Raw genomic sequence first — 53,687 nt, 5'->3', positions numbered from 1 at the left:
ATAGCCTGTACCACACCTTTGGCATCTGCTCCGGGAACAGGCAAGGTGCGTCTTACTGTGGCACCACCACAAAGAACTATTGAGTCGAAATCATTTTGAAGTTCTTTTGCGGTTACATCTACCCCTACGTGAACTCCAGTTCTGAACTCAATACCTTCCTTTTCCATCACCTCAAGACGGCGGTCGATCACGTTTTTTTCCATTTTAAAGTCGGGAATCCCATACCTTAAAAGGCCGCCGGGTTTTTCATCACGTTCAAAAACCGTAACATTATGGCCAGCTCTGTTCAATTGTTGTGCTGCAGCTAAGCCGGCAGGGCCCGAACCTACCACCGCTATTTTTTTCTCGGTTCTGATGGTTGGCGGTTCTGGTTGTATCCACCCATTTTTAAAGGCAGTTTCAACAATGTTTTTTTCAATGTTCTCTATTGAAACAGCAGGCTCGTTAATTCCCAAAACACATGCTTCTTCGCATGGTGCCGGGCATAATCTCCCGGTAAACTCTGGAAAATTATTCGTGGAATGAAGAATTTTCGCCGCTTTTTCCCATTTTCCTCTGTAAACGGCATCGTTGAAATCGGGAATCAAGTTTCCCAATGGACAGCCGCTATGGCAGAAGGGTATCCCGCAATCCATACAACGTGCTCCTTGGTTTTTTAATTCACCTTCTTTTAAAGGTTTTGTGAACTCCTTATAGTTTTTGATGCGTTCTTTGACCGGGGCGTACGTTTCATCCTTTCTGTCAAATTCCAAAAATCCTGTAATCTTTCCCATGTCTAAAATTATAAGGTTTCCATTTTTTCTTGTTCCAATCTAATAAGTGCCTGACGATATTCCTCTGGGAATACTTTAATGAATTTTGGGAGACATTTTTCCCAATTTTCAAGTATGCTCTGTGCCAAAGGACTTAGAGTTGCATTGTAATGGTTTTCAATCAAATCCTTGAGTTCTTTAATATCGTTGTCCTCTTCAACGGCCAATAGGTTGAGTGCTTCTCCATTGCAATTACGCCTAAAGGTGTTGTCCTTGTCGTATACGTAGGCAATTCCACCGCTCATTCCTGCTCCGAAGTTTCTTCCAACAGAACCTAAGATCACGGCAACACCGCCAGTCATATATTCACATCCATGATCTCCAATTCCCTCTACCACAGCTTTAGCCCCGGAGTTTCTTACACAGAAACGTTCCCCGGCCTTACCATTGATGTATGCTTCACCAGAGGTGGCGCCATAAAGGGTTACATTTCCAGTTATTATATTATCCTCCGGTTTAATGGTTGATTTAAAAGGTACTTTAATGACCAATTTAGCTCCAGAAAGCCCTTTTCCAAGATAATCGTTGGTATTACCGTTGACTACCATGGTCAATCCCTTGGTGGCAAATGCCCCAAAACTTTGACCAGCAGAACCTGTAAAGTTTAATTTAAGGGTATTTTCAGGCAAGCCATCTGCTCCATAAATTTTTGAAATTTCGTTGCTTATAATAGCTCCGACTGCCCTGTCCGTATTGTGAATTGGGAAATCCAGTGTTGTTTTTTCCTTTCTGAACAAAGCAGGGTGGGCCTTGCCAATAATTTCAAATTCGATGGATTTATCTATTTCGTGATATTGTTTTTCCGTGTTGTGGAATTTGGTCCCCTCGGGAACATCGATTTGGTAAAGGATAGGAGTTAAATCAATACCAGCGGCTTTATAATGCTCCACAGCCTTTTTTCTGTCCAATTTTTGAACTTGGCCTACCATTTCGTTCAAAGTTCTAAATCCTAATTTGGCCATGATCTCACGAAGTTCTTGTGCTACAAAATACATGTAGTTGACCACGTGTTCCGGTTTGCCGGCAAACTTTTTACGTAGTTCCGGGTTTTGTGTGGCAATACCCACGGGACATGTGTTCAAGTGGCAAACACGCATCATTATACATCCAGAAGCGACTAACGGAGCTGTGGCAAAGCCGAACTCTTCGGCGCCTAAGAGACATGCGATAGCAACATCCCGACCAGTTTTCAGCTGACCGTCACATTCCAAAACAACCCTGTTTCTTAAGTCGTTCAACACCAAAGTTTGTTGTGCTTCCGCAATTCCGAGCTCCCATGGTAGACCTGCATGTTTTAAGGAGGTTAAAGGAGAGGCTCCTGTACCGCCATCAAATCCGGAAATAAGGATTACATCGGCCTTTGCCTTGGCCACACCGGCGGCAACGGTTCCTACTCCAACCTCGGACACTAATTTTACATTTACGCGAGCTTCCCTATTTGCTGATTTTAGATCGTAAATCAATTGGGACAAATCCTCAATAGAGTAAATATCGTGGTGGGGAGGTGGGGATATCAATCCAACATAGGGTGTGGAATTTCTGGTTTTGGCAATGGCTGGGTTTACTTTTGGGCCAGGTAGTTGACCTCCTTCTCCCGGTTTGGCCCCTTGTGCCATTTTAATCTGTATTTCCTGTGCATTGGAAAGGTAATTGGAGGTTACACCGAACCTGCCGGAAGCCACCTGTTTAATGGCACTGTTTCGCCAGTCTCCTGTTTGACTTCTATAGAAACGAGCCGAATCCTCTCCGCCTTCACCCGAATTACTCTTGCCTCCAATCCGGTTCATCGCAATCGCAAGATTTTCGTGGGCCTCCTTGCTGATACTTCCGTAGGACATTGCCCCCGTTTTGAACCTTTTTACAATTTCTGTCCAAGGTTCAACTTCTTCAATGGGAATGGGGTCATAGTTCGAAAATTCGAACAGTCCACGGATGGTCATTAGGTGTTTGGATTGCTCATTGACCATTTTGGAATACTCCTTATAAGTTTCCGGCTCGTTATTGCGTACCGATTTTTGAAGCATAGCGACACTTAATGGATTGAACATGTGCTTCTCGCCGTTTCTTCTCCATCGATACTCTCCACCGACCTCTATTTCGAGATTGGCTGCTATTTCCTTTGAAAGGAACGCTTTTTTATGGCGTTTGGTTACTTCTTTTTCTATTTCATAAAGACCTATTCCCTGGATTCGGGTAGGTGTGTTCGGGAAATATTTATCTACAACTGTGGTGTTTATCCCTATACATTCAAAAAGTTGGGATCCTCGATAGGAGTTGAGGGTGGAAATCCCAATTTTGTTCATCACTTTTAAGATTCCCTTACCTATCGCCTTGTTGTAATTTTTTACCGCTTCCTCGAATGTATAGTCCGTAATATTGTTTTCTTCAATCTGTTCTCCGATAATTTCGTTCACCAAATAAGGGTTGATGGCACTTGCCCCAAAACCGAACAGTAAGGCAAAATGATGCACTTCCCTTGGCTCTGCAGATTCGATGATAATGCTCAATTTAGATCGCTTACCTAATTTTCTAAGCCCACTGTTAACATAAGAACAGGCCAAGAGTGCTGGTATAGCCGCCATTTCGGTGCTTACCATTCTATCGGAAAGGATAATAATGTTGGCGCCCTCATCAATGGCATTGGAAGCTTGCTTAAGAATGGAATCCAAAGCTTCTTCCAGACCGTTGTGCCCTTTGTTGATTTCGTAGAGCATGGAAATGGATACTACTTTGTAATCCGGACTTGCGTCGTAATTTTTGATTTTATCCAAATCTTCCTTGGAAATTACCGGGTTTTGGATTTTAAGCTTACGACAGTGCAGCTCTGAATAGTCAAAAATATTATGATCGCTTCCGAGCGTTAAGCTAATATCCGTGATCAATTCTTCTCGAATACCATCCAAAGGAGGGTTGGTTACCTGCGCAAAAAGTTGTTTAAAGTAATTGTATATAAGTTGAGGGCGTTCGGACAATACGGCAATCGGGGTATCGGACCCCATGGAACCGATGGGTTCTTTACCATTTTCTGCCATGGGCATAATAATAGTATTAATATCCTCTTGCGTGTAACCGAAGGCGGTTCTTCTTGTTTTTAATGGAAATTCACCAAAAAATACAGGGCAATCATTATAAGGTATATCCCTGAGGTGCACCAAATTGTCTTTTAACCATTTCTTGTAGGGATGCTTTTTGGCAATGTGTTCCTTGATTTCCTCGTCGTTGACGATTCTACCCTCTTCCATGTTGACCAAGAACATTTTTCCAGGTTCCAATCTTCCATGGAACTCGATATCCTCTGGCTCCAATTCTACTACACCGGTTTCCGATGACATGATGACATAGCCTTGTTTGGTCACGGAATATCTAGATGGGCGAAGTCCGTTTCTGTCCAATACCGCACCGATATAATTACCATCTGTAAAGGGTATGGAGGCAGGACCGTCCCATGGTTCCATTAAACAGGAGTTATACTCATAAAATGCTCTTTTGGCTTCGGACATGTCTGGATTTTTTTCCCAAGCTTCGGGAACCAGCATCATCATTACCTCTGGCAAAGAACGTCCCGTCATAAGTAAAAGCTCCACTACCATATCCATACTGGCAGAATCCGATTTTGCCGGCAGAACAACGGGAAGAATATTTTTAATGTCCTCTCCGAACCAGTCACTTTGCATGAGCTCTTCGCGCGAGCGCATGCGCGAAACATTACCTCTTAGTGTGTTTATCTCCCCATTGTGGCACATATATCGGAATGGTTGTGCCAAGTCCCAATTTGGGAACGTGTTGGTGGAAAAACGTTGGTGAACCAAAGCCAAACGGGTAACTACCCTTGGGTCCAATAGGTCCTCGTAATATTTGCTGATATCTTTTGGTACCAATAGACCTTTAAAAATGATGATTTTGGTGGAAAGGCTTGGCAGGTAGAAGAACTCACTTTCTGAAAGTTTGCTTTCGATTACCGCATGCTCGGTTATTTTCCGTGCAATGAAAAGTTTTAGGTTGAATTGGAAGTCGTCAAGGGCCTCACCTTTGGCAACAAAGACCTGTTTTACATAGGGTTCGGTCTCTGCAGCAATTCTTCCGGGAACCGAACGGTTCACAGGTACATCTCTCCATCCCAATAATTGTAGGCCTTGTTTTTCAATATTCTCTTCAAAGACCTTGATGCAGAAATCACGTTGGTTATCTTTTTGAGGTAGAAATACGTTTCCTACGGCATATTCACCTGCTTCTGGCAATTCAAATGGACAAGCGTCCATAAAAAAGTCGTGCGGAATATCAATTAAAATCCCGGCACCATCGCCTGTTTTTCCATCTGAACTTACCGCTCCACGATGTTCCAGTTTATCTAGGATCTCGAGGGCTTTGTGTATAATGTCGTTCGACTTTATTCCTTTTAAGCTACAGATGAAACCTGCTCCGCAGTTATCATGCTCAAATTCTGGTAGGTATAGACCTTGTTTCTCCAATCTCATCATTAACGTATTTCTTCAAAAATATCAAAATAGATAAATAAACCATAAGAAAAATACTGATTATCAGATAAATAATCAACGTATGGAATGATGAGTTGAAAAAACCTCAATTTAGGAATATATGGAATGTTAAATTATCATTATCTCAATTTGGATGGAAAAATCAAGAGACTCCCTCTTGTAAAAAGAGTGTTATGAAGATTTTAACAGGAATTTAAGACGTGGGGCTTCTTATAAAATAGGGATGCGGCCGATTAAAATGTGTTTAAACAAAAAGAACCCCCTCTTTTGGGAGGGGGTGTGTTCAATTTAATCTTTTAAGATGCTTCTGGAGATGACTATTTTCTGAATTTCGGAGGTGCCTTCATAGATTTGGGTGATTTTGGCATCCCGCATCAAACGTTCCACATGGTATTCTTTTACATAACCGTTCCCTCCATGGATTTGTACCGCTTCGACAGCGGTTTCCATAGCAACCTCCGAGGCATACAGTTTCGCCATTGCACCCGACAAAGTGTAGTCGTTGCCAGAATCCTTGTCACAAGCCGCTTGGTATACCAAGTGTCGGGCAGCTTGAATTTTGGTATGCATATCCGCGAGTTTAAAAGCGATTGCTTGATGATTGGAAATCTCTGTTCCAAACGCTTTTCTTTGCTTTGAGTATGTCAAGGCCAGTTCGTAGGCACCTGCAGCAATACCCAACGCTTGAGCGGCTATTCCAATTCTTCCGCCTGCCAAGGTTTTCATGGCAAATTTAAAACCAAAACCATCCTCTCCAATACGGTTTTCCTTTGGAACTTTTACGTCGTTGAACATTAAGGAATGGGTGTCACTTCCGCGAATACCCAATTTATTTTCTTTGGGACCGATATCAAATCCTTCCATTCCTTTTTCCACAATCAGGGCATTGATACCTCGGTGGCCTTTGTCTCTATCGGTTTGGGCGATAACAAGGTATACTTCGGCCTGGTTGCCGTTGGTTATCCAGTTTTTTGTTCCATTCAATAGGTAATGGTCACCTTTGTCAATGGCAGTTGTTTTTTGAGAAGTGGCATCACTTCCCGCTTCGGGCTCGGACAGGCAAAACGCACCGATAATCTCTCCAGAGGCCAAACGGGTAAGGTATTTTTGTTTTTGCTCTTCGGTTCCATAGGTTTCCAATCCCCAGCAGACCAAAGAATTATTTACCGATACCATTACAGAGGCAGAGGCATCTATTTTAGAAAGTTCTTCCATGGCCAATACATAGGATAGGGTTCCGAGACCACTGCCGCCATATTTTTCGTCGACCATCATTCCTAAAAACCCCAATTCTCCCATTTTTCTAACGAGTTCACTTGGAAATTTTTGAGTTTCGTCACGTTCAATTACACCTGGTAAAAGTTCATTTTGGGCAAAATCCTTTGCCGCTTGTTGTATCATTAACTGTTCTTCGGAAAGTGTGAAATCCATAAAACTGAAAAATATTTAAAAACTACCTACAAATATAGATTTACAATATTAATATTCTATGTATAATATCAAATAAATGAGAATGATTGAATTTTTTGATGTATTTTCAAATTTTATCAATTCTGTTTAGCATATTTTTATGGGTATAAGATTATGCGGAAATATTCATTTTGAATATCTTTAGCGGCACAGAATAACTACTCAAAAATATTATTCCTTAATTAAACCAAACTTAACATGGAAACCCTTTTAGTTGTCATTTTTGTAATTGGATATTTGGCAATTACCCTAGAACATAACCTGAAAATAGATAAACTTATCCCTGCCTTGGCCATGATGGCCATCTTGTGGGCGTTGATGGCATTCGGTATCGACGGTTTTACTAATTGGTTCGACTCCGGCAATCATGAATTGCTCGAAAACTTCGGAGCCTTTGGGCACGAGGAAAAAATGGAGTTGATGGAAGAGACCTTGCTCCACCATTTAGGTAAGACAGCAGAAATCTTGGTATTTCTACTTGGTGCGATGACCATTGTGGAGATCATTGATTATTTTGATGGTTTTGCCACGATTAAATCTTTTGTAAAGACAAGGAGCAAAAAGAAAATCCTTTGGATATTCTCTTTCTTGGCCTTTATACTTTCTGCAATTATTGACAACCTTACTGCTACAATCGTACTTATTTCCATCCTTCAGAAGATAGTTAAGGATAGAGATGTAAGACTTTGGTATGCAGGTTTGATCATTATTGCTGCCAACGCAGGTGGTGCCTGGTCCCCAATTGGAGATGTAACCACCACTATGTTGTGGATCGGAAATAAAGTTTCCACAGCTATGTTGATTGAGCATTTGTTGGTTCCTTCCTTGGTATGTATGTTGTTGCCATCCTTCATAGCATCTTTCCTTCCTGCGTTCAAGGGGGAAATCGATACGGATGAAGAAGATAGTGTCGATTCAAAATATGGACCTAGAATGCTTTATTTGGGCTTGGGAGCCATAGTTTTTGTACCGATCTTCAAGACAGTGACACATCTGCCTCCCTATGTTGGTATGATGCTGTCCTTGGCCGTAGTGGCAACTTTTGCAGAAATCTACAGTAACAAGAAGATTGCAATTTCATCCGTAAATCAGGAAAGCGATGAGCATGCACACCACAGTCCCGTACATAGCGCCTTGACCAAAATCGAATTGCCAAGTATTTTGTTCTTCTTGGGTATTTTAATGGCTGTGGCCGCTTTGGAATCATTGGGATTGTTGTTCAACTTTGCCGAAGGTTTAAAACAAGGTATGCCTTTGATGGGAACCGAAATGGCAGGAACAAGAGTTTCGGATTTGGTGGTAATACTGTTAGGTGTTGGATCTGCAGTAATTGATAACGTGCCATTGGTAGCAGCGAGTTTAGGGATGTTCTCTGAGCCTTTGGATGACCAGTTATGGCATTTTATCGCCTATTCCGCGGGAACAGGTGGTAGTATGTTGATTATTGGTTCTGCAGCAGGTGTGGTAGCCATGGGAATGGAGAAAATTGATTTCTTCTGGTATCTTAAGAAAATATCGTGGTTGGCCTTTATGGGCTTCATCGCAGGAGCAATTTGCTTTATGGTGATGCGATATTTGTTCTAAAAAATACTTTAGTTCAAAAATCTCCGTTATAATTGCAAATTAAATTGGGGATTTTATATGAATATTTTTCAAGAAGTAACGGAAGGTGCTGAGGCAACTGCTTCAATTTCCGAGGAAAAGACCTTGTCCGTAATCGATCTTATCGTAAATGGAGGAACAGGAAGCGTTATTATCATAATGGTGCTTTTTGTTCTTCTTTTTGTAGCTATGTACATTTATTTTGAACGCATTTTTGCCATTAAGGCCGCGTCCAAGATAGATAAGAACTTTATGAACCAGATTCGTGACCATGTCATGAACGGTAAACTGGAAGCTGCAAAATTATTGTGCGCGCAAACAGATTCTCCTGTAGCGCGATTGACCGAAAAGGGAGTTGCCCGCATCGGAAAACCACTGGATGACATCAATACGGCCATTGAGAACGCCGGTACCCTTGAGGTATACAAACTAGAAAAGAATGTAAGTGTTTTGGCTACTGTTGCAGGAGCTGCACCTATGATCGGTTTCTTGGGAACCGTAATTGGTATGATTTTGGCTTTCCATGAAATGGCAAGTAGTGGAGGTCAGGCAGAAATGGGCTCTTTGGCATCGGGTATTTATACCGCAATGACTACCACCGTTGCCGGTTTGGTGGTTGGTATTATTGCGTATATCGGTTACAACCACTTGGTGAACAGGACCGATAAGGTAGTGCATCAAATGGAGGCCAACGCAGTTGAGTTCTTGGACCTATTGAACGAACCTATATAAACCTTTAGCCATGAAACTGAAGGGAAGAAACAAAATTAGCCCTGAATTCAGCATGTCATCCATGACGGACATTGTGTTCCTGTTATTGGTGTTCTTTATGCTGACATCCAATGCGCCAAATGCATTGGATTTGCTATTGCCAAAGGCAAAGGGGAAATCGACGAACACTCAGAACGTTTCGGTAACCATTGATAAGGACCTGAAATATTTTGTGAACAACGAGCAGATCAACAAAGAATACATTGAAATTGAATTAAAAAAGGCACTTGAAGGTCAAGAAAAGCCGACAATCATCCTAAGGGCTGAAGAAAACGTAGCTATTAAAGAAGCAGTGAACGTTATGGATATAGCCAATAGGAACAGTTACAAGGTTATCTTGGCAGTGCGGCCAAAATAATGTCCTTTTTAGATACGAGACACAAGAAAAAATCCTTTACGCTTACAACTCTTTTGTTAAGCGCTTTGCTGCTATTGCTTTTTTACATTGGACTCACCTATTTAGATCCGCCCATTGAAAATGGTATTGCCGTTAATTTTGGGACCATGGAATTTGGAAGTGGTGAAGTACAGCCTACAGAACCGGTAAGATCGGAACCTAGAGAGGTGGAGAGCTTGCCAGAACCTCAGGACGTGGCGGAACCTGCTGAGCCACAAGAAACTGTTGTGGAAGAGGCTCCGGTAGAAGAAGTTTTGACCAGTAATGATGAGGAGACCATCAAGCTACGGCAACAACAAGAGGCCCAACGAAAGGCGGAGGAAGAGGCGGAAAAAGCCAAGGCCGAAGCAGAACGAATTGCACGGGAAAAACGTGAGGCCGAAGAGCGGAAGCGCCAAGAGCAAGAAGCTAAAAAGAAAAGTGTTGATGCTCTGATAGGTGGAATAGGAAAATCCGAAGGAACTACTACCGGTAGTGAAGGCGACGATGACCGTGCAGGGGATAAGGGCCAGCCCGATGGTGATCCATATGCTACGTCATATTATGGTTCACCAGGCACTGGTACTGGAGGTTACGGCCTAAGCGGTAGGTCATTGGCAAACAAAGGTAAGGTACAGCAGGAATGCAATGAAGAAGGTAGGGTAGTGGTCCGTATTGTTGTGGATAGAACGGGAAAGGTAATCAAGGCACAACCAGGAGTAAAAGGAACAACCAACAATGCTCCCTGTCTTTTAGAACCGGCACAAAGAACCGCGATGTTGCATAGATGGAATCCCGATTCCAACGCTCCAGCCCAGCAAATAGGCTTTGTGGTCGTCAACTTTAAACTGGGACAGTAGTGACATATCAAGAAACGTTGGATTGGATGTTCGGACAACTTCCGATGTACCAACAGAAAGGTGCCGCTGCCATGAACGCAAAGTTGGATAACATTATCCACTTCTGTAATGTACTGGGCAATCCAGAGAAAAAATTCAAGAGTATACATGTTGCAGGGACCAATGGTAAAGGTTCCAGTAGCCATATGTTGGCCTCCATTTTACAAGAGGCGGGTTATACAGTTGGACTTTACACTTCACCTCATTTAAAGGATTTTAGGGAACGTATCAAAATCAACGGAAAGGTTGTCGGCGAGGAATTTGTTGTAGATTTTATAGCGCAGCACCAACCATTTCTTGAATATCACAAGCTTTCTTTTTTTGAAATGACAGTGGGAATGGCTTTTAGCTATTTTGCAGAAGAAACTGTGGATATTGCAGTAATTGAGGTTGGACTTGGCGGGCGTTTGGATTCCACAAACATTATAACCCCAGAAGTGTCCTTGATCACCAACATTGGTATGGATCATACACAGTTTTTGGGAGATACATTGCAAAAAATTGCTTTGGAAAAAGCAGGAATTATCAAGCCAAAGGTTCCGGTTGTAATCAGTGAGACCCAGACTGAGACCAAAATGATATTTAACCTGATTGCACATCAACTAAAGTCGGATATAGTTTTTGCGGACAATAATGATCCTATGAAGGAGTATGAAACCGATCTGCTTGGCGATTATCAGCAAAAAAACATACGAGGGGCAGTGGCTACGATTCGCCGGTTAAAAGCCTTTGATGTACCTGAAGAAGCAATTTCCAAAGGCCTTAAAAACGTTGTGGACAATACCGGACTTTTAGGAAGGTGGCAGGTGTTACAAGAAAACCCTCTAGTAGTTTGTGATACGGCACATAACAAAGAAGGTCTGCAATTGGTTTTGAAGCAAGTTGCAAAGCAAAAGTTCAATAACCTTCATATGGTGGTTGGTTTTGTAAATGATAAGGATGTCAAATCTGTATTGTCCCTATTTCCTAAAAATGCATCCTATTATTTTGTAAGGCCTAATATTCCTAGGGGCATGGATACGGTAAAGCTTCAGGAACTTGCTAAGGAAGAGGGTGTTGTAGGTGATGTTTACAAGTCAGTTGAACAAGGATTTAAAAGCGCTTTGAAAAATGCGAATGAAGGAGATATGGTCTATGTAGGCGGGAGCACATTTGTTGTTGCCGAAGTAGTGTAATTTTTTTTCATTTTTTGTTTTTTAAATCAAAAACAGTGTTATATTTGCACTCCCATTCGGGAAAATGAATGGGCGCTTAGCTCAGTTGGTTCAGAGCACCTCGTTTACACCGAGGGGGTCGGGGGTTCGAATCCCTCAGCGCCCACAGAAAAAAAAGCCTTCGATTTTTCGAAGGCTTTTTTGTTTTAAACGGTTACCGTTTCCCCGATATCTGGTAGAATTAATTTCTTTTCTTTTTTCTCGAAATACTCAACTGCTTTGGTTTTATCTATTTTAATAGGAGGGAAGGTATCATAATGACAACCGATAATGGTGTTACATTCAATGAAGTCACTGGCAATAGTTGCATCTTCGTAACCCATGGTGAAATTATCTCCAATCGGGAGTACCGCAATATCCAATTTTGGGCACGTCATGGGAATGAGTTCCATATCCTTGGTTAAAGCTGTGTCACCGGCAATATAAATGCATTTTGAATCATCGTATATGACAAAACCTCCAGGGTTACCTCCATTACTTCCGTCAGGTAACGCGCTTGAGTGAACAGCATTCACATATTTGGCCGTCCCAAAGTCAAAAGTATATTTCCCGCCATGGTTCATGCCGTGTCCCTGTACACCTTTGTCACCAAACCAGGAAACAACTTCAAAATTGGATACCAATAGGGCATCCGGATTGTTTTTGGCAACAGCTTCTACATCCAGAACATGATCTTGATGTCCATGTGTCACAAAAATGTAGTCCACCTTCAAGCTGTCTATATCCACTTCCGATGCCAATTCGTTTCCAGTGATGAAAGGGTCGAACAATATAGTTTTACCGTTGATTTCCAAGAGCAGTGTTGCATGACCTAAATAGGTAATCTTCATAGTAGTTTTATTTTTTTGGATTAATGTTTTATTGATATTTAAGAATAATAATGTCCAATGGACGAAAGGATATTTTTGGTTCTTTAAATTTAAAAAGAACCATTGGGATTTTCAATGTAAAGCGGAATGGAATTGATAGCTGATAAACGGGATTTTTTATAGCAGAAAAATATGGTTTGATGAAAAAGGAAGTACATTTGCAGCATGATTGCTACAATTTGCAGAAAAGGACATTTTAATGCAGCCCATAGGCTCCATAATCCCAATTGGAGCAAGGAGAAGAATATCGAAGTATTCGGAAAGTGCAACAGCCCAAGCTTTCACGGTCATAATTTTGACCTTGAGGTGAGAATAAAAGGTGAAGTGGACCCAGATACTGGTTTTGTAATGGATCTTGCCGACCTAGGTGTTTTGATCAGGGATGAGGTCGAGGAGCGGTTCGATCATAAAAATTTGAACGAAGATTGTCCGGAGTTCGAAAACTTGCTGCCAACAACGGAGTATTTTGTAAAAGTTATTTACGATATTCTTAAGCCAAAGCTCAAAGAAGGACAATTATTGCATATTACACTGCATGAAACATCAAAGAACTCTGCAGAGTATGGGGATTGGGATTAATTTCCGATATTGCAGGCCGTTTTAAAAGGGATATTAGCTCAGTTGGTTTAGAGCGCTGCCTTGACAGGGCAGAGGTCACTGGTTCGAATCCAGTATATCCCACTTTTTCTTCACTACAGAATATCCAAAACTCGTTCCAGGGCCATTCCGCGGGATCCTTTGATAAGCATAGCTCCTTTTTCCAAAGGATGATTTGATAGATGTTCCTTTAGATTCTCAAAAGTTGAAAACTTATGGTATGAAGTATTGGTCCTGAAGAAATTTTCGCCAACCAAATACACTTCGTTAAAATTCAATTGCTCTGCCAAATCTGAGATTGCTTGATGTTCATCGGCAGCCGTGCTTCCCAGTTCGAACATGTCTCCCAAGATCAATGTTTTTCTTTTTGCAGCCATCATGCTAAAATTCTCCAGAGCAGCTTTCATGCTTGAGGGATTGGCATTGTAGGCATCAAGGACTATATCGAATCCATTTTTAGATAGGATCTGTGATCTATTGTTTTTTGGAAAATAGTTTTCAATGGCAGATTTGATTTCCTCTATTGGTACATTAAAATATTTGCCCATTAAAATGGCAGCACAACAATTGGGAAAGTTGTACTTGCCCACCAGTTGAGTGTGTATGGTTGTTTCCTCTACCTCTAGTGAAACATAAGGGTCTACCCCAAGAAATTTGATATTATAATATTGATGGTCTTTAGTACTGAAACCCACTTTTTTGGTGTAGTGCTCCAATCGTTCTTTTTGAATCGCATCATCCGCATTTAAAAAAACGTGCTTGTTATGGTGGGTCAAGTAATCGTATAGCTCACTTTTTCCTTGTATCACTCCTTCCACACCTCCAAAACCTTCTAAGTGTGCCTTGCCAAAATTGGTGATGTATCCAAAATCGGGCTGGGCGATCGAGCAGAGGAATTCAATTTCTTTTTTATGGTTGGCACCCATTTCCACAATGGCCATTTCGGTGTTCTCTTTTATCGATAAAAGTGTTAGGGGGACTCCAATATGGTTGTTGAGGTTGCCTTGTGTGGCTATTGATCTATATTTTTTTGAGATTACCGCGTTAATGAGTTCTTTGGTGGTCGTTTTGCCGTTGCTTCCTGTTAGTGATATCACTTTGGCATTGGAATGTTGTCTGTGGTATGTGGCCAATTGCTGCAGGGTGGACAAAACTCCCTGGCAAAGTATAAATCTGTCCGAAGTCTTAAATTCTTCCTCATCAATAAGGGCAAATGCCGCGCCCTTTTCCAAGGCTTGCTGTGCAAAAGCATTTCCATTAAAATTGGGTCCTTTAAGTGCGAAAAACAGACAGTTTTCCGTGATTTTCCGGGTGTCCGTACATATAACCGGATGCTCTAAAAATAGTGCGTGCAACTCTTTAATTGTCATAAATCGAAGATAAAAAAAAGCCCCGACCTTTTTGGTCGGGGCTTTTAAAATACTCAAGAAGTTTTTTATCTCGCTTTCTTGTGACGTACTGTCTTTTTGGATCTCGATTTTGATCCAACTCTAGACATGGCACATCTAAAGCCTATATCGTCGGTCGCCATATATTGTGGCAAGTATCTACGTTGTGCAGGATCTAACCAATAAGCTCGGTCTCTCCATGATCCACCTTTGTACACTCGAACTTCGTTGTTGATCAATGAAGTCCTGTAATTGGATTCATCGTATTGGCGAACAAGATCACCCTCTTCGTTGCGTTCAACTGAATGTTCGGGAGAATCGTACATTTTTTGATTATCGTCCTCATCGCTGAAACGGCTGAAGAATCTTGAAGATCCTGGGTCACCATCTCTGAAACCTCTGTTGTCGCTCTTGTCAAAGTTGGTCCTTAGATAAGTTTCCTGTTCGGTAACCGGTACTTCCTTGATTTCACCAGGAAGGTTGATGGCAACAATCTTACCGTTTGGCAATGTATCATAAACAATCTTATCTTCTAGTATTTCAACTTTACCATCTTCTCCGATCGCTTTTTTCATGAATACGTTTCCACGGTAATAGTTGAAGTCACTGATTTCGTCATCAACGATAGGACGGTATACGTCGGCAACCCATTCGTTTACGTTACCGGCCATATCATAAAGTCCAAAATCGTTGGGCTTATAGGATTTGACTTCACCTGTAATATCGGCACCGTCATCTGACCATCCGGCAATACCGCCGTAATCACCCTTACCTTGTTTAAAGTTTGCCAATTGGTCTCCACGGCCAACACGTTGTCCGTTTCGAGTGTAATCGCCTTCCCAAGGATATTTTTTTCTACCTCTGTAGTTGTTGTACTCTCTGGTTCCAACCAGTGCCTGAGCAGCATATTCCCATTCGGTTTCTGTGGGTAGTCTGTATGCAGGCATAATAACACCACTACTTCTTTTGGCGAAAGAGTTGATGGAATCTCTTTTCTGTTTTCCTTGTAGTGAATCAATTTCACCACCATATACAGATTCTGGATTGTTAAGATAGGCCTCTGTACTAAAGGTACCATCAATGTCTCCATTCAACACTTTGTATTTTGCGTCTTCTGCAAGATAACCTTCTCTTTCCAACATTACTTCGTTGACCCTATCGGTTCTCCATTCGGCATATTGGGTTGCTTGAACCCAGTTTACACCTACAACTGGATACTCAGCATATGCAGGGTGTCTGAGATAGTTGTTGGTCATTGTTTCGTTAAAGCCCAATCTATTTCTCCAAACCAAAGTGTCCGGAAGAGCACCTTTATATATGTTGGCGTAATTTGGGTTGTCCGGAGGATAGACCTCTTTTAGGTAATCCAAGTACTCTAGGTACATAACATTGGTTACCTCGGTCTCGTCCATATAAAAAGATTGTACGTGCTGTTGGGTCGGGGTGTTGTTCCAATCATGCATAATGTCGTCCTGGACCTTACCTTTGGTAAAAGTTCCACCCTCTACGAATACAGTTCCAGGAGGAGTTTCCTGTTCTTTGAAGTCCGAATTGTATTGAAATCCCCCTTCTTTGGCATTAATTTTCCATCCCGTGGCTCTGGAGACGTTTTTGGATGAGGAAGAGTTTTTACAACTAGAAAAACTTCCCATCACAACGGCGCAAGAAAGTACAACTTTGATTAAGTGTTTTTTCATAATTTGGGCTTGAGTACTTTAAAACTTAGGGTTTTATACCCTCAGTAACTTCGTTTGTTTTGATTTTTAAAATCCTTCAATGGCATTAAAACGGTGATTTTACCATTATATTTTGTGCTCATCAAATATTTCTGGCGATGTGGCAACTTGCACATGCTACATTCTTGTAACGGAGAAGCGCTTGGATTAGTATGGAGATCATAGCTTTTAACGAATTAATCGAGCTTTAGGAGCTCATTTTTGTCTTTATCCATATATATAGGTGTTTCCTGTTTTCAAAAAATACACCCTTGATTACAAGAATTTATGGAAAAGAACGTTTACATGTAGTATATCCAGTGCAATTTGCGGTGGATCATGAACTTTACTAAACGCTAAATACTTGGAATGAGAAAGTTATTCGTATTGATTGTGTTGCTTTCCGCAGCCCCATGGGTAAGTGCACAACAAGAAAGAGCGATTACAACAGCAGTCCCATTTTTGACCATAGCCGCTGATGCAAGAGCCTCTGGTATGGGGGACATGGGGGTCGCTACCTCTTTCGATGCATATTCCCAGCAATGGAATCCGGCGAAATATGCGTTTGCAACACAAAAATCTGGAATAGGGGTAAGTTACACTCCGTATTTGGAGACCATAGTCAACGATGTTTCCTTATTGAACGCCAATTATTACAATAAACTCAACGATCGGAGTGCCTTTGCCTTTGGTCTACGCTATTTTGGATTGGGAGAGATAGAGTTGAGGCAAACTTTTGATCAGCAGCCCACTTTGGTAAAGCCAAATGAGTTTGCTTTGGATGTTTCTTATTCTTTAAAATTGAGCCCCAGTTTTTCCATGGGAATTGCCGGTAGGTTCATAAGTTCCAATCTACGCTTTCAAGATAGTTCACAAGACTCACAGGCCGCCAACGCTTTTGCCGTTGACATAGCAGGTTTCTATAGGTCTCGTGAAATTGCATACAGTAATTATGATGGACGATGGAGATTTGGATTCAATATTTCCAATATTGGAGGCTCCCTACAATATGATGCCGGAGGGCAAGAAAACTTTTTGCCGACCAATCTAAAGTTCGGTGGAGGTTTCGATTTTATTTTTGACCAGGATAATGTGTTGGCGATCAGCACGGAGTTCAATAAACTTTTGGTGCCTACCCCCAGGGATTTTAACGGGGATGGCGTTATAACGGCAGAGGATAACGACGAATACCAGAACATCAGTTTCTTTAATGGTATTTTTGAGTCATTTGGTGATGCGCCAGACGGCTTTGGCGAAGAGTTGAAGGAAGTAACTTGGGCACTTGGAGCCGAATATAGATTTCGCGAAGCATTTATGCTCCGAAGCGGTTATTTCAATGAGAGCGAGGAAAAGGGATCACGTAAATTCTTTACGTTGGGAGCTGGATTTAAATTTAGGAGTGCACAAATAGATTTATCATATCTGTTCTCAACATCACAGGTGAGGAACCCATTGGAAAACACATTGAGATTTTCACTTACCTTTAATTTTGGTGAGGAATTTTACAATGATTAATACCATATAACATCTAACATTCAACAAAACCTGTCCATTGGACAGGTTTTGTTATTTTTGAAATACACCTGATCAATAAAAATGGAAAAAAGGAAAATTGGTTTTGAATTGCTTGTTTTTGAAGATGAAAAAGAGTTGTCACAAAACGAGCAAAAATTGTTACGGGAAGCTATGGAGGCAAAAGAAAATGCCTATGCTCCCTATTCCAAATTTAAGGTAGGTGCGGCCGTTTTGTTGGATAACGGAGAGGTTGTTATTGGCAACAACCAAGAAAATTCATCATACCCATCAGGCCTTTGTGCCGAGCGTGTAGCTGTTTTTCAGGCAGGGGCCAAATATCCTGGAGTAACAATAAAAACCATTGCCATCACTGCTTCATCCGCTAATCACGAGGTGCAGGAGCCGGCAGCGCCATGTGGCAATTGTAGGCAATCCATTATTGAGTACGAACAAAAGCAAGGTTCATCGATAAGTCTGTTGTTGAGGTCGGAAAAGGGACCCATTTATAAATGTAATTCGGTCAGCGATATTTTGCCATTGGCATTCAATAGCTCATTTTTGGGCGATTCTTAATTCAATTCTTTTTCCAAAACAGATATATATGTATTTTTGCTTTCCCCTATTGCAGGGCAAATTCATTTAATACTACTGTAGATGAAAAAAATCACCAAAGAAGTTTACCTTAAATGGTACGAGGATATGTTGTTCTGGAGAAAGTTCGAGGACAAATTGGCAGCCGTATATATTCAGCAAAAAGTTAGGGGGTTCTTGCACCTTTATAATGGGCAAGAAGCTGTATTGGCAGGTGCTTTGCACGCAATGGACCTAGACAAGGACAGAATGATCACTGCATACCGGAACCACGTTCAGCCGATTGGTATGGGAGTGGACCCCAGAAGGGTTATGGCCGAGCTTTACGGTAAAGTAACAGGTACATCCAAAGGTATGGGTGGATCTATGCACATTTTTTCCAAAGAACACCGTTTCTATGGTGGACATGGAATCGTAGGAGGTCAAATTCCTTTGGGAGCTGGTTTGGCATTTGCCGATAAATATTTTAAAAGAGATGCTGTGACCCTATGCTATATGGGGGATGGAGCTGTAAGACAGGGCTCGCTTCATGAAGCGTTCAACTTGGCAATGCTTTGGCAGTTACCGGTAGTATTTGTGTGCGAGAACAATGGTTATGCCATGGGTACTTCCGTTGCACGTACATCGCACTCTACCGATATCTGGAAATTGGGACTAGGGTACGAGATGCCTTGCGGACCAGTGGATGGTATGGATCCAGCCACCGTGGCAAAGGAAATGGATAAGGCCATTGAACGTGCCAGGACTGGTGGAGGACCAACTTTCTTGGAGATGAAGACATACAGATATCGCGGTCACTCTATGTCCGATGCACAGCACTACAGAACAAAAGAAGAAGTTGAAGAGTACAAAAAGATAGATCCTATCACTCAGGTAAAAGATGTTATTCTTGAGAAAGGTTATGCCTCTGAAGACGACCTAAAGAAAATTGACAAAAAAGTGAAGGACTTGGTGAGTGAATGTGAAAAATTCGCGGAGGAATCAGATTTCCCACCAAAAGAACAATTGTTCGACACGGTTTACGAGCAGGAGGACTATCCATTTTTACAACATAAATTATAATTAGATGGCAGAAGTAATCAACATGCCTAGATTGAGCGATACCATGGAAGAAGGAACCGTGGCAAAATGGCTCAAAAAAGTAGGGGACAAAGTAGAAGAGGGAGATATATTGGCCGAGATAGAAACGGACAAAGCCACCATGGAATTTGAATCATTTCATGAGGGGACCTTGCTGCATATCGGAATAGAAGAGGGTGATGGAGCCCCGGTTGATTCGCTTTTGGCCATTATCGGAGAAGAAGGAGAGGATATTTCTGGACTTTTGAACGGTTCAGGAGGTTCTTCCGAGTCATCTAAAGAAGAAGCCACTTCCGAGTCACAAGCAGAGGAAAGTACTTCAGCTAGCAGTGAACCAGCCGATATTCCTGAAGGAGTGGAAATAGTGACTATGCCTAGATTGAGCGACACCATGGAAGAAGGAACCGTGGCAAGTTGGCTCAAAAAGGTAGGGGATACTGTAGAAGAAGGTGATATTTTGGCCGAAATCGAGACAGACAAGGCCACCATGGAATTTGAATCTTTTTATTCCGGAACCTTGTTGTACATAGGTATCCAAGAAGGCGAAGGCGCTCCTGTTGATTCATTGTTGGCCATAATTGGTCCTGAGGGAACCGACGTGGATGCTGTGATCAGCGCACAATCCGCTGGAGGTAGTTCAAGCAAGTCAACAACCGAAGCTCCAAAATCCGAAGCCCCTAAAGAAGAAGAAAAAGCAGCGGCTCCCGTTGCCAGCACAGCTTCCGATGGGCAACGTATCCTAGCCTCGCCATTGGCAAAGAAAATAGCCAGTGAAAAGGGTATTGACTTGTCCCAAGTTAAAGGTTCGGGCGATAACGGAAGAATCGTAAAAAAGGATATTGAGAACTTTACTCCATCCGCTCAACAAGCACCTGCGGCAGAAACATCTACCGCGGCCGCTGCACCAGTTTCACCGGTAAGCCTTCCTGTGGGTGAGGAGAGTGTAGAGGAGGTGAAGAACTCTACAATGCGCAAGGTAATTGCCAAGCGTTTAGGTGAATCCAAGTTTTCGGCGCCACATTATTATCTTACCATTGAGGTGGATATGGACAATGCCAAAGCTTCTCGTTCACAGATCAATAATTTGCCCGACACTAAAGTGTCTTTCAACGATATGGTATTAAAAGCCTGTGCAATGGCCCTTAAAAAGCATCCACAAGTCAATACCTCTTGGAATGGAGATACCACCATTTATAAGCATCACGTACACATGGGAGTTGCGGTTGCCGTGGATGAAGGTCTTGTGGTCCCTGTAATCAAATTTGCGGACCAAATGAGCCTTACCCAATTGGGTACCGCAGTTAAGGACTTGGCTGGTAGGGCTAGAAACAAAAAAATAAAACCGGACGAAATGGAAGGAAGCACCTTTACGGTTTCCAATTTGGGAATGTTCGGTATTTTGGAGTTCACTTCCATCATCAACCAACCCAACTCAGCAATTTTATCGGTTGGGGCAATTGTTGACAAGCCTGTGGTTAAGAACGGTGAAATTGTTGCCGGAAGCACAATGAAGATAACCTTGGCATGCGACCACAGAACCGTGGATGGAGCCACTGGAGCCCAGTTCCTTCAAACCTTGAGGGCTTATTTGGAGAACCCAGTGACCATGTTGGCGTAAATCGTCAGAAACATAACTCTTATTACATAAATTGAAAAAGCATCCTTTATCGGGATGCTTTTTTTATCTTTAAAAAAATCAAAAACGACAATTATGAAGACTGTTTTATACCTTATGTTGACTTTGTTCGCAGTAAACTTGAGCCATGCCCAAGACTACGAAACCACGGTTATAAAATCACACGCGTTACCTGTGGAAGGGGAAGGTTTTACAAATTCCGATCGCATAGGCGAGATGATGAATTATTTGGCTTCCAACGACCTTAAGGGCCGCGAAGCAGGGAGTGAGGGGATAGAAATGGCCGCAAAGTATATTGAAAATTATTTCAGGTCTTATGGGCTTGAGCCTTATTTTGAAACTTACAGGGATACACTTTCAAATTTTAAAAAACCAGCATTTAATATAGTTGGGGTAATAGAGGGTAACCACCCGCAGCTAAAACATGAATATATACTGGTAGGGGCCCATTACGATCATATTGGAACCATTAAACCCGAAAATGGAGACTATATCGCAAATGGTGCCAACGATAATGCTTCAGGAACTACCTCCGTTTTGGAAATGGCGCGATACTTCGGTGTTCATAAAACCAATGGCCGAAGTATTATTTTTGCTTTGTTCAGTGCCGAGGAAAAGGGGTTGTTGGGCTCCAAGCATTTGGCTAAAAAGTTGAAAGAGCAAGATTTGAACCTTTATACCATGCTCAATTTTGAAATGACCGGGGTTCCCTTAAAGGGAAAGGATTATTTTATGTATATCACCGGTTATGAAATGTCCAATTTGGCAGAAGTGAGCAATACATATGCTGGCGAGAAATTGGTGGGATTTTTGCCAACGGCAAAGGAATTTAATCTGTACCAGAGATCGGACAACTATCCGTTCCATTTGGAATTCGGTGTGCCATCCCATACTTTTTGCACTTTTGATTTTACCAACTTTAACCATTACCATAAGGTTGGAGACGAGAATGAATTAATGGATTTTGACCATATGGCCACTTTGGTAAACAAATCCATTCCAATGATCGAGAGTATTTCAAATGCTACTGAAAGGGAAATCAAGTTGAATGAACAATAAATTAAATCTGTAATGGCGAATATTATAATCACGGGAACAAGTAGGGGGATTGGGTATGAACTGGTCAAGCTTTATGCAATGGAAGGGCATCAGGTCTTGGCCTTGTCCCGTAATGAAGAACCTATTAAAAGCCTGCAATTGTCGAATGTGCAAACTTTGCCTTTTGACCTAGGCAATCCAGCTGATTATAAAAAACTGGAGGAATTTCTCGAACAATGGCACGTGGTGGATGTATTGATAAACAATGCCGGTAGATTACTGAACAAGCCTTTTTTGGAGACCACGACCGCTGAGTTTGAAGCAGTGTACAAGGTGAATGTGTTCGGTGTAGCAGAAATGACACGGGCCGTGATTCCTATGATGGGGAAGGAAGGACATGTTCTTACAGTGAGCTCCATGGGTGGAGTGCAAGGAAGTATGAAGTTTCCAGGTTTGTCCGCATATAGTTCTAGCAAAGGAGCTGTTATTACCTTGACAGAACTTTTGGCAGAGGAGTATAAGGAAACAGGACCAAGTTTTAACGTGTTGGCCCTGGGTGCCGTTCAGACCGAAATGTTGGAAGAAGCTTTTCCGGGCTATAAAGCACCTGTTTCAGCTTTGGAGATGGCCAGTTATATCAAAGAATTTGCTTTGACCGGTCATAAACTCTACAATGGAAAATTATTACAGGTAAGTAATAGTACGCCATAATCCAAGAGTTAAGGATTCTATGGATAATCCCTTAACTTTACCCCGGTGAACAGTACCCTTCAAAAATATCTTCCTGAGCAGGCCGTGGTTCCATGTTTTGAACTTATCAAAACACATGGGGTTCATCTTAAAATTGTAAGCCATAGAGTAACCCGGCATGGGGATTACCGTAGGCTGCCCAATGGATTGCATCAGGTTACAGTTAATGCCTCGCTCAACAAGTATAGATTTCTAATTACGCTGGTTCACGAGATTGCACATTTAGTGGCCTTTGAAACTTATGGTCGTCGTATAAAGCCGCACGGCGTTGAATGGAAGCGTACCTTTCAACATCTAATGATCCCTTTTATTCGGCCCGAGGTATTCCCATCTCAATTGTTGCCCATTATCGCCAACCATTTTAAAAACCCAAAAGCAAGCAGTAGCACCGATGCAAGGTTGTCCATTGCCTTAAAAGCTTTTGATGAGGAAGAGCGGCAACACAGTTATGTATATGAATTGCCCACAGGCAGTGTTTTTAGGTTGTACAATGGCAGGCTGTTCAAAAAAGGAAATAAAAAAGTAAAACGGTACGAGTGTGTGGAATTGGCTACAGGCAGATTATATTTGTTCCAGCCCAATGCTGAGGTTGAGTTGGTTCAATAACGTATCATCTCGAGCACAGTCGAGAGGCGGCAAGTATTAGTGAAAAAATCAAAATAGATTCCTGTCTCCGCAGGAATGACAGTAAATAAGATATGAACAAGAATTATTACGCAGTTTTAATGGCAGGGGGAGTGGGGTCCCGATTTTGGCCTGTTAGTACATCATCCAACCCAAAACAGTTCCACGACATGTTGGGAACGGGCAAAACGTTGATTCAAAAAACTTTTGATCGCCTTAACCGATTTATCCCGACCGAGAATATTCTGATTCTAACCAATGAACGATATAATGATTTGGTTTTGGAGCAATTACCAAAGGTAAAACAGGAACAAGTTGTTTTGGAACCTGCCATGCGAAACACTGCGCCCTGTATTCTGTATGCGTCCTTAAAGATTCAAAAAATGAATCCAAACGCTGTTATGATCGTAGCGCCTAGCGATCATTGGATAGAAGATGAAGCGGCATTTGAAAAGGATGTAACAGCTTGTTTTGATAAATGTGAAAAAGAAGACGCCCTTTGCACCTTGGGGATTCAACCTACATTCCCAAATACGGGCTTTGGTTATATAGAGTTCGAAAAGGGAAGTGACGAAAATTTGAAAAAGGTGTCCCAGTTCAGGGAAAAACCGGACTATGAGACCGCAAAGGAATTTTTGGCGCAGGGCAATTTCTTATGGAATGCCGGTATTTTCATGTGGAGTGTGGAAACTATAGTGGAAGCTTTCAAAAAATACCAGCCAAGTCAATATGATTTGTTCGAGGGAGGGATATCATGTTATAACACGGCTGAAGAAAGAGATTTTATCCAAGAAAATTATGCTAAGGCAGAAAACATATCCATCGATTATGCTATCTTGGAGCAATCCAAGTCTATTTTTACGTTACCGGCAACCTTTGATTGGAACGATTTGGGTACGTGGGGAGCATTGTATGATAAACTGGATAAAGATGACAATAACAATGCCGTTGTGAACGCCAAAGTGTTGTTGAAAGACGCAAAAGGCAACATGATTCGTTCTCCAAAAGGAAAGGTGGTTGTTGTTGATGGTTTGGCGGATTATATTATTGTGGATAAAGAAGAAGTACTTTTAATTTATCCCAAGGACAAACAACAGGATATTAAAAAAGTTTTGACCCAAGTGAAGGATAAATTTGGGGATCAGTTTGCGTAGTTTATGAGCGAAGAACATAAAAAGGATATGGAGACCACTCCTCTTAACCAAGACAATGGTGATGAGGTAAAAAAGGATTTTAAGGGATTATTGGGCAGTGTCCGTAAGTTCTTGTCCGAGCTTTTGGAGATACGCTCCAATACCGATGCGGTCGCTACCAAAGAATCTATCATAGCGGATATACCCTTTAAAAACCATACTACATGGATTTTGATATGCTCCATATTTATCGCTTCCATTGGTTTAAATGCAAACTCTACAGCGGTGGTCATCGGAGCAATGCTTATTTCTCCCTTAATGGGGCCAATTTTAGGGATGGGGCTGTCCTTGGCCATAAACGATATTGATACACTGCGTAGATCGCTCAAAAACTTTACCGTAATGGTGGTGTTGAGTGTAATAACTGCATTCCTGTTCTTTTATCTTTTTCCATTAAGAGACGAATCTTCCGAATTGCTGGCTAGGACCAAGCCAGACATCCGCGATGTGCTGATTGCTTTTTTTGGTGGTTTGGCTCTAGTTATAGCCCGGGCAAAAAAAGGGACAATAGCCAGTGTTATATTTGGTGTGGCCATTGCAACAGCATTGATGCCTCCCCTGTGCACTGTAGGTTTTGGTCTTGCTATAGGAAAGCCGTGGTATGCCGCCGGAGCCATGTACCTTTTTATTATCAACACTATTTTTATAGGTCTTGCTACTTTTTTGGTCATAAAGTTCCTAAGGTTCCCAATGGTCCGTTATGCGAATTCGCAGCGACGAAGATTGATAGCGCGTTTGGCATCTATAACTGGTATTTTGGTAATGATTCCTGCCGGATTCACTTTTTACAATGTGTTCCAAGAATCTCTATTTATGAAGCAGGCCCAGGAATTTTTACAGGAAACCGTCGAGGTTTATCAGTTTGAAGGATCGGGAAGGTATGTGGATAACCTTACCAAGTTGGAATATGTGGATGATGGTACCTCTGTGATAGAAGTTGTTTTTATGGGTGATGAACTCATACCCGATAACATGATCAATACATGGAGAACACAAAAAAATGAATACAATCGACTAAAAGATGCAGAATTGAACATAATACAGGGGGGTAAGGACGACTCTGAGGAAAAGTTCAATTACGTAAGCGAACTCTATGAGAAAAACAAGGCAGAGCTCTTGAACAAGGACGAACAGATACGATTGTTGGAGGAGGAGTTGGCAAGTTTAACCATGAATGCGGGTAAACAGATTCCTTTCCGGGATATTAGTGCAGAAATAAAGGCCAATTATGAGAATGTTAATGCTTTGGGCTTTTCCTATCAATTACAGACCGATTTTAAAAAGATGGATACCGTTCCTGTTTTTGAGGTCGACTGGAAAAATGGAATTAGTTCAGGGCAAAAGGAAGCCGATTCCAAAAAAATGTTGGCTTGGTTAAAATTACGCCTTCAAGATTCAACCTTGGTAATCAAGGAAGTGGAATAATCTTTTGACAGACCTTAATTTCTTTCCTCAATATACATTTGTCGCACTTTTTTAAAGAGCTCGGAAGAATACACAAAGTCGGTCACAGCTGTATTTTCGGTCTTGAAGATTTCTTTGTTCGTGCCTTCCCACTCTTTAAATCCATTTTTAAGGAAGATAATTTTTTCCCCGATCTCCATTACCGAGTTCATATCGTGTGTGTTGATTATGGTGGTAATATCGTATTCCTGGGTGATTTCGTGGATGAGGTTGTCGATCAAAATCGCCGTTTTAGGGTCGAGACCCGAATTGGGTTCGTCACAAAAGAGATATTTAGGATTCATGACAATGGCACGGGCTATGGCCACTCGCTTTTGCATACCACCGGAAATCTCTGCAGGGTACTTTTTATGGGCATCAATAAGGTTGACGCGCTTTAACACAAAATCCACACGGTCCTGCTTTTCCGATTTGGATTGATTGGTGAACATATCCAATGGGAACATTACATTTCCTTCAACCGTCATGGAATCGAATAATGCACTGCCCTGGAATACCATGCCCATTTCCTGCCTAAGGTTTCTTCTTTGCTTTATGGAAAGTTCGGAGTAAAGTTGGCCGTTATAGCATATGTTGCCTTCATCCGGTTCAAATAGGCCCAATAGGCATTTTAGGAAAACTGTTTTTCCAGACCCACTCTGTCCAATGATCAAATTGGTCTTTCCTTTTTCAAATACCGTGGAAATGCCTTTCAATACATGGTGGTCGCCAAACGACTTGTGTATATTGTCTACTTCGATCATTAGCCTAAGAGCAATTGGGTTAATATATAGTTGATGATAATTATAACCACACTGGTCCATACAAATGAAGTGGTACTTGCTTTTCCCACCTCCAATGCACCACCCGTCATGTAATAGCCATGGTAGGAAGGAACCGTGGCGATAACAAAGGCAAAGACTACCGATTTTATAAAGGCATAAGTAATGTGGTACGAATCAAAGTCCATTTGTAACCCTTGGATAAAATCGCCACTTGGGGCATATCCGCCAAATACGGCGGCAATCCATCCCCCTAAAACGCCAACGAACATGGAGATAGCTACGGCGAAAGGATACATGAACATGGCAATGATTTTTGGAAAAACGAGATAGTTCAAGGAATTTACCCCCATTACCTCTAAGGCATCAATTTGTTCGGTAACACGCATGGTGCCAATACTGGAAGTAATGTACGACCCCACTTTACCGGCCATAATTATGGAAGTAAAGGTTGGGGCAAACTCCAATATTACAGATTGTCTGGTGGCAAAGCCTATCAAACTTTTTGGCAAAAGTGGGTTGTTTAGGTTAAGGGCGGTTTGAATCGTTACTACTCCCCCAATAAAAAAGGAAATAAAAACAATAATGCCCATGGCACCATAAACAAGCTCATCAACCTCTTTTAGGATCAAGGTTTTCATGATGCGCCATTTGGTAGGTTTTTTAAATACTTCCCAAACCATGATGAAGTATTTTCCAATCGCTTCTAGGTATTTCATGCGTTTTATGGACTTGAGGTGATAAAAATAAGAATATTGTGGAGCATTTAACCTTCATTTAAATTTTTAAACGTCAGAATTCAATAGTTTTGCCCTAATTTGATTAAATCCTTAGCATGAAAACAACCAACCTTTTAGTTTCAATTTTAGCATTGTGCATGATCAGTATTTCATATGGTCAACGAAGAAAAAAGAACGATGCGGAAACACAACCGGCCGCGATCGCCCAAACTCCTAAATTGGTGGTAGGAATTGTGGTGGACCAAATGCGTTATGATTATTTGACCCGTTTTTGGGATCAATATGGCGAAGGTGGTTTTAAGCGCATGGTCAACGAAGGTTTTAATTGCAAGAACAATCATTTTAACTACGCACCTACCAGTACCGGACCTGGTCATACATCGGTCTACACTGGGACCACTCCGTCCATGCACGGAATTATTGGGAACGATTGGTTCGATAAGGCTTCTGGCGAAGAGGTTTACTGCGCCGGTGACGACAATTATACCTCGGTAGGAACTACATCCAAAGCGGGGCAAATGTCACCCCATAGAATGTTGACCACCACTATTACGGACCAGTTGCGGTTACATACTCAAAAAAGAGGAAAAGTCATAGGTGTTGCACTAAAGGATAGGGGGGCAATTCTTCCTGCCGGACATGCAGCCAATGCAGCTTATTGGTTTGAAGGAGGGGAAGACGGTAACTGGATTACCAGTTCATATTATATGGCTGATTTGCCACAATGGGTAAAGGATTTTAATGCTTCTGATAAAGTGGAAGTCTATAAAAAACCTTGGAACACTTTAAAACCAATTGACACCTATGTGGAAAGCGGTTTGGATTCCAATACTTATGAAGGCTTGCAAAAAGGTGAAACAGCGAACACCTTTCCACATGACCTTCCGGCCATCTGGGAGCAAAATGGTCATTTTGATTTGATCCGTCGCAGTCCTTATGGAAATAGCATTACCGCAGATTTTGCTTTGGCCGCATTGGAAGCAGAAGATTTAGGGACAGATACGATTACCGATTTCTTGGCCATTAGTTTTTCCAGCACAGATTATGTAGGTCATTTTTTTGGTGTAAACTCCAAAGAAGTTGAGGATACTTACCTAAGACTGGATCAAGATTTGGCCCGGATTTTTTCCACGTTGGACGAAAAAGTAGGAGAGGGGGAATATACTGTGTTTCTAACCGCCGACCACGCAGCCATTAATGTGCCATCTTATCTAATGGATTCCAAGATACCTGCCGGTTATTTGGATATGAAAGGAATGCAGGGTAAGTTTGCAGAATTTCTTCAATATAAATATGGGACAACGGATGTGGTTAGGGACCTTTCCAATTATCAATTGTTTTTAGATCATGACATTTTGGCCAATTTGGATATTGACCTTGATGATGCCCAAAAGGATATTGCTAGAGAATTATTGACATATGATGGTATTGCCCAAGTATATACCGCCCAACAAATGTGGGAGAACGAGTATCTAGAGGGAATACCATATATTTTACAAAACGGATACAATCAAAAGCGTTCTGGGGATATTCTATTGGTTCCCAGTACAGGGTATATTTCATATAGTAGAACAGGTTCCACACATGGTTCTGCACAAATCTATGATACCCATGTACCTTTGTTACTTTACGGAAAGGGGATTAAGCAGGGGAGCACGGTAAATCGTACCGAAATTCCTGATATTGCGCCAACCATTGCGGCACTATTGGGAATTGCATTTCCTAATGGAGCTACAGGACAGCCGATAGGCGAGGTTTTGGAGTTTGATTAATTCTTTATTTTGAAATTATCCATTTTTTGACGGTTCTTTTTCCTGTCACTAAATCGCTATAGAGTAAATAATATATTCCACTGGAGAGGTGTGCTATGTTCAAATCGGATTGATTGCGAACACTGAATACTTTCCGCTGTTTTACATCGAAGATTTCAATTTTGAAATCATGGTTGTCAGGTTTTAAAATGTATATATATTCACTCGCGGGATTAGGGTAAATAACAAGCTTGTTGTTTTTTTGCTCAGGCTCAGGCTCAGGCTCAGGCTCAGGCTCAGGCTCAGGCTCAGGCTCAGATTCAGAGGCGGAAGATTGTGAAACTTCATTGAGACCATCACAATTTTCATCGATTTGATTATCTAAAATCTCCTCTGCGTTTGGATGGATGTTCGGGTTCGTGTCATCACAATCATCGATAGTGTTGAAACCATCCTGGTCGAGGTCATCGTCCAAAGTTGCCGGGTCACAGTCATCATCGATGCCATTGTATGGAATTTCCTCTGCGTTTGGGTGGATGTTCGGGTTGGAATCATCACAGTCATCGATATTGCCAAACCCATCCTGGTCGAGGTCATCGTCCAAAGTTGCTGCGTCGCAGTCGTCATCGATGCCGTTGTATGGAATCTCCTCTCCGTTTGGATGGATGTTCGGGTTCGTGTCGTCACAATCATTGATAGTGTTGAAACCATCCTGGTCTAGATAATCGTCCAAAGTTGCCGGGTCGCAGTCATCATCGATGCCGTTGTATGGAATCTCCTCTGCGTTTGGATGGATATCTGGGTTCGTGTCATCGCAATCCAGATCTGACATCACTCCATCACCATCAAAATCCACAACGCCAAAGCCATAATGAACACCTAAATAGGTTTGTAGTGATGCAGCTAAACCTTCTGCAAATAGTGCTCGACTTTGGATATCGAACCTAACATCTTGGTTGATTTCAATTTGAATCCCGTCAATATTTCCACTATTTAAGCGAGACCCGTGCTCCCATACATTGTAACCGCCATTAAAATAATTTTCATTGACTTTTGGTGCTGGGTCATTGGGACTAGGTACTGTTGGAAAACCTTTTTCATTCAATAATGCTCCCATGCTTACAGGGCCTCTTAGCATTTCGGCATGGGTATAGAATGTTTTGTTGTCCTGTACTAAAGTTTTTATGCTGTTTTTGTTAATGTAAGTGTCGGAGTTCAGTGTTTCATCGGAAAGTCTAAGTTCAGTTCCGGTCAAGGTATATCCTAATTCTACTCTTTCTACATTGTGGGAGTGTCCATGAAGATCCAAAAAAAGTCCCCGGCCAAAATCTTGTTCAATCTTCGTTTTTGCCGATGAAATAAAATCGTGATAGTTGGTCCAAGCATCTTCGGCCGTTGGGTTTCCATCAGCAGCCTCATCTATGGGACGGTTTGCATCCAGTTTTACTCTTGCTAGTAGATTGATAATAACAAAGGGGTAATTTCCAGTTTGTTCAAAATAATATTGGGCGATGGCCCTTCCTATTTCCTGTGTATGTGTGTCATTTCCGTAAACACAGCCATTGCAAGATCTATCCGGAATATTAATGGGTTCTAAAAGCCCTCCATGGGGAATGGAAATAATAATTGGGGAGTTACCATAGATATACTCCACATAATTTGTGCTATCGAAATAGCTCTGACCTGGAACTTGGGCCATTATTGTATTGGACCCTAATAGAATTAAAAGGATTAGAAGTGGGGTTGAACATAAAGCAGCAAAAGATTTCATGTTCATACTTTTTAAGCCCGTGATGATGTTGAGGTGCTACATCGGGGAAATTGGTTGAAGGGGTTACTACATGTTGTACTAAAGTTATCGGAGTATGAAAGAAATCGCTTTTGTCAATTGATGAATGTCTGGTTTCAATTGACGAACAAGCAATCGATAGGTTTGTTGTGGTCTAATATTTAGGTAGTTATAAGAATATTCCTTTCATTGAATAATAAAAGAAATCATAAAATGACTAATCTAGCTATTGGAGGAAACCTAAATTTTGGACCATATCCTTTTCCATCGATAATTCCTGATAAATTTTCCCTCGGCCTTTGTGACATATTTAGGCTGCTTTTGGATGAAAGCTTTTAAGAAGCCAATAATAATTTGAAAGTATAAAATGGGGTTTTTGGCCTGCCAGGCCATTTTTAAGGCAGCTATTTTTGTAATGACCAGCCCGTAACCCATTTTGTACATGGCGATACCTTTTATTTGGTAGTTCTTTTGGCTATATCCATGCCCGGTAGGGCGTAGGTGCTTTACTTGAAGTTCTGGTATGGTAAGGGTTTCAAAATCGTGGAACTTGGCCAAAAGAGTGTCTACCGTATCCCAGCCAACCCCTGGACGCAAACCGCCTATTTTGTCGAAACAAGCCTTGTGGTAAAGTTTTATTGGGCCTCGAATATGGGTTTTGTCCGCGATGTTTTCGTATATCCAATCGTTACCTTTTTTAATATAAAGTAAACCGGCGCACATGCCCAGTTTCCAATTCGCCTGAAATTGATTGACAATAAGCTCAAAATAATCCGGTGGTAGAACAATGTCCGCATCAAATTTACCGATCAGGTCATATTCCGATGTGTGTTTTAGGCCAAAATTAAAGGTATCCACAACTTTCTTCCCCGGAATGTGCTCGTCGGCAGAGCTGCGCTGAATCACTTTGATCCAATCGTGCGTTTGGGCATAGTTCTGAGCTATTGTGTAAGTATCATCAGAAGAGTTATCGTCCACTACGATCACCTCATTTGGTAGATAGGTCTGAACTGAAATTGAATCCAAGCAGTCCTTTAAAAAGGCAGCTTCGTTATGGGCAGGAATAACTATACTGATACGCATTCGTTAAAATTCCAAAAAACAAACCATAAATCCCAAATTACTTTTGGGTTCTCTCGGCATAAACAATGTAATACCTGTTGGTAAAGTATCTGAGAATGGGACGTAATCCAATTTTTTTGGTGGGATTGGTCCATTTGGCCGAGTCTTTAATGGTCCAACCGGCTTTTTCCAAAAGCCAATCGAACTGCCAATCCTCAAATTCGTGGTAATGTCGATCCCATGGGTCCGTTTTACTTCGATAAGCAGGGGCAAACCATAATCGCATTGGTATACTGGCCACCAATTTTTCGGCTTTTATTTCCTTAAGCACATTAAAAGGGGCGACCAGATGTTCAAAAATCTCAAAGGCGGTTACAACTTTTGCATCGGACTGTACCACTTTTTCAAAGTCCAGGTCCAAATCTTCACCTTCGGTATTTTCAACATGGTATCCATTGGATTTCATGATCTCGGCAAAAGGATTTTCTATTCCGAGGTCCAAAATGGATTCAGAGGGGTCAATGTGTTTCTTAAGAAACGCCAAGGTGTGCTTGTAGCGTTTGTTGGGAAAGTTGTTTTCGTACATTTAGTATCTATAGACAATGGCATTGATGTTCATTCCGGCACCAACGCTTGCAAATATAACAACGTCTCCCTTTTTTACTTCATGATCGGGCAGTTTTCCTTTTAGCACCATATCGTAAAGGGTTGGTACGGTGGCTACGGAACTGTTTCCTAAATCTTGGATGCTCATGGGCATGATATTTTCGGGAACAGGTTTGCTATATATTTTATAGAATCTTTTTATAATGGCCTCATCCATTTTTTCATTGGCTTGATGGATAAAGATTTTTTTGACTTCGTCAATTCCCACTCCACTTTCATCCAAACAGGTAGCCATTGCCTTAGGTACATTTATACACGCAAATTCGTAAATCTTGCGTCCCAACATTTTGATGTATCTCGTATCCTCATTGGCTGATGGATGGTTGGACTTGTCAAAATAAAGATAGTATGCCTCTTCATTGGCATAGGTAACCGAAGCGTGGGACAATATCTCACCGTTTGAAGCATTGGATTCTATTATCGTAGCTCCAGCTCCGTCGGAAAATATCATACTGTCGCGGTCATGTTGGTCCACCACTCTGGAAAGGGTTTCTCCCCCGATCACCAAACATTTTTTGGCCATTCCACTTTTTATGAAAGCCGTTGCTTGGATCATACCTTCTATCCAGCCGGGGCAACCAAAGATCAAGTCATATGCTACACATTTTGGATTTTGAATCCTTAACAAATGCTTTACCCGAGTAGCGAGGCTTGGTAGGGTGTCCCCTTGGATTTTTCCTGGGGTAAGATCCCCAAAATTGTGTGCGAAGATGATATAATCCAGTTCTTCCTTGTCTATTCCGGCATCCGCGATGGCTTCTTCAGCCGCTAAAAAACCTATATCCGAGGTTTTAAGCTCTGGTTTGGCATATCTTCTGTTGGCAATGCCAGTGATAGCCTCAAATTTTTCAATGATTACATTGTTTTGTTGCTCAAAGGCCGAACCGTCCGACTCCAAGAACTCATGGTTCAAAAAATCTTCATTCTTTGTAATAATGGATGGTATGTAGCTTCCTGTCCCTGTTATGCCAATTTTCATGTTGTACGGAGGTTTTTAATCGATTCAAGATAATATATCCCGTTCTAAGTATTATGCATGCATAATAAAATATACAATGTTCAAAAGGTAGGATATAATTTGCTGGATAAGAAAAAAGCCTTGATCAATTTCTCGAATCAAGGCTTTTATCAGTATTTATAACGCTTTTTATGCTTCTATGTAATCTTCGATAGGTGCACAGGTGCACATTAAATTACGATCCCCAAACGCTTCGTCCGTTCTTCTAATACTAGGCCAAAATTTATTCTCGGCAATATATGGTAACGGGAAGGCTGCTTTTTCACGACTGTAAGGGTGTTCCCAAGAATCGCTGGTCAGCATGCCCAAGGTATGGGGTGCATTTTTTAGTACGTTGTCCGTCTCTTCAGCTGTGGCTTCATCAATTTCTTCTCTAATCGACAATAAAGCATCACAAAAACGATCTAATTCAGCACGACTTTCACTCTCTGTTGGTTCGATCATTAGCGTACCTGCCACTGGAAAAGAAACTGTTGGCGCGTGGAATCCATAGTCGATAAGACGTTTGGCAATATCGGTCACTTCAATTCCATTGACTTTAAAAGGTCTACAGTCAATGATCATTTCGTGGGCTGCACGTCCACGTTCACCAGTGTACAATACATCGAACTTGCCTTTTAGGCGATCCTTGATGTAATTGGCATTTAGAATAGCGGCCTTAGTTGCGTTCGCTAAGCCTTCTGCTCCCAACATTTTGATGTACCCGTAGGAAATCAAACATACCAAAGCACTTCCCCATGGTGCAGAGGAAATGGCTGTAATGGCATTTTCTCCCCCTGTTGGAATTACTGGGTTGGTTGGCAAAAACGGTTTTAATTGCTCAGCAACACAAATGGGTCCTACACCTGGTCCTCCACCTCCATGTGGAATAGCAAAGGTTTTGTGCAGGTTCAAGTGGCAAACATCGGCTCCAATGGTTGCAGGATTTGTCAATCCTACCTGTGCATTCATATTTGCACCGTCCATATACACTTGGCCACCATTGTCATGAATGAGTTTGGTGATCTGTCGGATTGAAGATTCAAATACCCCATGCGTAGAAGGATAGGTGACCATAAGCGCAGAAAGATTATCTGCATGTTGCTTCACTTTTTCCTCTAAATCCGATAGGTCAATATTTCCTTTTTCGTCTGTTTTGGTTACAACGACTTTCATTCCGGCCATTACAGCCGAAGCAGGGTTTGTACCGTGTGCCGAAGCCGGAATCAAGCAAATGTTTCGGTGACCTTCGCCTCTAGATTCGTGGTAGGCTCGGATGACCATCAAACCAGCATATTCTCCCTGTGCTCCTGAGTTGGGCTGAAGGGAAGTGGCCGAAAAACCGGTAATCACATTCAGTTGCTCTTCCAAGGATTTTAATACTTCCTGGTAGCCCTCGGCTTGATTTAAAGGCACAAATGGATGGATGTTGCCCCATTCTCCCCAGCTCAATGGCAACATTTCCGATGCAGCGTTCAGCTTCATGGTACAGCTTCCCAAGGAAATCATGGACTGGTTCAATGCCAAATCCTTGCGTTCCAATTTTTTGATATATCGCATCAACTCGGTCTCTGAATGATATGAGTTGAAAACCTCGTGCTCCATAAATGGGGCTTGTCTTTTTAGGCTAGTTGGAATGGTATTGTCCATTTCTATGTCACCCAAAGATTTTGCTTCCAAGTCATGAGACTCTGCAAAGCAAGAAATCAAATTCTCCAAATCAGTATTGGAAACAGCCTCGTTCAACGAGACAGAAACCGTAGTGTCATCAATGTAATGTAAGTTGATGCTCTTGCCTTCCGCCACTTCTTTGAGTCGTTCCGTATTTTTAACCTTTACTTGGATGGTATCAAAATAAGCATCGTTTAATTGTTCAAATCCATAGGCTTCCAGAGCTTTGGACAATTTTCGTGTATTGTAATGAACTTTTCCCGCTATATATTTCAATCCTTCAGGCCCGTGATAAACGGCATACATACCTGCCATGACGGCCAATAATACCTGGGCAGTACAAATATTTGAGGTCGCTTTGTCCCTTTTTATATGCTGCTCCCTAGTTTGAAGCGCCATACGCAGGGCATGGTTTCCGTCAGTATCTTTGGTAATTCCAATGATACGTCCCGGAATATTTCTTTTATAAGCTTCTTTGGTGGCAAAGAATGCGGCGTGTGGTCCTCCATAACCAAGAGGAATACCAAAACGTTGTGTAGTCCCCACTACGGCATCTACACCCCACTCACCTGGAGGAGTAAGCATCACCAAACTTAGAATGTCTGCTGCAACGGCGACTTTTATCTCTTTTTCCTTGGCTTTTTCCACAAAGGAGGCATAATCGTTTACCTGACCATGTTTTCCCGGATATTGCAATAATGCTCCATAATATTCTTCGGAAAAATCAAATGATTCATGGTCGCCAATAACGAGCTCTATGCCCAATGGAATGGCCCTTGTTTCCAACAAGCTCAATGTTTGGGGCAAAATTTCCTCGGAAACAAAGAATTTTGAGGCACCGCTTTTTTTCTGTTGTCTGCTGCGAAGCTCGAACAACATGCTCATGGCCTCTGCGGCAGCGGTACTTTCATCCAACAAGGAGGCATTTGCGATTTCCATTCCTGTAAGGTCCGCCACCATGGTCTGGAAATTTAATAGGGCCTCCAATCTCCCTTGGGCAATTTCTGCTTGGTAAGGAGTGTATGCGGTGTACCATCCTGGATTTTCCAGAATATTCCGTTTGATCACGGATGGTGTAAGGGATTCGTGATACCCTAAACCAATATAGGTTTTAAAAACCTTGTTTTTCTTGGCCAGTTCGCCCAGATGGGATAGGAACTCGTGTTCACTTATGCCCTCGGGAAGGTCCAATGGTTTTTTTAATTTGATATCATCGGGAATGGTCTCATAAATGAGTTGTTCCATGTTGTCCACCCCAATGGTTTTGAGCATGTGGGGCAAGTCTCTCTCTGTGATGCCAATATGTCTGGCGGCAAAAACCTCTGTGTTCATGTTCAATCCAATAAAGTGCACAAAATTAGGGATTAATTCAATGAAAATGGTCAATTTTGAATGTCTCTGGCGCAAAGTTGTTAACCACCAATTAACCTTTGGTAAAAGATATAAGATTTCTCTTGCATGCGAACGCTAAAAGCTATTTTTGATTTTTACCTCGACGCCAGTATTCACGTGGCCGTAGCGGTTATTTCAATGGCGGGGGTCACCTTTCATTTGTTGGGGAGTTCTTCCGATGTCAACTTGTTGGGATTTATCTTTTTTAGTGTGATTGTGTGCTACAATTTCATTAAATATGGGGTGGAGGCCTATAAATACTTGATTGTCTCCAATGCTTATCACAAAATCATCCAACTATTTAGTTTTGTTTCCTTTGCTTTTGCCATTTATTTTTTGCTGCAGTTGGATGAAGAAATTTGGGTGGCAACTGTTGTTTTGGGCGTATTGTCCGCTTTATATGCAGTCCCCTTGTTGCCGCGGGCCAAAAATCTAAGGAACCTTGCAGGGCTAAAAATTTACATTGTAGCTTTTGTGTGGGCTGGTTTTTCGGTTTTATTGCCTGTGTTGGATGCTAAAATGGACTTGGATTGGGACTTTGCCGTAACTTTTATCCAACGGATGTTATTGGTTTTAATATTGATTCTGCCCTTTGAGATACGCGATATGCAATGGGACGACAAGAGTTTAAGGACTTTGCCTCAGGTCTTGGGCAATAAAAACACCAGGCGATTGGGGATTGTGTTTACGCTTATTTTTTTTCTACTAACTTTTTTAAAGGATCATTTACATCAAACGGAAACCCTGCTAAGAGCTATTTTGGGTATAGCATTGATTCTTGTTATGATATCCAAGAAAAGAATGCGATCCAAATACTTTGTGATGTTTTGGGTAGAGGCTATTCCCATTTTCTGGTTTTGCCTGTTTTGGTGTGCTGAAAGTTTTTTCTAAAGTTTTTTGTCGAGGTCCCGCTTCATCTTTTCCTTGTCCTCTTCGGACAACATTGTAAGTCCGGCCCTATCACACAACGATGTCAACTCACTGTTTTTCTTGGAATAGGCCTGACATGTTTTGCAATAGATCAAATGAACACGAAGTTTTAGGATCTCCCACCAACTTGCCTCCTGATATTGCGACTTGTCGCAAATGCCCGATGCCTCTTTACATGAAATCTTCATACCTAATACCAATTTTCATTTAAACAACCCATAAGTGCCGTTCTTGCCCTGTGGATCATTACCCAAAGGTTGGACGGATTAATGTCCAATTCATTACAAACATCTTCTGTACTCATTCCCTGGATAGTTTTTAATCGAAATACCAAGGCCTGTTTTTTTGGCAGTTTTGTGATACAATCCTGAATGGCAAAACCAAGTTCTTCGTTTTCCAGCACATTATCCCCATCCTGGCTGTATGGGTCTGCCACTTGTTGCTCCAACCAATCGCCTTCTGCATCCGAATCGGAATTGTAGTTGATCCGCACTTCGGCTTTACCCTTTTTAGAGTTTATTTTTCTGTAATGGTCAATTACCTTTCTTTTAAGAATGGATACTAACCAAGTGCGCTCGGCAGCATCTCCTTTATAATTTTTTGCTGAGTTTAGACCTGCAAAGAAAGTTTCTTGCACCAAATCCTTTGCAATTTCTGCATCACTTACACGGGAAACCGCATAGTTGAACAGGTAATCGGCATATTGGTCTACCCAATTGTCTGGTTGAAGTTTGTGTTTGGCCATATTCCTATCGAATTACCAAATGTAATAGTTTTTTTGGTTATCTAATTCCATGGTTAAAAATGGATTAGACGTTGCTGTATGGTAAGCCTAACAAAGTTGGGTGGGATTAACACATTTTTTTGATTTTTCCATTGAATAGTTCCCTGAAAATCCATGTGCCCCTATGTATGCAAGTGAAAAACTTTTTGGGTCTGAACTTGTATGGTTCGATACTGGTTCGTGTTATTTTTTTAATACAATCTCCTTAATATAGCTCGATTTTAATGGCTTGACAAGGTAGTCGCATATTTCATCAATCCTTTTTGCTTTTTGCATGTCTTTGGGATCTATGGACGAGGAAACCATGTACACTTTTACCCTTTTAGTCAATTTGGGAAGTAGTTCATTAAATTCTTCCATGAATTGAAAACCATCCATCACGGGCATATTGATGTCTAAAAAGATAATATCCGGAAGTTCATTTTCATCATTTTTATGGACGGTAATGTGCTCAAGGGCTGCTGCACCGTCGTTAAAGGTTTTTATGGTGCCAACTTCTGGAATACTTTTAAGGGTTACCCCGATGGTGAATTGATAGATGTCGTCATCATCAACTACAAAGACATTGATGGGTTTCATAATAATCTTTGGTTATAGGTTTATAAAAAAAGAAGTTCCCTTGCCTTCCTCACTGGTTGCCCAAATTTTTCCGCCCATGGCATCCACTTGGGCTTTTGTTAAAAATAATCCAACACCTTTGGCGTCTTTATTTCGGTGGAAAACCTTACTGAATCCAAAAAGTTTAGATCCATTCTTTTCCAAGTTCATCCCTAGGCCGTTGTCCCTAAATTCCAGTTGTAAGGTTCCATTGTTGTTTTTGGAATGCACAAAGATTTCCGGAGCTCTCTCCTCGGCCCTGTATTTAAGAGAATTGCTTATTAAGTTAAGAAAAATGCTTTCCAGATAAACCTTGTTGTACATTGTATTTGGTACTTCTGAAAAATCATAGGAAATCGAGGCCTTATTTTTTGCAATTTCGGCCGCCAACATTTCCTTTGTTTTGATCAATGTTTTTTCAAAATTGATTTTCTCCAATGACTGCTGCGATTTTTTTTTGATGATCAAAGATTCTACCAATGTGTCCAAGGTCCATGTTAAATGATTTGTTACGGACTCTATTTTATCGATGATCTCTTTTTTTAATTCAACATCGCTCTCGGTTTTGTAAATATCAACTAGCGCTTTAAGATTACTCACCGGAGATCTTAAATTATGCGAAGTAATCTGATTGAATTCCTCCAATTGCCTGTTTTGAGCTTTAAGGCGTTTCGCAGATTCTTTTAAGCTTTTATTTGTTTCCAATATGCGGTGGGCTGCTTGCTTTTGCGCGGTAATGTCCCTAATGGCGATGGAAACCAGGAGGCCCTCGGAAGTTTCAAGAGGGCTTAAAGTAACTTGGACCGGTATTTGAAAACCTGATTTGTTATGTACGAAAAAATCTAGATCGGCAGGTAGGCCTGTGTGTTTGGGAGCCTTAAAAAATGAATTGGCATAAAACTCCATAGTGTCCCATAGTCTGTTTGGAACCAGTGTAGTTAAATGCTGACCTATAAGTTCCGAAGGTCTATAGCCAAACATTTTTTCGGCCTGTTTGTTGATCAAGTGGATTATTCCTTCTTGATTTACGATTACCGTTGTGTCCGGTGCGGAATCGAGCAGCCCTCTAAATTTGATTTCGGACATTCGCTGCTCCGTTATGTCTTGGGTAGTGCCGATCATTTTAATTACTTCACCTTTTTTGTTGGTGATCAATTCGCCGATCAATTCAACGGTGTGCACCTTACCGTTCTTATGGATTATTCGGTGCATGAACTTTCTGAACTTTTTTTCGACTATGATCGTTTCGGCATTTTCACGAAATATTTCCCTGTCATCTGGGTGAATAGCAGAGACAACACGCTCAAAATGGATAGGCGTGCCCAATTCCATGTCAAAAATCCTGTACAGGTTATCTGACCAGATGATCTTATCCTTCACAATATTCCATTCCCAGTAGCCTATTTGGGATAGTTGTTCTGCGAGGGTCAGCTGATGATTTTTCTTGGCGAGTTCGAGTTTGGTCTTTTTTCTATCGGTTATGTCTTGTAAAAACCCAACAATTTTTAAGCAGTTTCCGTTCTCCATTTTTGGGTGACCAACATTACGTACATATCGGATATTCCCTTTGGCAGTCAGTACTTCAAGGTCCACATCATATGGTTCGCCATTGGTCAAAGCATTGTTCATGGCCTCTTTTGCTTTGTCCTTGTAATGCCCGTCAGCGAAAATATTTTTGATATTTTCCATGGTCGGCACAAAGTCTTTCGGGACTTCAACAATTTCTTTGGTTACATCGCTCCAATAAATTTCGTTCGTGGCCACGTCAAGTTCATAGATTCCAATTTTGGCTAGCTTGACGATTTCTTTATATAAGTTGACAGGTACCGAATCCTCTATGTCCCAATTTTTCATAAGCTTTTGGATTGTTTAAAAAAATGGGAGTTGGCGGCCATTTACGGATAGGTTGGGGTTAATCTTAAGCTGAAATGTCAGTTTAAAACAAAAAAGATAGTAAAATTCGCAAAATTATTGATCGCGAGCGCTAATTTTTATTTTGTCCAAAGTAGGTTAAATCAGCCCGGCCCGCTTTAATAGGGCATCAATATTTGGCTCTGCACCCCTAAAACGAACGTATAGGTCCATGGGGTTTTCCGTGCCCCCTTTGGAAAGCACATGCTCTTTAAATTTATTAGCGACCATTTTACTGAATATCCCATTTTCCTTAAAGTAAGCGAAGGCATCCGCATCCAATACTTCCGCCCATTTATAACTATAATAGCCAGATGAATACCCTCCTTGGAAAATGTGTGAAAACGATGTGCTCATGCACGTTTCCGGTGTTTCAGGAAAGAGGTTGGTGCTTTCAAAAGCTTTTATCTCAAATGCCTTTACATCCTCAATGTTCGACGGGTCGTTTCCGTGCCAAGCCATATCCAATAGTCCAAAACTCAACTGACGTACCGTTGCCATTCCTTCTTGGAAAGTGGCTGATTCCTTGATTTTTTCCACCAGTTCCATTGGAATCAATTCTCCTGTTTCGTAATGATGGGCAAAGAGTTCCAAAGCCTCTTTTTCGTAGCACCAATTTTCCAGAACCTGGCTAGGTAGTTCCACAAAATCCCAATATACCGAAGTCCCTGACAGGCTAGGGTAGGTGGTATTGGCCAACATGCCGTGAAGGGCATGTCCAAATTCATGGAACAATGTGGTCACCTCGTTGAAGGTGAGCAATGAGGGTTTGGAGCTTGTGGGTTTGGTAAAATTGCAAACATTCGAGATATGAGGCCTACTGTTTTTTCCATTTAACGTATACTGTGGTTTGTACGATGTCATCCAAGCGCCACCACGTTTTCCGGGTCTAGGATGAAAATCGGCATAAAAAAGAGAGATAAAGTTACCCTCATCATATACTTCATAGGTTTTTACCTCTTTGTGGTATGTATCCACATGGTTAACTTCCTTAAAAGTAAGCCCGAAAAGTTTTTCTGCAACCTTGAACACACCAGCTATTACATTCTCCAGTTTAAAGTAGGGCTTCAGTTTTTCGTCATCTAAATTGAACAGTTTTTGCTTCAACTTCTCGGAATAATATGCGCTGTCCCATTTTTCTAGCCGATCAATATTGTCCAGTTCCTTGGCGTAGTCCTCTAATTCGGCAAATTCACGATCTGCTGCTGGTTTGGCTTTTTCCAAAAGTTCGTTGAGAAATTCCTTTACTTTTTCAGGGGTCTCCGCCATCCGTTCTTCAAGAACAAAATCTGCATGGGTTTTGTAACCTAAAAGGTTGGCCCTTTCATGGCGAAGATTTACAATGCGCTTTACGTTTTCTTGATTGTCCAGCTCATCATTATGGAAACCTTTACTGCCAAACGCCATGGAAAGTTCCTTGCGCAGTGCTCTATTTTTGGCATATTTCATAAAAGGGATGTAGCTTGGGTAATCCAATGTGATCAACCAACCTTCCTTTCCTTTGGATTCCGCCAATTGGGCTGCAGCTTCTTTAGTGCCTTCGGGAAGACCCTCCAGATCTTTTTCATCTGTCAGCAACATTTCGTATTTATTGGTCTCGGCCAATACATTTTCTCCAAAGGTGAGTTTTAGCTTAGATAGTTCGGCATCGATCTCTCGAAGTCGCTTTTTATTTTCTTCTTTTAAATTGGCTCCGTTTCTACTAAAATTCTTGTATTTCTTTTCGAGAAGGGTCTGCTGTTCTTCGGTAAGGTCCAAGGAATCTCTTTGTTCGTAAACTGTCTTAATTCGTTCAAAGAGCCCTTCGTTTAAAGTGATATCGTTGCTGAACTCCGATAATAGGGGAGATACTTCTTGGGCAATTTTTTGGATTTCCTCGTTGGTCTCGGCAGAATTCAAATTGAAAAAAATACTCGAGATACGATCCAATTGTTGACCGGAAAAATCCAAGGCTTCCAAGGTGTTTTTAAATGTAGGAGGTTCTGGATTGTTAACGATAACATCGATTTCTTTTTTGGTGTCCTCGATGGCCTGAAGAAATGCTGGCTTAAAATGTTCGTTCTTTATTTTGGCAAATGGAGCTAGATCAAATGGCTCCAATAATGGATTGTTCATAAATGTTACTTCTGTTCTTTGTTTTTTAAACGTACTACGGCCCAATCACTAATCAAATAGGCAAAACCAACTATGGAAGAAAAAACTGCCATGGTCACTGGGGCATAGTTTCTTACCGTCGCCCCATAAGTTTTTCGGTTCATGGCCGCAATGGCTTCTTCCGAATACTCGTTAAGGTCTACAAAACCATTTCCGTTCAAATCGTATTTGCTGGCATAATCAGAGATAAATTGCCAGCGTATTTCAAAATAAATCAAAAGGGCCGTATACAGCGTGAAGACCAAGAGGCCGCTTTTCCATATGCCTTTTACATAAGGATTGCCTATTTTTTTTAGGGTAAAACCAAAAAAGGCAATGGCGAAAATCCCAAGTAATATCCCAATCTGATTATAGTTCATGAGCTATTGAGATTGATTTTAGAATGTTTTCTTTACTTCCTCAGCTCCTTTGATTACTTTTTCTTTTAATCCTTCTTTATAGGAGATAATATTTTTCAATATGTTGCTATCAGAGCTTCCAATTATCTGGGCGGCAAGAATTCCTGCATTTTTTGCACCGTTCAAGGCAACTGTGGCCACGGGAACACCCCCGGGCATTTGTAATATGGATAAAACAGAATCCCATCCATCTATGGAATTACTGCTCTTAACAGGAACCCCGATGACCGGCAATGGTGAAAGTGATGCTACCATACCGGGCAAATGCGCAGCGCCTCCTGCACCTGCAATAATAACAGAATAGCCATTGGTGTGTGCGCTTTTGCTAAAACTGAACAATTTTTCGGGAGTTCGGTGAGCTGATACAATATCAACATCAACATCGATACCCAGTTCCTTTAATACATCAATGGCATCTTGCATAACGGGAAGGTCGCTTGTGCTTCCCATAATCACGGCTACTTTGCTCATATCTTATTTGCTTATCACTTTAATGGTTTCTTTTACTTGCTGGGCTACTTGCCTTGCTCTGGCCATATCTTCATCCACTATGGTCACATGTCCCATTTTTCTGAAGGGCCTGGTTTGTTTTTTTCCATAAATGTGCGGGGTAACGCCATCCATTTCCAATATTTTTTCCATGTTTTCGTATACCACGTCACCGGTGTGGCCCTCGGCACCTACCAAGTTAACCATAATTCCAGCTACTTTACTATCTGTTTTTCCCAAAGGTAGGCCCAATATGGCTCGTATGTGTTGTTCAAACTGGTTGGTATATCCGGCCTCAATGCTGTAATGCCCACTGTTATGCGGTCGTGGTGCAGATTCATTTACCAAAATACGATCGTCTTTGGTTTGGAACATTTCCACGGCAAGGAGACCAACATGTTTCATGTGCTCGGAAACCTTTAAAGCTACTTCCTGTGCCTTTTTGGCTACGGCATCATCTATACGCGCTGGGCAAATAACATATTCCACTTGGTTGGCCTCTGGATGAAATTCCATTTCTACCACAGGATAGGTTTTTACTTCACCTTTGGAGTTCCTTGCTACAATAACGGCCAACTCATTTTTAAAGTCGATCATTTGCTCTGCAATACATTCCACATTGGGAAGGTCAGTGAGGTCCTCTATTTTTCGTACCACCTTAACGCCCTGCCCATCATACCCGAATTGAGCACTTTTCCAAACAAAGGGTAGGGAAACGCCTCCATTGTTTATGCTGTCCTCTATTTCTGAAGTATAGGCAAAACGTGTAAATGGGGCAGTGGGAATACTATGATCGGTATAAAACAATTTTTGGACCGCTTTGTTCTGGATGGTTCTCAATGTCTTGGTTGGAGGAAATACCTTGATGCCTTCGTGCTCCAGTTTCTCAAGGGCATCTACATTTACATTTTCAATTTCGATGGTAAGTACATCAACATCTTTTCCAAAAGCATAAACCGTATCGAAATCCATCAGACTGCCCTGCACAAACTCATCACAGGCAATTCTGCATGGGGCCTCGTTGGACGCGTCCATTACTTTGGTTTGAATATCCCATTTTCTGGTTTCGTAGAGCATCATTTTGCCGAGTTGACCACCACCTAAAATTCCCAGTTTAAAATTGGAAGAGAAAAATTGCATTGCTTTTTAAATTGAATGTGAGCAAAAATACATGAAATCCACGAGGCTTTAAAAGATCACTGGGGTTAGCACCCTTAAAAATAGTATCTTTGCCAACCTGAACATCACTTGAACACATTGATTAAGCTACACGATAAATTTTTTAAGCCATATTTAAAGGAAGAGCAGATCCTTGCTGCCATAGATAAAATGGCGAAGGAGATCGCCGAGGATTATAAGGATGAGACCCCTTTGTTCGTTGGGGTGCTCAATGGTGCCTTTATGTTCGTGTCCGATTTTCTTAAGGCTTATCAGCATCCGTGCGAGGTTTCTTTTGTACGATTGAGCTCATACCAGGGATTGACTTCCACGGGGATCGTTGAGACCCTTTTGGATGTTCCGGAGGAAATGGAAGGGAAAAGTGTCATAATTTTGGAAGATGTGGTGGATACTGGCCGTACATTAAAACAACTAGTACATCTTTTTTCCAATACCAATGTCAAGGAATTTAAGATAGGCACCCTTTTCTATAAGTCAGATGTGTACAATGGTGAGTACTCCATAGATTATGTAGGTCTGGAAATCCCAGATCATTTTATAGTGGGGTACGGTTTGGACTATAACGAGTTGGGTCGAAATCTTAGAGAAGTTTACCAATTAAATCAAACAGATATGATCAACCTAGTGCTTTTTGGAAAGCCAGGAGCTGGAAAAGGTACCCAAGCGGGGTTCCTAAAGGAAAAGTATAACCTGAAACATATTTCTACGGGCGATGTTTTCCGTTACAATATTAAAAATGGTACAGAGTTAGGCAATTTGGCCAAATCCTATATTGATAAAGGTGATTTGGTACCCGATGAGGTGACTATTGATATGTTGAAAGCCGAAGTGGAGAAAAATCCAGATGCGGCAGGGTTTATTTTTGACGGGTTCCCTCGTACGGCAGCTCAGGCAGAAGCATTGGACAATTTCTTGGAATCCAAGGATATGAAAGTTAATGCGACCATAGCTCTTGAAGCGGAGGATGATATTTTGGTGGCCCGTTTGTTGGAGCGCGGAAAAAGCAGTGGACGTTCAGACGATCAGGACGAGAGCAAGATTCGTAACCGTTTTGATGAATACAACGAGAAAACAGCTCCCTTAAAAGCATACTACGAGGAACAGGGTAAATTCCATTCTGTAAATGGAATTGGTGAGATAGATGAAATTACCGAGCGTTTGAGCAAGGTGATCGATTCCCTATAATTGCTCCATCCGAACAGATTTTACTTATTTTAGGATATGACCGAAGGAAATTTTGTCGACTATGTAAAGGTTCACGTTGCTTCCGGAAACGGGGGCAAGGGCTCTGCGCATTTGCGTCGTGAAAAATATGTGGCCAAGGGCGGCCCTGATGGTGGTGATGGTGGTCGTGGAGGTCATGTTATAATCAAAGGGAACAAGAATTTATGGACACTGGTCCATTTTAAATTCAAAAAACATTTCAAGGCCGGACACGGTGAACACGGAAGTAAAAGTCGTAGTACAGGTGCCGATGGAGAAGATGTGTATCTTGAAGTGCCTTTGGGTACGGTGGTGCGCAACACGGAAACCAACGAAATACTTTTTGAAATCACCGAAGACGGTGAAGAAAAAATTGTGCTCGAAGGAGGTATGGGCGGTCTTGGAAATTGGCATTTTAAAAGTGCCACCAATCAGACACCAAGATATGCACAGCCGGGAATCAAGGGTCAAGAAACCTATTTGACCTTAGAGTTAAAGGTATTGGCAGATGTTGGTTTGGTCGGTTTTCCCAATGCGGGGAAATCAACACTTCTTTCGGTAATGACTTCCGCTAAACCCAAAATAGCGAATTACGAGTTTACTACCTTAAAGCCTAATTTGGGCATAGTGGAATATCGGGACTTTCAAAGTTTTGTTATGGCCGATATTCCTGGAATAATTGAAGGTGCCGCAGAAGGCAAGGGGCTCGGCCATTATTTTCTGCGTCATATAGAACGTAATGCGACCCTATTATTTTTGATTCCTGCGGATAGCAAGGATATTAGCCAGGAATACAACATCTTATTGGATGAATTAAGGCGTTACAATCCTGAGTTGTTGGATAAAGCGCGCATAGTGGCCATTTCCAAATGTGATATGCTGGATCAGGAACTTATAGATGAAATGAACGAGGATATGAAGGAGGATTTTAAGGATGTTCCCTATATGTTCATTTCATCGGTAAGTGGATTGGGAATACAGCAATTGAAAGATAGGCTTTGGAAGCTATTGAACGAATAGTGCTCGATCTTCTAGGTATCCAATCAATATATTGATTAATTTTAGATGGACCCAAATGTTCATCATGCGTTATTTACTTTCCATACTATTGGTATTTGCCTTGGCTTCCTGTAGTTCCGTCAGGGTAAATTATGATTACGATAAAGCGGTAGACTTTTCAAGTTATACGACCTATAACTATTATGCGGATATGCAGTCAGGTTTAAGCCAGTTGGATGAAAAAAGACTGTTGAGAACCCTTGATTCCACCATGCAGTCAAGAGGATATCGTTTGGCCGAAGAACCGGAACTGTACATTAATCTATTCAGTACAGAATTTAGGGGTGCCCCAAACAACAATGTTGGCGTGGGAATTGGTGGGGGAGGAAGAAATGTGGGTGGTGGCATATCGGTAGGTTTGCCCATCGGAGGCCCAAGTTTACAGCGGAGCATTCAATTTGATTTGATCGATGCACAGCGTGATGCACTTGTTTGGCAAGCCGTTGCCGAAAGTGGACTCCGTGAAAATGCCTCGCCCAGTGTGCGCGAGGAAAAACTTAGAGCCATTGTAAAAAAAGTGTTTTCTAAGTTTCCTCCAAAGGTGAAATAGCCTTTAAAATCAGTTTGTTACCTCTTTGTGTTTGTGATATCAATTGATTTTACCGTTCGATTGGTCAAAATTACCACTTGTCATAAATCACTTCTACAGACAAGTATTGTCCAGTACTTTAGCTTCAGAATTAAAATCAAAAATCGAACAGTTATGATTGCACTAGCTAAATTTATCATTTCACTCTTAGTAAGTATTATTTTATAATCAGCTGCTAAAAGCATTAAATTCATCAATATGAAAAAACTAAACACAAAACAGAAAGTTGTATTTGCACTGGGGGTCCTTGGTGTATTGGTAGGTATCTACGGAAGGTTCAATGCATGGGAATATGCATCGTATTTTCCATTTTTCTATTCCGGTTCTGCCATGATGTGGATTGCCTTTTTGCCACAACGAAAATCTTGCTGCAATCCTTTTAAGAGAAAAGCGGTACAAAAATCTTAGTTTAGCTTAAGCCTAACCGGCATAATTAAATAATGGGCGTTACATGCCCAAAGGAATGGAATTAAGTTCACGTAGGAGAAATATTGCCTTTTGGGTTCTTCAGTTATTGGGATGGGGGTTCATCAATTCCATTGCAATATTGATTCCCCAGAACATAAGTTTGGAGATGACCATCTACTCGGTGGTTGTGGGAATTTTTATAGGAGTATTTTCAACCTCGATATTGCGATGGTATCTGAAAAGAAACGTTCATTTTGATTCCTTTGGTGGTAAAGAGGTCATTAAAATAATGGTCTCCACACTTATCGCGTCCGCCATTTTTGGTCTTTTAAATGTGTTTTTTGGATATATCTACATAGAGTTCGGCCCAGAGATTACCGAGGTGGAAATGCATATGTTCGAAGGCTACGACAAGATTATGGTCCAAGTACTGAATTCGCTCTTTTTGGTGGGAGCTTGGACAATAACCTATTTGGTGATCAAACTGCTTTTGAAACTTAACCAGAACCGTATAGAGCGACTGGAACTCAATACAACGCTCAAGCAAGCACAATTGAACACGTTAAAGGGCCAGATCAATCCACATTTCATGTTCAACAGCCTCAATAATATCCGTGGTCTCATGTTGGAAGATGTGGAGAAATCACGGGAAATGATCACCAAACTATCCGAGATAATCAGGTATTCGCTCACTAAGAACAATATTAACGATATTCCTGTACGAGAAGAGTTGGAGGTGGTGGATAACTATATCGACCTATCCAAAATACAGTTCGAGGACCGGTTGGAGTTCGTAAAACAAATCGAGGAGGAAACGCTGGACCTCAGGATTCCACCGATGATTATTCAGCTACTGATTGAAAATGCCGCAAAACACGGTATTTCCAACCTGAAAAATGGAGGTCGCATATTATTGTCCATTTTCAAAAAGGGCGACGATTTGTTTATTGAGGTCCGGAATACGGGAAAACTGAAAATCTCGAAAGATTCCACCAAGTTGGGATTGATCAATATTGAACAGCGATTAAAATTGTTGTATGCCGACAAAGCATCCTTTAAATTGGAGGAAATATCGGATGAGGTAGTGGCAAAAATTAAAATACCATTGGCATGAAGATAAGAGCGGTAATCGTTGAGGACTCCAGGCTAGCACGGAATGAGCTGAAAGAGCTGATTAAACTTCATGATAATTTGGAGCTTGTTGGAGAGGCGAGCAATGTGGATGATGGAGTGGAGCTTATAGTGTCCGAATCACCGGATTTATTGTTTTTGGACATTAATATGCCAGAAAAAGACGGTTTTGATTTGTTGGAAATGTTGGATGATGTACCGATCACCGTTTTCACCACAGCTTATGATGAGTATGCCATTAAATCCTTTGAGTACAATGCCCTGGATTATTTGTTGAAACCAGTAAGCAATAAAAGATTTGATATGGCCTTGGAAAAAGTACGTTCCAAGATGTCTTCTAAAGAAGAAAACTCATCCACGGCCAAAAGGTTGTCAGAGAACAGCCAGATTTTTATCAAGGATGGAGAAGCTTGTTGGTTGGTGAAAATCGGAGACATTTCCCTTTTCGAAATTGTGGGCAACTATACCCGTGTCTTTTTTGAGGATAAAAAACCGATGCTCTACAAATCGTTGAACCAAGTGGAGGAAAAGCTGCCCGAAACATCTTTTTTTAGAGCCAATCGTCAACAAATTGTGAATACCAATTATATTGAAAATGTCGTGCCTTGGTTCAATGGTAAACTAAAGCTTACCCTTAAAAATGGGGAAGAAGTAGAGGTTTCCCGCAGGCAATCCTATATTTTTAAAGACCGTATGAGTCTTTGATCTACATTGATTTTAACAGCCCACCATCGATTGGAATATTGGTCCCTGTTATAAAGGCGGCATTGTCAGATGCTAAAAACGTAACCAAATAGCCATATTCTTTTGGGTTCCCAATGCGCTTTACAGGAACTTGCTCTTCCATGTTGGAACGCACCTCACTGGTAGAAATCCCAAGTTTTTCTGCCTTTTTGGAGTTTAATTGGGCAATTCGGTCCGTATCAAAATAACCGGTTAAGGTGCTGTTTACGGTGATGCCATCTTTGGCCACGTCGTACGCCAAACTTTTGCCCCAAGTGACGACGGCTGCCCGAATAGTGTTGGACAATGCCAAATAATTCAATGGTTCCTTTACCGAAATGGATGCGACAGTAATAATGCGTCCCCATTTGTTTTTCTGCATATGTTTTAGGGCAAGTTCCGTAGTGTACACCACAGATTTAAAAAGCAGGTCAAAAGCATTTTGGTAATCCTCAACATTTTTTTCCAATGCGCCCCCACCTTCTGGTCCTTGGGTGTTGTTGACCAAAATATCCACCGAATTGGTTTCAAAATAGGCTGATATTTTTGCTTTGTAGGCTTCAAAATCGGTAAAATCCACCGAGAGGTATTGGTGCTTTTGCCCTTGGGAACTGTCCATTTCATCAATTATTTCTTGCATCCGTCCCTCACTACGCGCCATTAGGGTAACACTTGCCCCGCTTTCGGCCAGTTGACGCGCTATGGCCTCTCCAATTCCTTTACTGCTGCCCCCTACGAGGGCTTTTTTGCCTTTTAACGATATATTCATGGCTATCGGTATTCTTCTCTAACAGGACTAAAAATGTCCATTAATTTACAAGGAGTCAATGCTTTTCCACTATGTGGCACGTTCGATGGAATTACCACGATGTCTCCAGCGGTGTAAACTCCTTTTTCTCCATTAAGGGTGAATTCAAAAGTGCCCTCCACCACATGCATAATTTGTTCATGGTCGTGCTGGTGTTCGGGTACTTCAGCGTCTTGTTCCACATCCCAAAACACCCAACTCATGCGTTCTCCATGTACAAGTTTGCCATGGTAGCCCGGCATTATTTCCTTTGATTTGATTTCTGATAGGTTCATTGTTCTCAAATTTAGCACCAAGATAGAAATTAATATAGAGCTTCCATGTTTGTATTGGTATGTGCATTGGCTATTTTTGAGCTTTAAACAGAAATAATGCAGCTACATTTTATAGGTTGGGGCGAGGTTAGTATGTTCAATTTGGCTATTGCCTTGCATAAAAAAGGAGAAACCATCACCGGAAGTGATGATACTTTTGATGATTCCTTAAAAACCATGTTGGTGGAAAATGGACTGGAAACTAATGAAGCTGGTTGGTTTTTGGATAAAATCAATGATAGGTTGGATATGGTCGTAGTAGGAACAACCGTTAAAAAAGACAATCCTGAATTGCTCAAGGCCCGAGAATTAGGGCTAAAAATAATTTCGTGTCCGGAATTGTTGTTCGAGTTGAGTAAGTTTAAAACGCGGGTTGTTGTTGCAGGAAGTGACGCTACGGCAAGGGTGACTTCAATGATTTTGCATGTGTTGGCCTATAATGATATTGAAGTGGATTATGCCTTTAGAGAGGCAAATGGTGTTCGATTGACGGAGAAAAACGATTTTATTGTTATCGAAGGTGTTGCTGGCGCTGCATCTGTAATTGATGAAACTCCACAATTTCATAAGTACCAGCCAAACATAGCTTTGTTGAGCGATATTGATTTTAAGGAAGGTGGTTTGTATATGGATTTTGAAAGCTACGCGCACCAGTTCAACATATTTGTGGATTGTATCGTAAAGGGGGGGAGCATTACCTATAACAATGAGGATCTCGAGGTGAAAAACCGGGTGGAATCATCCGAAAACCCAATTAGAAAATTCCCATATGAGACTCCAACGTATCAGGAAGAAGCTGGTCAAGTTTTTCTAGATACACCGGATGGCGAAATGCCAATGGAAATTACGGATGCCAATGACTTGAGAAATATGATGGGGGTCAAGTGGATTTGTCAGCAAATGGGAGTAGACGAAGTGGAGTTTTATGAGGCCATGGTCACCTATAAATAATTGCTGTCCTTTAAAAACTTCGGGTTGAACTCGATATTAGAGGTTTTTAGTTCTTCTTAATGCGGTCCACCATCACCTATTTTTGGTTTAGAATATGTAAAAAAATAGGTTGTTTTTACATTAGGTATTGTAACGGATTGAAGAATGCGCGTTTTCAATTGACGAGCACAAGAAAATAAGAATTTAAATCCCAAATTGTCTCAGATGATGATCTAGATGCTTGTATTGCATTTGTCCCCATTGTTCGGGGCGTAAACGAGCCAAATACGGGGTGTGGGTCCCATTCTTTTTGGTCTTTTTTTGAATGGAAATAATTGATGAGTTCAATCAGCACCTCTCTTTCTTCGGCGATATCTTTTTGGTCCACGACCTTGAATCCCTTAGCAGTTGGTAAGCCTTGTTTCCATGGCTTATCGTTATAAAGGCTCTTTTTAAAGAACTTTCCCATTAACTTGAGCATGAGGTTCGATTTACCATTGGGGTTATACCGACCCAAAGATATTTTGAGTGGAAACTGACAATGGTGAAGCATTTGACCCACTTGCATGTTGCCCCACTTCCTTTCCGAAGATTCCGAAAGTTGGTTGATTCGTTCCAAAATTTCTTGGTGGGCCTCGCTATTGAAAAGGGATTTCATAAGGAAAGATTTATAATGAAAATTACATAAAATTATTCTCCTATCTTTAGGCCATGCAAGAAAAACTAGCTTCCTTTTCCATAAAAAACTGGGCAGATGATGACCGCCCTAGGGAAAAATTGGTGCAAAAAGGAAGTTCAGTGCTTTCCGATGCAGAGCTAATAGCCATTTTAATTGGTTCCGGCAGCAGGAACGAAAGTGCCGTGGAACTTGCCAAGCGAATATTAGCATCCGTAAACCATAATTTGAATGAACTTGGTAAGCTATCAGTGAACCAATTAATGCGTTTCAAGGGAATTGGCGAGGCCAAGGCCGTAACAATTGCAGCGGCTCTGGAAATGGGAAGAAGAAGGAGGTTGGAGGACAATGTAAAGATTACTCAGATTAAAAGTAGCCATGATGTTTTTGAACTGCTCTATCCCTTGCTTGGCGAGTTGCAACATGAAGAGTTTTGGGTCGTATACCTAAACAATTCCAACAAGGTTGTGCATAA

General features: G+C 41.4%; 49 protein-coding genes and 2 tRNA genes (2 of these 51 only partly in view). 27 read left to right on the top strand and 24 right to left on the bottom strand.

Going from position 1 to position 53,687, the window contains the following annotated elements:
* The 3 genes from PY091_RS17500 to PY091_RS17490 all read right to left on the bottom strand — a co-directional run.
* A protein-coding gene (locus PY091_RS17500) for a glutamate synthase subunit beta (RefSeq protein WP_275650784.1) crosses the window boundary here: on the bottom strand, window positions 1-773 show its 5' portion. It extends 694 nt beyond the left edge of the window; 773 of the gene's 1,467 nt are visible here — the first part of the coding sequence; the start codon lies at window positions 771-773; the stop codon falls past the left edge of the window.
* An 8-nt stretch (window positions 774-781) separates the two neighbouring features.
* Window positions 782-5,287, bottom strand: coding sequence for a glutamate synthase large subunit (gltB, locus tag PY091_RS17495; protein WP_275650788.1), 4,506 nt, complete (start codon window positions 5,285-5,287; stop codon window positions 782-784).
* Window positions 5,288-5,596: 309 nt separating this feature from the next.
* Window positions 5,597-6,739 carry an acyl-CoA dehydrogenase gene (locus tag PY091_RS17490; RefSeq protein WP_275650783.1) on the bottom strand — a complete coding sequence of 381 codons (1,143 nt, stop codon included), beginning with the start codon at window positions 6,737-6,739 and terminating at the stop codon, window positions 5,597-5,599.
* 237 nt (window positions 6,740-6,976) lie between these two features.
* On the opposite strand from PY091_RS17490, the gene nhaD reads away from it, so the two are divergent.
* The 6 genes from nhaD to PY091_RS17460 all read left to right on the top strand — a co-directional run bounded on the left by nhaD (window position 6,977) and on the right by PY091_RS17460 (window position 11,746).
* Complete coding sequence (gene nhaD / locus PY091_RS17485; RefSeq protein WP_275650782.1) at window positions 6,977-8,362, top strand: sodium:proton antiporter NhaD; 1,386 nt, start codon at window positions 6,977-6,979, stop codon at window positions 8,360-8,362.
* 57 nt (window positions 8,363-8,419) lie between these two features.
* A complete protein-coding gene (locus tag PY091_RS17480; RefSeq protein ID WP_100816273.1) occupies window positions 8,420-9,112 on the top strand; it encodes a MotA/TolQ/ExbB proton channel family protein in 693 nt (230 codons plus the stop codon).
* A gap of 10 nt (window positions 9,113-9,122) precedes the next feature.
* Complete coding sequence (locus PY091_RS17475) at window positions 9,123-9,509, top strand: ExbD/TolR family protein (protein ID WP_014032087.1); 387 nt, start codon at window positions 9,123-9,125, stop codon at window positions 9,507-9,509.
* Window positions 9,509-10,387, top strand: coding sequence for an energy transducer TonB (locus PY091_RS17470; RefSeq protein ID WP_275650781.1), 879 nt, complete (start codon window positions 9,509-9,511; stop codon window positions 10,385-10,387). The genes PY091_RS17475 and PY091_RS17470 overlap by 1 nt, the downstream gene beginning before the upstream one ends.
* Window positions 10,387-11,601: a bifunctional folylpolyglutamate synthase/dihydrofolate synthase gene (locus tag PY091_RS17465; RefSeq protein WP_275650780.1), complete on the top strand. Its 1,215-nt coding sequence runs from the start codon at window positions 10,387-10,389 to the stop codon at window positions 11,599-11,601. Before PY091_RS17470 ends, PY091_RS17465 begins: the two co-directional genes overlap by 1 nt.
* Window positions 11,602-11,671: 70 nt before the next feature.
* Window positions 11,672-11,746, top strand: a tRNA-Val gene (locus PY091_RS17460).
* A gap of 40 nt (window positions 11,747-11,786) precedes the next feature.
* On the opposite strand, the gene PY091_RS17455 is transcribed toward PY091_RS17460, so the two are convergent.
* The gene (locus PY091_RS17455; RefSeq protein WP_275650779.1) at window positions 11,787-12,470 is read right to left on the bottom strand and encodes a metal-dependent hydrolase; all 684 of its coding nucleotides are present in this window, start codon (window positions 12,468-12,470) and stop codon (window positions 11,787-11,789) included.
* Window positions 12,471-12,674: 204 nt separating this feature from the next.
* Between PY091_RS17455 and PY091_RS17450 the strand changes: the two genes are divergently transcribed.
* Window positions 12,675-13,088 (top strand): 6-carboxytetrahydropterin synthase, encoded by a 414-nt coding sequence (locus tag PY091_RS17450; RefSeq protein ID WP_275650778.1) that lies wholly within the window; start codon window positions 12,675-12,677, stop codon window positions 13,086-13,088.
* 27 nt (window positions 13,089-13,115) lie between these two features.
* Window positions 13,116-13,190, top strand: a tRNA-Val gene (locus PY091_RS17445).
* 11 nt (window positions 13,191-13,201) lie between these two features.
* Here the strand turns inward: PY091_RS17445 and PY091_RS17440 are convergent.
* Together PY091_RS17440 and gldJ are read right to left on the bottom strand one after the other, a co-directional pair.
* A complete protein-coding gene (locus tag PY091_RS17440) occupies window positions 13,202-14,476 on the bottom strand; it encodes a UDP-N-acetylmuramoyl-tripeptide--D-alanyl-D-alanine ligase (RefSeq protein ID WP_275650777.1) in 1,275 nt (424 codons plus the stop codon).
* 65 nt (window positions 14,477-14,541) lie between these two features.
* Window positions 14,542-16,191 carry a gliding motility lipoprotein GldJ gene (gene gldJ, locus PY091_RS17435; protein WP_275650776.1) on the bottom strand — a complete coding sequence of 550 codons (1,650 nt, stop codon included), beginning with the start codon at window positions 16,189-16,191 and terminating at the stop codon, window positions 14,542-14,544.
* A 387-nt stretch (window positions 16,192-16,578) separates the two neighbouring features.
* Here gldJ and porV point away from each other — a divergent pair, with 387 nt between their 5' ends.
* The 9 genes from porV (at window position 16,579) to PY091_RS17390 (ending at window position 26,061) form a co-directional block, all read left to right on the top strand.
* Window positions 16,579-17,724 carry a type IX secretion system outer membrane channel protein PorV gene (gene porV, locus PY091_RS17430; RefSeq protein ID WP_275650775.1) on the top strand — a complete coding sequence of 382 codons (1,146 nt, stop codon included), beginning with the start codon at window positions 16,579-16,581 and terminating at the stop codon, window positions 17,722-17,724.
* 81 nt (window positions 17,725-17,805) lie between these two features.
* Window positions 17,806-18,297: a cytidine deaminase gene (gene cdd, locus PY091_RS17425; RefSeq protein WP_275650774.1), complete on the top strand. Its 492-nt coding sequence runs from the start codon at window positions 17,806-17,808 to the stop codon at window positions 18,295-18,297.
* An 81-nt stretch (window positions 18,298-18,378) separates the two neighbouring features.
* Entirely contained in the window at window positions 18,379-19,377 is a 999-nt protein-coding gene (gene pdhA, locus PY091_RS17420) for a pyruvate dehydrogenase (acetyl-transferring) E1 component subunit alpha (protein ID WP_275650773.1), read from the top strand.
* 4 nt (window positions 19,378-19,381) lie between these two features.
* Window positions 19,382-21,013 carry a pyruvate dehydrogenase complex dihydrolipoamide acetyltransferase gene (locus tag PY091_RS17415; RefSeq protein WP_275650772.1) on the top strand — a complete coding sequence of 544 codons (1,632 nt, stop codon included), beginning with the start codon at window positions 19,382-19,384 and terminating at the stop codon, window positions 21,011-21,013.
* 93 nt (window positions 21,014-21,106) lie between these two features.
* Window positions 21,107-22,090 carry a M28 family metallopeptidase gene (locus PY091_RS17410; RefSeq protein ID WP_275650771.1) on the top strand — a complete coding sequence of 328 codons (984 nt, stop codon included), beginning with the start codon at window positions 21,107-21,109 and terminating at the stop codon, window positions 22,088-22,090.
* Between the two features lie 12 nt (window positions 22,091-22,102).
* A complete protein-coding gene (locus tag PY091_RS17405; RefSeq protein ID WP_275650770.1) occupies window positions 22,103-22,780 on the top strand; it encodes an SDR family NAD(P)-dependent oxidoreductase in 678 nt (225 codons plus the stop codon).
* A 45-nt stretch (window positions 22,781-22,825) separates the two neighbouring features.
* Complete coding sequence (locus PY091_RS17400; RefSeq protein WP_275650769.1) at window positions 22,826-23,425, top strand: SprT-like domain-containing protein; 600 nt, start codon at window positions 22,826-22,828, stop codon at window positions 23,423-23,425.
* Window positions 23,426-23,517: 92 nt separating this feature from the next.
* Window positions 23,518-24,597: a mannose-1-phosphate guanylyltransferase gene (locus tag PY091_RS17395; RefSeq protein WP_275650768.1), complete on the top strand. Its 1,080-nt coding sequence runs from the start codon at window positions 23,518-23,520 to the stop codon at window positions 24,595-24,597.
* Window positions 24,598-24,600: 3 nt separating this feature from the next.
* On the top strand, window positions 24,601-26,061 hold the full coding sequence (locus tag PY091_RS17390) for a DUF389 domain-containing protein (RefSeq protein WP_275650767.1): 1,461 nt from the start codon (window positions 24,601-24,603) through the stop codon (window positions 26,059-26,061).
* Window positions 26,062-26,075: 14 nt separating this feature from the next.
* Here the strand turns inward: PY091_RS17390 and PY091_RS17385 are convergent, their stop codons facing one another.
* Both PY091_RS17385 and PY091_RS17380 read right to left on the bottom strand, forming a co-directional pair.
* Window positions 26,076-26,843 (bottom strand): ABC transporter ATP-binding protein, encoded by a 768-nt coding sequence (locus tag PY091_RS17385; RefSeq protein WP_275650766.1) that lies wholly within the window; start codon window positions 26,841-26,843, stop codon window positions 26,076-26,078.
* Window positions 26,843-27,580 carry an MlaE family ABC transporter permease gene (locus PY091_RS17380; protein ID WP_275650765.1) on the bottom strand — a complete coding sequence of 246 codons (738 nt, stop codon included), beginning with the start codon at window positions 27,578-27,580 and terminating at the stop codon, window positions 26,843-26,845. Before PY091_RS17380 ends, PY091_RS17385 begins: the two co-directional genes overlap by 1 nt.
* Before the next feature lie 116 nt (window positions 27,581-27,696).
* Here PY091_RS17380 and pafA point away from each other — a divergent pair, with 116 nt between their 5' ends.
* The gene (pafA, locus tag PY091_RS17375) at window positions 27,697-29,373 is read left to right on the top strand and encodes an alkaline phosphatase PafA (protein ID WP_275650764.1); all 1,677 of its coding nucleotides are present in this window, start codon (window positions 27,697-27,699) and stop codon (window positions 29,371-29,373) included.
* 4 nt (window positions 29,374-29,377) lie between these two features.
* Here pafA and PY091_RS17370 read toward each other — a convergent pair whose 3' ends face one another.
* From PY091_RS17370 to gcvP, 5 genes are all read right to left on the bottom strand, one after another.
* Complete coding sequence (locus PY091_RS17370; RefSeq protein WP_275650763.1) at window positions 29,378-31,051, bottom strand: MopE-related protein; 1,674 nt, start codon at window positions 31,049-31,051, stop codon at window positions 29,378-29,380.
* 330 nt (window positions 31,052-31,381) lie between these two features.
* Window positions 31,382-32,224, bottom strand: a complete 843-nt coding sequence (locus PY091_RS17365; RefSeq protein ID WP_275650762.1) for a glycosyltransferase family 2 protein — start codon at window positions 32,222-32,224, stop codon at window positions 31,382-31,384.
* 37 nt (window positions 32,225-32,261) lie between these two features.
* On the bottom strand, window positions 32,262-32,789 hold the full coding sequence (locus PY091_RS17360; RefSeq protein WP_275650761.1) for a class I SAM-dependent methyltransferase: 528 nt from the start codon (window positions 32,787-32,789) through the stop codon (window positions 32,262-32,264).
* Window positions 32,790-33,848 carry a 3-oxoacyl-ACP synthase III family protein gene (locus tag PY091_RS17355; RefSeq protein ID WP_275650760.1) on the bottom strand — a complete coding sequence of 353 codons (1,059 nt, stop codon included), beginning with the start codon at window positions 33,846-33,848 and terminating at the stop codon, window positions 32,790-32,792.
* A 168-nt stretch (window positions 33,849-34,016) separates the two neighbouring features.
* Entirely contained in the window at window positions 34,017-36,869 is a 2,853-nt protein-coding gene (gcvP, locus tag PY091_RS17350) for an aminomethyl-transferring glycine dehydrogenase (protein WP_275650759.1), read from the bottom strand.
* 126 nt (window positions 36,870-36,995) lie between these two features.
* On the opposite strand from gcvP, the gene PY091_RS17345 reads away from it, so the two are divergent.
* Entirely contained in the window at window positions 36,996-37,820 is an 825-nt protein-coding gene (locus tag PY091_RS17345) for a UbiA prenyltransferase family protein (RefSeq protein ID WP_275650758.1), read from the top strand.
* On the opposite strand, the gene PY091_RS17340 is transcribed toward PY091_RS17345, so the two are convergent.
* From PY091_RS17340 to PY091_RS17305, 8 genes are all read right to left on the bottom strand, one after another.
* Window positions 37,817-38,047: a hypothetical protein gene (locus PY091_RS17340; RefSeq protein ID WP_275650757.1), complete on the bottom strand. Its 231-nt coding sequence runs from the start codon at window positions 38,045-38,047 to the stop codon at window positions 37,817-37,819. The two genes, PY091_RS17345 and PY091_RS17340, sit on opposite strands and share 4 nt — an antisense overlap.
* 2 nt (window positions 38,048-38,049) lie before the next feature.
* Entirely contained in the window at window positions 38,050-38,604 is a 555-nt protein-coding gene (locus PY091_RS17335; RefSeq protein WP_275650756.1) for a sigma-70 family RNA polymerase sigma factor, read from the bottom strand.
* Window positions 38,605-38,826: 222 nt separating this feature from the next.
* Window positions 38,827-39,222, bottom strand: a complete 396-nt coding sequence (locus PY091_RS17330) for a response regulator (protein WP_275650755.1) — start codon at window positions 39,220-39,222, stop codon at window positions 38,827-38,829.
* 12 nt (window positions 39,223-39,234) lie between these two features.
* Window positions 39,235-41,094 (bottom strand): PAS domain-containing sensor histidine kinase, encoded by a 1,860-nt coding sequence (locus tag PY091_RS17325; RefSeq protein WP_275650754.1) that lies wholly within the window; start codon window positions 41,092-41,094, stop codon window positions 39,235-39,237.
* A 156-nt stretch (window positions 41,095-41,250) separates the two neighbouring features.
* Entirely contained in the window at window positions 41,251-43,266 is a 2,016-nt protein-coding gene (locus PY091_RS17320) for a M3 family metallopeptidase (RefSeq protein WP_275650753.1), read from the bottom strand.
* Window positions 43,267-43,271: 5 nt separating this feature from the next.
* Window positions 43,272-43,664: a hypothetical protein gene (locus tag PY091_RS17315; RefSeq protein WP_275650752.1), complete on the bottom strand. Its 393-nt coding sequence runs from the start codon at window positions 43,662-43,664 to the stop codon at window positions 43,272-43,274.
* 18 nt (window positions 43,665-43,682) lie between these two features.
* The gene (gene purE, locus PY091_RS17310) at window positions 43,683-44,174 is read right to left on the bottom strand and encodes a 5-(carboxyamino)imidazole ribonucleotide mutase (protein ID WP_275650751.1); all 492 of its coding nucleotides are present in this window, start codon (window positions 44,172-44,174) and stop codon (window positions 43,683-43,685) included.
* 3 nt (window positions 44,175-44,177) lie between these two features.
* Window positions 44,178-45,332, bottom strand: coding sequence for a 5-(carboxyamino)imidazole ribonucleotide synthase (locus PY091_RS17305; RefSeq protein WP_275650750.1), 1,155 nt, complete (start codon window positions 45,330-45,332; stop codon window positions 44,178-44,180).
* Window positions 45,333-45,449: 117 nt separating this feature from the next.
* On the opposite strand from PY091_RS17305, the gene PY091_RS17300 reads away from it, so the two are divergent.
* The 6 genes from PY091_RS17300 to PY091_RS17275 all read left to right on the top strand — a co-directional run bounded on the left by PY091_RS17300 (window position 45,450) and on the right by PY091_RS17275 (window position 50,466).
* On the top strand, window positions 45,450-46,556 hold the full coding sequence (locus PY091_RS17300; protein ID WP_275650787.1) for an adenylate kinase: 1,107 nt from the start codon (window positions 45,450-45,452) through the stop codon (window positions 46,554-46,556).
* A 36-nt stretch (window positions 46,557-46,592) separates the two neighbouring features.
* Window positions 46,593-47,594, top strand: a complete 1,002-nt coding sequence (gene obgE / locus PY091_RS17295; protein WP_275650749.1) for a GTPase ObgE — start codon at window positions 46,593-46,595, stop codon at window positions 47,592-47,594.
* Between the two features lie 64 nt (window positions 47,595-47,658).
* The gene (locus PY091_RS17290) at window positions 47,659-48,183 is read left to right on the top strand and encodes a DUF4136 domain-containing protein (protein WP_275650748.1); all 525 of its coding nucleotides are present in this window, start codon (window positions 47,659-47,661) and stop codon (window positions 48,181-48,183) included.
* A 237-nt stretch (window positions 48,184-48,420) separates the two neighbouring features.
* Window positions 48,421-48,630 (top strand): hypothetical protein, encoded by a 210-nt coding sequence (locus PY091_RS17285; RefSeq protein WP_275650747.1) that lies wholly within the window; start codon window positions 48,421-48,423, stop codon window positions 48,628-48,630.
* A 43-nt stretch (window positions 48,631-48,673) separates the two neighbouring features.
* Window positions 48,674-49,744 (top strand): sensor histidine kinase, encoded by a 1,071-nt coding sequence (locus tag PY091_RS17280; RefSeq protein WP_275650746.1) that lies wholly within the window; start codon window positions 48,674-48,676, stop codon window positions 49,742-49,744.
* The gene (locus tag PY091_RS17275; protein WP_275650745.1) at window positions 49,741-50,466 is read left to right on the top strand and encodes a LytR/AlgR family response regulator transcription factor; all 726 of its coding nucleotides are present in this window, start codon (window positions 49,741-49,743) and stop codon (window positions 50,464-50,466) included. The genes PY091_RS17280 and PY091_RS17275 overlap by 4 nt, the downstream gene beginning before the upstream one ends.
* Before the next feature lies 1 nt (window position 50,467).
* Here the strand turns inward: PY091_RS17275 and PY091_RS17270 are convergent, their stop codons facing one another.
* Both PY091_RS17270 and PY091_RS17265 read right to left on the bottom strand, forming a co-directional pair.
* Window positions 50,468-51,253: an SDR family oxidoreductase gene (locus PY091_RS17270; protein ID WP_275650744.1), complete on the bottom strand. Its 786-nt coding sequence runs from the start codon at window positions 51,251-51,253 to the stop codon at window positions 50,468-50,470.
* A gap of 2 nt (window positions 51,254-51,255) precedes the next feature.
* On the bottom strand, window positions 51,256-51,567 hold the full coding sequence (locus tag PY091_RS17265; RefSeq protein ID WP_275650743.1) for a cupin domain-containing protein: 312 nt from the start codon (window positions 51,565-51,567) through the stop codon (window positions 51,256-51,258).
* Window positions 51,568-51,663: 96 nt separating this feature from the next.
* On the opposite strand from PY091_RS17265, the gene PY091_RS17260 reads away from it, so the two are divergent.
* Window positions 51,664-52,557, top strand: coding sequence for a Mur ligase domain-containing protein (locus tag PY091_RS17260; protein WP_275650742.1), 894 nt, complete (start codon window positions 51,664-51,666; stop codon window positions 52,555-52,557).
* Between the two features lie 154 nt (window positions 52,558-52,711).
* Here PY091_RS17260 and PY091_RS18735 read toward each other — a convergent pair whose 3' ends face one another.
* Entirely contained in the window at window positions 52,712-53,194 is a 483-nt protein-coding gene (locus tag PY091_RS18735) for a DUF1569 domain-containing protein (protein WP_313790394.1), read from the bottom strand.
* 53 nt (window positions 53,195-53,247) lie between these two features.
* Between PY091_RS18735 and radC the strand changes: the two genes are divergently transcribed.
* Window positions 53,248-53,687 carry the 5' portion of a RadC family protein gene (radC, locus tag PY091_RS17250; protein WP_275650741.1) on the top strand. The gene runs 259 nt beyond the window's last position, so only the first 440 of its 699 coding nucleotides appear in the window; its start codon is at window positions 53,248-53,250; its stop codon lies beyond the right edge, outside the window.

Origin of the sequence: Flagellimonas okinawensis, from assembly GCF_029194005.1 — a bacterium.
GTDB classification, from domain to species: Bacteria; Bacteroidota; Bacteroidia; order Flavobacteriales; family Flavobacteriaceae; genus Flagellimonas; species Flagellimonas okinawensis.
Note: the sequence above shows the minus strand (reverse complement) of the source record. Positions and strands in the feature narration are given on the sequence as shown.

Coding starts and splice junctions, on each gene's coding strand:
- PY091_RS17280 (WP_275650746.1), top strand. CDS start 48,674: ATGCCCAAAGGAATGGAATTAAGTTCACGTAGGAGAAATATTGCCTTT.
- PY091_RS17320 (WP_275650753.1), bottom strand. CDS start 43,266: ATGAACAATCCATTATTGGAGCCATTTGATCTAGCTCCATTTGCCAAA.
- PY091_RS17415 (WP_275650772.1), top strand. CDS start 19,382: ATGGCAGAAGTAATCAACATGCCTAGATTGAGCGATACCATGGAAGAA.
- PY091_RS17395 (WP_275650768.1), top strand. CDS start 23,518: ATGAACAAGAATTATTACGCAGTTTTAATGGCAGGGGGAGTGGGGTCC.
- PY091_RS17475 (WP_014032087.1), top strand. CDS start 9,123: ATGAAACTGAAGGGAAGAAACAAAATTAGCCCTGAATTCAGCATGTCA.
- PY091_RS17270 (WP_275650744.1), bottom strand. CDS start 51,253: ATGAATATATCGTTAAAAGGCAAAAAAGCCCTCGTAGGGGGCAGCAGT.
- PY091_RS17490 (WP_275650783.1), bottom strand. CDS start 6,739: ATGGATTTCACACTTTCCGAAGAACAGTTAATGATACAACAAGCGGCA.
- PY091_RS17260 (WP_275650742.1), top strand. CDS start 51,664: ATGCAGCTACATTTTATAGGTTGGGGCGAGGTTAGTATGTTCAATTTG.
- PY091_RS17275 (WP_275650745.1), top strand. CDS start 49,741: ATGAAGATAAGAGCGGTAATCGTTGAGGACTCCAGGCTAGCACGGAAT.
- PY091_RS17390 (WP_275650767.1), top strand. CDS start 24,601: ATGAGCGAAGAACATAAAAAGGATATGGAGACCACTCCTCTTAACCAA.
- gcvP (WP_275650759.1), bottom strand. CDS start 36,869: ATGAACACAGAGGTTTTTGCCGCCAGACATATTGGCATCACAGAGAGA.
- PY091_RS17285 (WP_275650747.1), top strand. CDS start 48,421: ATGAAAAAACTAAACACAAAACAGAAAGTTGTATTTGCACTGGGGGTC.
- PY091_RS17290 (WP_275650748.1), top strand. CDS start 47,659: ATGCGTTATTTACTTTCCATACTATTGGTATTTGCCTTGGCTTCCTGT.
- PY091_RS17470 (WP_275650781.1), top strand. CDS start 9,509: ATGTCCTTTTTAGATACGAGACACAAGAAAAAATCCTTTACGCTTACA.
- purE (WP_275650751.1), bottom strand. CDS start 44,174: ATGAGCAAAGTAGCCGTGATTATGGGAAGCACAAGCGACCTTCCCGTT.
- PY091_RS17355 (WP_275650760.1), bottom strand. CDS start 33,848: ATGAAAATTGGCATAACAGGGACAGGAAGCTACATACCATCCATTATT.
- PY091_RS17370 (WP_275650763.1), bottom strand. CDS start 31,051: ATGGCCCAAGTTCCAGGTCAGAGCTATTTCGATAGCACAAATTATGTG.
- PY091_RS17455 (WP_275650779.1), bottom strand. CDS start 12,470: ATGAAGATTACCTATTTAGGTCATGCAACACTGCTCTTGGAAATCAAC.
- PY091_RS17330 (WP_275650755.1), bottom strand. CDS start 39,222: ATGAAACCCATCAATGTCTTTGTAGTTGATGATGACGACATCTATCAA.
- obgE (WP_275650749.1), top strand. CDS start 46,593: ATGACCGAAGGAAATTTTGTCGACTATGTAAAGGTTCACGTTGCTTCC.
- PY091_RS17345 (WP_275650758.1), top strand. CDS start 36,996: ATGCGAACGCTAAAAGCTATTTTTGATTTTTACCTCGACGCCAGTATT.
- porV (WP_275650775.1), top strand. CDS start 16,579: ATGAGAAAGTTATTCGTATTGATTGTGTTGCTTTCCGCAGCCCCATGG.
- PY091_RS17325 (WP_275650754.1), bottom strand. CDS start 41,094: ATGAAAAATTGGGACATAGAGGATTCGGTACCTGTCAACTTATATAAA.
- pdhA (WP_275650773.1), top strand. CDS start 18,379: ATGAAAAAAATCACCAAAGAAGTTTACCTTAAATGGTACGAGGATATG.
- PY091_RS17480 (WP_100816273.1), top strand. CDS start 8,420: ATGAATATTTTTCAAGAAGTAACGGAAGGTGCTGAGGCAACTGCTTCA.
- PY091_RS18735 (WP_313790394.1), bottom strand. CDS start 53,194: ATGAAATCCCTTTTCAATAGCGAGGCCCACCAAGAAATTTTGGAACGA.
- PY091_RS17450 (WP_275650778.1), top strand. CDS start 12,675: ATGATTGCTACAATTTGCAGAAAAGGACATTTTAATGCAGCCCATAGG.
- PY091_RS17340 (WP_275650757.1), bottom strand. CDS start 38,047: ATGAAGATTTCATGTAAAGAGGCATCGGGCATTTGCGACAAGTCGCAA.
- PY091_RS17405 (WP_275650770.1), top strand. CDS start 22,103: ATGGCGAATATTATAATCACGGGAACAAGTAGGGGGATTGGGTATGAA.
- PY091_RS17440 (WP_275650777.1), bottom strand. CDS start 14,476: ATGACAATTAAAGAGTTGCACGCACTATTTTTAGAGCATCCGGTTATA.
- PY091_RS17265 (WP_275650743.1), bottom strand. CDS start 51,567: ATGAACCTATCAGAAATCAAATCAAAGGAAATAATGCCGGGCTACCAT.
- PY091_RS17360 (WP_275650761.1), bottom strand. CDS start 32,789: ATGTACGAAAACAACTTTCCCAACAAACGCTACAAGCACACCTTGGCG.
- PY091_RS17305 (WP_275650750.1), bottom strand. CDS start 45,332: ATGCAATTTTTCTCTTCCAATTTTAAACTGGGAATTTTAGGTGGTGGT.
- pafA (WP_275650764.1), top strand. CDS start 27,697: ATGAAAACAACCAACCTTTTAGTTTCAATTTTAGCATTGTGCATGATC.
- nhaD (WP_275650782.1), top strand. CDS start 6,977: ATGGAAACCCTTTTAGTTGTCATTTTTGTAATTGGATATTTGGCAATT.
- PY091_RS17335 (WP_275650756.1), bottom strand. CDS start 38,604: ATGGCCAAACACAAACTTCAACCAGACAATTGGGTAGACCAATATGCC.
- PY091_RS17410 (WP_275650771.1), top strand. CDS start 21,107: ATGAAGACTGTTTTATACCTTATGTTGACTTTGTTCGCAGTAAACTTG.
- cdd (WP_275650774.1), top strand. CDS start 17,806: ATGGAAAAAAGGAAAATTGGTTTTGAATTGCTTGTTTTTGAAGATGAA.
- PY091_RS17315 (WP_275650752.1), bottom strand. CDS start 43,664: ATGAACTATAATCAGATTGGGATATTACTTGGGATTTTCGCCATTGCC.
- gltB (WP_275650788.1), bottom strand. CDS start 5,287: ATGAGATTGGAGAAACAAGGTCTATACCTACCAGAATTTGAGCATGAT.
- gldJ (WP_275650776.1), bottom strand. CDS start 16,191: ATGAAAAAACACTTAATCAAAGTTGTACTTTCTTGCGCCGTTGTGATG.
- PY091_RS17385 (WP_275650766.1), bottom strand. CDS start 26,843: ATGATCGAAGTAGACAATATACACAAGTCGTTTGGCGACCACCATGTA.
- PY091_RS17365 (WP_275650762.1), bottom strand. CDS start 32,224: ATGCGTATCAGTATAGTTATTCCTGCCCATAACGAAGCTGCCTTTTTA.
- PY091_RS17380 (WP_275650765.1), bottom strand. CDS start 27,580: ATGAAATACCTAGAAGCGATTGGAAAATACTTCATCATGGTTTGGGAA.